At 55.5% G+C, this 41,086-nt stretch carries 43 protein-coding genes; 14 read left to right on the forward strand and 29 right to left on the reverse strand.

Annotation, left to right across the window (positions count from 1 at the left end; genetic code table 11):
- Positions 1-714: YifB family Mg chelatase-like AAA ATPase (locus ACTH5D_RS07825; protein WP_441669927.1), on the forward strand; the 714-nt coding region annotated here is incomplete at its 5' end.
- Here ACTH5D_RS07825 and ACTH5D_RS07830 read toward each other — a convergent pair.
- Positions 662-1,708, reverse strand: coding sequence for an alpha/beta hydrolase (locus ACTH5D_RS07830; RefSeq protein ID WP_441669929.1), 1,047 nt, complete (start codon positions 1,706-1,708; stop codon positions 662-664). The genes ACTH5D_RS07825 and ACTH5D_RS07830 overlap by 53 nt on opposite strands.
- 245 nt (positions 1,709-1,953) lie before the next feature.
- On the opposite strand from ACTH5D_RS07830, the gene ACTH5D_RS07835 reads away from it, so the two are divergent.
- Both ACTH5D_RS07835 and ACTH5D_RS07840 read left to right on the forward strand, forming a co-directional pair.
- Positions 1,954-4,140, forward strand: a complete 2,187-nt coding sequence (locus ACTH5D_RS07835; RefSeq protein WP_441669931.1) for a malate synthase G — start codon at positions 1,954-1,956, stop codon at positions 4,138-4,140.
- Between the two features lie 72 nt (positions 4,141-4,212).
- Positions 4,213-4,626, forward strand: coding sequence for a PaaI family thioesterase (locus ACTH5D_RS07840; protein ID WP_441669933.1), 414 nt, complete (start codon positions 4,213-4,215; stop codon positions 4,624-4,626).
- Between the two features lie 5 nt (positions 4,627-4,631).
- Here the strand turns inward: ACTH5D_RS07840 and paoC are convergent, their stop codons facing one another.
- From paoC to ACTH5D_RS07855, 3 genes are read right to left on the reverse strand one after another with little or no spacing between them, the layout of a single operon-like run.
- On the reverse strand, positions 4,632-6,818 hold the full coding sequence (gene paoC, locus ACTH5D_RS07845; RefSeq protein WP_441669935.1) for an aldehyde oxidoreductase molybdenum-binding subunit PaoC: 2,187 nt from the start codon (positions 6,816-6,818) through the stop codon (positions 4,632-4,634).
- 4 nt (positions 6,819-6,822) lie between these two features.
- Positions 6,823-7,773, reverse strand: coding sequence for an FAD binding domain-containing protein (locus ACTH5D_RS07850; protein WP_441669937.1), 951 nt, complete (start codon positions 7,771-7,773; stop codon positions 6,823-6,825).
- Positions 7,770-8,336, reverse strand: coding sequence for a 2Fe-2S iron-sulfur cluster-binding protein (locus ACTH5D_RS07855; RefSeq protein WP_441669939.1), 567 nt, complete (start codon positions 8,334-8,336; stop codon positions 7,770-7,772). The genes ACTH5D_RS07850 and ACTH5D_RS07855 overlap by 4 nt, the downstream gene beginning before the upstream one ends.
- Positions 8,337-8,520: 184 nt before the next feature.
- On the opposite strand from ACTH5D_RS07855, the gene ACTH5D_RS07860 reads away from it, so the two are divergent.
- Positions 8,521-9,501 carry an XdhC family protein gene (locus ACTH5D_RS07860; protein ID WP_441669941.1) on the forward strand — a complete coding sequence of 327 codons (981 nt, stop codon included), beginning with the start codon at positions 8,521-8,523 and terminating at the stop codon, positions 9,499-9,501.
- Positions 9,491-10,111, forward strand: a complete 621-nt coding sequence (locus ACTH5D_RS07865; protein WP_441669943.1) for a nucleotidyltransferase family protein — start codon at positions 9,491-9,493, stop codon at positions 10,109-10,111. The genes ACTH5D_RS07860 and ACTH5D_RS07865 overlap by 11 nt, the downstream gene beginning before the upstream one ends.
- 18 nt (positions 10,112-10,129) lie before the next feature.
- Here the strand turns inward: ACTH5D_RS07865 and ACTH5D_RS07870 are convergent, their stop codons facing one another.
- Positions 10,130-10,507: a DUF423 domain-containing protein gene (locus ACTH5D_RS07870; protein WP_441669945.1), complete on the reverse strand. Its 378-nt coding sequence runs from the start codon at positions 10,505-10,507 to the stop codon at positions 10,130-10,132.
- 139 nt (positions 10,508-10,646) lie between these two features.
- On the opposite strand from ACTH5D_RS07870, the gene thiS reads away from it, so the two are divergent.
- The 3 genes from thiS to trmB are packed head-to-tail and all read left to right on the forward strand — an operon-like array spanning position 10,647 to position 12,467.
- Positions 10,647-10,853: a sulfur carrier protein ThiS gene (thiS, locus tag ACTH5D_RS07875; protein ID WP_441670006.1), complete on the forward strand. Its 207-nt coding sequence runs from the start codon at positions 10,647-10,649 to the stop codon at positions 10,851-10,853.
- A 9-nt stretch (positions 10,854-10,862) separates the two neighbouring features.
- On the forward strand, positions 10,863-11,672 hold the full coding sequence (locus tag ACTH5D_RS07880) for a thiazole synthase (protein WP_096277068.1): 810 nt from the start codon (positions 10,863-10,865) through the stop codon (positions 11,670-11,672).
- 15 nt (positions 11,673-11,687) lie between these two features.
- Positions 11,688-12,467, forward strand: a complete 780-nt coding sequence (gene trmB, locus ACTH5D_RS07885; RefSeq protein ID WP_441669947.1) for a tRNA (guanosine(46)-N7)-methyltransferase TrmB — start codon at positions 11,688-11,690, stop codon at positions 12,465-12,467.
- A 174-nt stretch (positions 12,468-12,641) separates the two neighbouring features.
- Here the strand turns inward: trmB and ACTH5D_RS07890 are convergent, their stop codons facing one another.
- Entirely contained in the window at positions 12,642-13,574 is a 933-nt protein-coding gene (locus ACTH5D_RS07890; protein ID WP_441669949.1) for a LysR family transcriptional regulator, read from the reverse strand.
- A 215-nt stretch (positions 13,575-13,789) separates the two neighbouring features.
- Between ACTH5D_RS07890 and ACTH5D_RS07895 the strand changes: the two genes are divergently transcribed.
- The 4 genes from ACTH5D_RS07895 to argE are packed head-to-tail and all read left to right on the forward strand — an operon-like array spanning position 13,790 to position 18,030.
- Entirely contained in the window at positions 13,790-14,755 is a 966-nt protein-coding gene (locus ACTH5D_RS07895) for a Bug family tripartite tricarboxylate transporter substrate binding protein (RefSeq protein WP_441669951.1), read from the forward strand.
- Positions 14,756-14,811: 56 nt separating this feature from the next.
- The gene (locus ACTH5D_RS07900) at positions 14,812-15,315 is read left to right on the forward strand and encodes a tripartite tricarboxylate transporter TctB family protein (protein ID WP_441669953.1); all 504 of its coding nucleotides are present in this window, start codon (positions 14,812-14,814) and stop codon (positions 15,313-15,315) included.
- Between the two features lie 25 nt (positions 15,316-15,340).
- On the forward strand, positions 15,341-16,813 hold the full coding sequence (locus ACTH5D_RS07905; protein WP_441669955.1) for a tripartite tricarboxylate transporter permease: 1,473 nt from the start codon (positions 15,341-15,343) through the stop codon (positions 16,811-16,813).
- Between the two features lie 35 nt (positions 16,814-16,848).
- The gene (gene argE / locus ACTH5D_RS07910; RefSeq protein WP_441669957.1) at positions 16,849-18,030 is read left to right on the forward strand and encodes an acetylornithine deacetylase; all 1,182 of its coding nucleotides are present in this window, start codon (positions 16,849-16,851) and stop codon (positions 18,028-18,030) included.
- 254 nt (positions 18,031-18,284) lie between these two features.
- Here the strand turns inward: argE and ACTH5D_RS07915 are convergent, their stop codons facing one another.
- From ACTH5D_RS07915 to ACTH5D_RS07950, 8 genes are all read right to left on the reverse strand, one after another.
- Entirely contained in the window at positions 18,285-19,199 is a 915-nt protein-coding gene (locus ACTH5D_RS07915) for an AEC family transporter (protein ID WP_441669959.1), read from the reverse strand.
- 498 nt (positions 19,200-19,697) lie between these two features.
- The gene (locus ACTH5D_RS07920; protein ID WP_441670008.1) at positions 19,698-20,732 is read right to left on the reverse strand and encodes a poly(3-hydroxybutyrate) depolymerase; all 1,035 of its coding nucleotides are present in this window, start codon (positions 20,730-20,732) and stop codon (positions 19,698-19,700) included.
- Positions 20,733-20,795: 63 nt separating this feature from the next.
- The gene (locus ACTH5D_RS07925) at positions 20,796-21,476 is read right to left on the reverse strand and encodes an FKBP-type peptidyl-prolyl cis-trans isomerase (RefSeq protein ID WP_441669961.1); all 681 of its coding nucleotides are present in this window, start codon (positions 21,474-21,476) and stop codon (positions 20,796-20,798) included.
- Positions 21,477-21,607: 131 nt separating this feature from the next.
- Positions 21,608-22,051: a universal stress protein gene (locus ACTH5D_RS07930; protein ID WP_441669963.1), complete on the reverse strand. Its 444-nt coding sequence runs from the start codon at positions 22,049-22,051 to the stop codon at positions 21,608-21,610.
- A gap of 21 nt (positions 22,052-22,072) precedes the next feature.
- Positions 22,073-23,356 (reverse strand): TRAP transporter large permease, encoded by a 1,284-nt coding sequence (locus tag ACTH5D_RS07935; RefSeq protein WP_441669965.1) that lies wholly within the window; start codon positions 23,354-23,356, stop codon positions 22,073-22,075.
- A 30-nt stretch (positions 23,357-23,386) separates the two neighbouring features.
- Positions 23,387-23,965 (reverse strand): TRAP transporter small permease, encoded by a 579-nt coding sequence (locus ACTH5D_RS07940; RefSeq protein ID WP_441669967.1) that lies wholly within the window; start codon positions 23,963-23,965, stop codon positions 23,387-23,389.
- Positions 23,966-24,247: 282 nt separating this feature from the next.
- Positions 24,248-25,294: a TRAP transporter substrate-binding protein gene (locus tag ACTH5D_RS07945; RefSeq protein ID WP_441669969.1), complete on the reverse strand. Its 1,047-nt coding sequence runs from the start codon at positions 25,292-25,294 to the stop codon at positions 24,248-24,250.
- A 210-nt stretch (positions 25,295-25,504) separates the two neighbouring features.
- Entirely contained in the window at positions 25,505-26,092 is a 588-nt protein-coding gene (locus ACTH5D_RS07950) for a TIGR02444 family protein (RefSeq protein WP_441669971.1), read from the reverse strand.
- Positions 26,093-26,122: 30 nt separating this feature from the next.
- Between ACTH5D_RS07950 and ACTH5D_RS07955 the strand changes: the two genes are divergently transcribed.
- On the forward strand, positions 26,123-28,099 hold the full coding sequence (locus ACTH5D_RS07955) for an ATP-binding cassette domain-containing protein (protein WP_441669973.1): 1,977 nt from the start codon (positions 26,123-26,125) through the stop codon (positions 28,097-28,099).
- A 16-nt stretch (positions 28,100-28,115) separates the two neighbouring features.
- On the opposite strand, the gene dtd is transcribed toward ACTH5D_RS07955, so the two are convergent.
- The 8 genes from dtd to ACTH5D_RS07995 form a co-directional block, all read right to left on the reverse strand.
- Entirely contained in the window at positions 28,116-28,553 is a 438-nt protein-coding gene (gene dtd, locus ACTH5D_RS07960) for a D-aminoacyl-tRNA deacylase (protein WP_441669975.1), read from the reverse strand.
- A 47-nt stretch (positions 28,554-28,600) separates the two neighbouring features.
- Positions 28,601-28,741: a hypothetical protein gene (locus ACTH5D_RS07965; RefSeq protein ID WP_441669977.1), complete on the reverse strand. Its 141-nt coding sequence runs from the start codon at positions 28,739-28,741 to the stop codon at positions 28,601-28,603.
- Positions 28,732-29,553 (reverse strand): bifunctional hydroxymethylpyrimidine kinase/phosphomethylpyrimidine kinase, encoded by an 822-nt coding sequence (gene thiD / locus ACTH5D_RS07970; protein ID WP_441669979.1) that lies wholly within the window; start codon positions 29,551-29,553, stop codon positions 28,732-28,734. Before thiD ends, ACTH5D_RS07965 begins: the two co-directional genes overlap by 10 nt.
- 9 nt (positions 29,554-29,562) lie before the next feature.
- The gene (locus ACTH5D_RS07975; RefSeq protein ID WP_441669981.1) at positions 29,563-30,978 is read right to left on the reverse strand and encodes a TRAP transporter large permease; all 1,416 of its coding nucleotides are present in this window, start codon (positions 30,976-30,978) and stop codon (positions 29,563-29,565) included.
- Positions 30,978-31,526: a TRAP transporter small permease subunit gene (locus ACTH5D_RS07980; protein ID WP_441669983.1), complete on the reverse strand. Its 549-nt coding sequence runs from the start codon at positions 31,524-31,526 to the stop codon at positions 30,978-30,980. Before ACTH5D_RS07980 ends, ACTH5D_RS07975 begins: the two co-directional genes overlap by 1 nt.
- Positions 31,527-31,641: 115 nt before the next feature.
- Positions 31,642-32,484: an endonuclease/exonuclease/phosphatase family protein gene (locus ACTH5D_RS07985; protein ID WP_441669985.1), complete on the reverse strand. Its 843-nt coding sequence runs from the start codon at positions 32,482-32,484 to the stop codon at positions 31,642-31,644.
- A gap of 14 nt (positions 32,485-32,498) precedes the next feature.
- The gene (locus ACTH5D_RS07990) at positions 32,499-33,131 is read right to left on the reverse strand and encodes a thiol:disulfide interchange protein DsbA/DsbL (RefSeq protein ID WP_441669987.1); all 633 of its coding nucleotides are present in this window, start codon (positions 33,129-33,131) and stop codon (positions 32,499-32,501) included.
- 131 nt (positions 33,132-33,262) lie between these two features.
- The gene (locus ACTH5D_RS07995) at positions 33,263-33,889 is read right to left on the reverse strand and encodes a c-type cytochrome (RefSeq protein WP_441669989.1); all 627 of its coding nucleotides are present in this window, start codon (positions 33,887-33,889) and stop codon (positions 33,263-33,265) included.
- A 297-nt stretch (positions 33,890-34,186) separates the two neighbouring features.
- Here ACTH5D_RS07995 and yihA point away from each other — a divergent pair, with 297 nt between their 5' ends.
- Positions 34,187-34,825: a ribosome biogenesis GTP-binding protein YihA/YsxC gene (yihA, locus tag ACTH5D_RS08000; RefSeq protein ID WP_441669991.1), complete on the forward strand. Its 639-nt coding sequence runs from the start codon at positions 34,187-34,189 to the stop codon at positions 34,823-34,825.
- Positions 34,826-34,833: 8 nt separating this feature from the next.
- On the opposite strand, the gene ACTH5D_RS08005 is transcribed toward yihA, so the two are convergent.
- Genes ACTH5D_RS08005 through argH form a run of 7 tightly spaced genes read right to left on the reverse strand, consistent with a single transcriptional unit; the run spans position 34,834 to position 40,883 of the window.
- Positions 34,834-35,571, reverse strand: a complete 738-nt coding sequence (locus ACTH5D_RS08005; RefSeq protein WP_441669993.1) for an HAD family hydrolase — start codon at positions 35,569-35,571, stop codon at positions 34,834-34,836.
- Entirely contained in the window at positions 35,568-36,479 is a 912-nt protein-coding gene (locus ACTH5D_RS08010; protein WP_441669995.1) for a tyrosine recombinase XerC, read from the reverse strand. The genes ACTH5D_RS08005 and ACTH5D_RS08010 overlap by 4 nt, the downstream gene beginning before the upstream one ends.
- Positions 36,472-37,182 carry a DUF484 family protein gene (locus ACTH5D_RS08015; RefSeq protein ID WP_441669997.1) on the reverse strand — a complete coding sequence of 237 codons (711 nt, stop codon included), beginning with the start codon at positions 37,180-37,182 and terminating at the stop codon, positions 36,472-36,474. The genes ACTH5D_RS08010 and ACTH5D_RS08015 overlap by 8 nt, the downstream gene beginning before the upstream one ends.
- A gap of 16 nt (positions 37,183-37,198) precedes the next feature.
- Positions 37,199-38,032: a diaminopimelate epimerase gene (gene dapF, locus ACTH5D_RS08020; RefSeq protein WP_441669999.1), complete on the reverse strand. Its 834-nt coding sequence runs from the start codon at positions 38,030-38,032 to the stop codon at positions 37,199-37,201.
- On the reverse strand, positions 38,032-39,303 hold the full coding sequence (lysA, locus tag ACTH5D_RS08025) for a diaminopimelate decarboxylase (protein ID WP_441670001.1): 1,272 nt from the start codon (positions 39,301-39,303) through the stop codon (positions 38,032-38,034). Before lysA ends, dapF begins: the two co-directional genes overlap by 1 nt.
- A gap of 33 nt (positions 39,304-39,336) precedes the next feature.
- On the reverse strand, positions 39,337-39,480 hold the full coding sequence (lptM, locus tag ACTH5D_RS08030) for an LPS translocon maturation chaperone LptM (RefSeq protein ID WP_441670002.1): 144 nt from the start codon (positions 39,478-39,480) through the stop codon (positions 39,337-39,339).
- Positions 39,477-40,883, reverse strand: coding sequence for an argininosuccinate lyase (argH, locus tag ACTH5D_RS08035; protein ID WP_441670004.1), 1,407 nt, complete (start codon positions 40,881-40,883; stop codon positions 39,477-39,479). Before argH ends, lptM begins: the two co-directional genes overlap by 4 nt.
- Between the last annotated feature and the right edge of the window lie 203 nt (positions 40,884-41,086).

Raw genomic sequence — 41,086 nt, forward strand, 5'->3', positions numbered from 1 at the left:
CCGTTCCGTCAGCCCCATCACAGTGCCAGTGCCGCAGCGCTGGTCGGGGGCGGCTCAAAACCCAAACCTGGCGAAATCTCCCTCGCCCATCACGGTGTGCTGTTTTTAGACGAGCTGCCCGAGTTTTCGCGCAACGTATTAGAGGTTTTGCGCCAGCCGCTAGAAACGGGAAGTATTCATTTAGCCCGCGCAAGCCATGAGCGCCGCTACCCCGCGCGCTTTCAACTGGTAGCCGCCATGAACCCCTGCCCCTGTGGGCATTTAGGCGATCCAAGAAATCGTTGCCAATGCACGGCCAGCCAAATTCAGCGCTATCAAGCGCGGCTTTCCGGGCCGTTGCTAGACCGTATTGACCTTCAGGTTGAAGTGCCGGCACTGCCACCGGAGCAGCTCACCGCCCAGGCCCAGGGAGAACCCTCTGCAGCGGTACGCGAACGTGTAATGGCGGCGCGTGAACGCCAAATGCAACGCGGCGCGCTAAACAGCCAGCTGAGCGGTAAAGCGCTGGAAGCCGCCTGCGCGCTCAATGATGAAGAGCGCGCCTGGCTGGCGGGGGTGCTCGAAAAACTCAAGCTTTCCGCTCGCGCCTACCACCGCGTGCTGCGCGTCGCGCTAACGCTTGCCGACCTTCAAGGGGTCGAAAAGCCCACTCAGCCGCACCTTATTGAGGCGGTTGGCTACCGGCAACTGGATCGAATGTTAAGAGGGGCGTAGCCGCGGGCACGGCTTGCTGCTGGCTATCGTTAAGCTGATCTAAAAAACCATCGAGCGCTTCAAACAATACTTCACGGATGGCATCGGCCTCGTTCACAAGATGGTGACGGGCGTCTGGGTGGCGATGAATCTCGTTGTTGGGAAACTTCTCCGCCAAAATGGCTAAATTCCATTCCCAATCGACCGTTAAGTCCTGCTCGCCCTGAAGAATAAGAGTGGGCAGCGCCAGCGGCTCTAACGCCAGCAAGCGAGGCATCCAGCGGCGCATCGCGCTTACCCATGCCACGCTTAAGCGCTCAGGCTGCAGCGGGTCACCATCGCGCAGGAACGCGGTAAACTGCTCATCCGTGGAGTTGGGGCGGTATTTACGCGGCAGCTCCTTTAAAAATGGGCTTGCGATTAAATGTACCCAGCTCGCTTGGCTCCAGCCCCAAGGCCGCACCAGCGGCGCCAGCAGCACCAGGCCTGACCAGCCGGCTGCCTCACGGCGGGTAAGCGCATCGGTCGCCAGAATGGCCGCGCCGGTGCTTTGCCCCACGCCCAGCCAGGGTGAAGGCGCCATGCCCTGGGTTTTTAAAATCGTCTGCACGTAGGTCAGGCTGTGTTGATAATCCTCAAAATCTTCTATTTCCGCGCGCGCCCCGCTAGAAAGCCCGTGACCCGGTAGATCCCATAGCACCACTCGCCAGCCCTTAGCGAGCAGGCGTTTAAGCAAATGACGATACAGCCCCATATGATCAAAGTAGCCGTGAACCACAAACGCGGTCCCTATCGGCTGAGGAGGACTCCACACTTGGCACCACAGCGTAAAGCGGCCCGTATCGATAAAGCCTGCGTGAACTTCACTGACATCGGGTAGCAGCGCCTCCAGGCCGTAATGGTGGAAGTAGTCCTGCATCGCATCTGCCAGCATTTCCCCTGGCAACAGGCGGCTAAGGGCAGTCTCACCCGCAGCATGGCGAAACAAGCCTTCCAGATGTTGGAAATCATGCATGGTTGTTTCTCCATAGCGCCATTTTCCGTTGGCCTTAACGCAACTGATGAGTTGCGCGCCTAACGCCTAGTACTTAGCACCTAGCACCTAGCACCTAGCACCTAATCATTTGGTCGAGCATTTTACCACTTTAGGGTCTACGCTGTTTACATGCCCGACCAGATATGGAATTATTTTCCATAAATACATTTTACGCTGCTTGCGGCCAACACATTACCCACAAGCACTCTTACAGGAGAAACCCCATGAGCGAGCGTATCACGCGTCACCATTTACAGGTGGCAACCGATCTAGATCGTTTTATCAATGAACAGGCGCTACCGGGAACGGGCGTTGATGAAAAGGCCTTTTGGGCCGGTGTTGATGCCCTGTTTCACGATTTGACACCCAAAAACCGTCAATTGCTGGAAGAGCGCGACACGCTGCAGGAAAAACTGGATGCTTGGCATAGGGAAAACCCTGGCCGTGTTAACAATATGCCGGCGTATCGCCGCTTTTTGAAAGAGATTGGCTATTTAGCTGACTCTCCTGCCAACGTGGCGGCCACCACTGCTAACGTTGACCGCGAAGTTGCCGTTCAAGCTGGCCCGCAGCTGGTTGTGCCGGTTAACAATGCGCGCTATGCGCTGAACGCCGCTAACGCGCGCTGGGGTAGCCTTTACGATGCGCTTTACGGCACTGACGCTATTTCAGAAGAAGATGGCGCAGAAAAAGGCGCCAGCTTCAACCCAAAACGCGGTGCCAAGGTCATTGCCTACGCTCGCGGCGTGCTGGACCGCGCGGCGCCGCTCGCCACTGGCTCGCACCGTGATGCGATCAAATACGCCATTCGTGACGAACACTTGGTTGTCACTCTGGAAAGCGGGCGTGACACCGGCCTGAAAGACTCGGGCAAACTGATCGGTTTTACCGGTGACGCCGCCAAGCCTGAATCCATACTGCTCGCGAATAATGGCCTGCATCTGGAAATCCAGATTGATCCCACCGATTCAATCGGCAAAACCGATCCGGCTGGCGTGAAAGATGTGGTGGTTGAAGCGGCTCTGACCGCCATTATGGACTGCGAAGACTCCATCGCCGCGGTCGACTCAGAAGACAAGGTTGGTGTTTACAGCAACTGGCTCGGCCTGATGAAGGGCGATCTCGAAGAGAATATCGATAAAGGTGGCAAGACCTTTACGCGCAAGCTCAACGCTGACCGCACTTGGCAAACCACCGATGGCGGCAGCGTTACATTGCCTGGCCGTTCGCTGATGTTCGTGCGCAATGTCGGTCACTTGATGACCACACCGGCAATTCTGGACGAAGATGGCAACGAGCTTCCGGAAGGTATTCTGGATGCGGTAGTGACCTCGCTGCTGGCGTTGCACGACCTAAACAAAGACCCCGATCAGCCGCGTAATTCACGCACCGGCTCTGTTTATATCGTCAAGCCGAAAATGCACGGCCCGGCGGAAGTGGCCTTCGCTAACGAGTTGTTTGGTCGCGTTGAAGACATTCTGGGCATGAGCCGCGATACCCTGAAAATGGGCATTATGGACGAAGAGCGCCGCACCACCGTTAACCTAAAGGCGTGTATTGCTGAAGCGGCTTCACGCGTGGCATTTATCAACACCGGCTTCCTAGACCGTACCGGTGATGAAATGCATACCGCGATGGAAGCTGGCCCCATGGTCCGCAAAGGCGACATGAAAAGCGCCAAATGGATCACCGCGTATGAGGAGAGCAACGTGCAAGTCGGCCTTGCCTGCGGCCTGCGCGGCCGCGCGCAAATTGGTAAAGGCATGTGGGCCATGCCTGACCTGATGCACAACATGCTCGAGCAGAAGATCGGCCACCCGAAAGCCGGCGCTAATACCGCCTGGGTACCTTCACCGACCGCGGCTGCGCTGCACGCGCTGCATTACCACCAGGTCAACGTCACCGATGTCCAGCGCGAGCTGGAAGCCCTGGGCGAGCCTGACTACTTAGACGACCTGCTCACGGTGCCGGTGGCTGAAAACGCTAACTGGTCGGATGAAGAGAAGCAGCAGGAGCTGGATAATAACTGCCAGGGCATTCTGGGCTACGTCGTGCGCTGGGTAGAGCACGGCGTGGGCTGCTCGAAAGTGCCGGATATTCACAACGTGGGCCTGATGGAAGACCGCGCCACGCTGCGCATTTCCAGCCAGCACATTGCCAACTGGCTGCACCACGGCATTGTGGATGCAGCACGGGTGGAAGAAACGCTCAAACGTATGGCCAAAGTCGTCGACGAGCAGAACGCAGACGATCCGACCTATACCGCCATGAGCGCTGACTTTGATGGTTCCACCGCCTTTAAAGCGGCTTCAGACCTGGTCTTCAAAGGTCGCGAACAGCCTTCTGGCTACACCGAGCCGCTACTTCACGCGTGGCGTCAGGTGCATAAAGCCCAGGTTCATAAGACCTAGTAAATTGGTTTTATGGTGTAATCAGCCTCGGGGCTTATGCCTCGGGGCTTTTTTTATAAAAGGAAAACAACAATGACCGTGATGAACGCCGAGCAGATTGAACGCTTTCTGGATGACGTCTTTCCCCAGCGGATGGGTAGGATTGAGAGCGTCGACGAGATGCGTGCCACCATGCGGCTAAAAATTGGCCACGAGCACCTGCGCCCCGGCCCGCGTGTTTCCGGCCCCACCATGATGGGCTTTGCGGACGTCGCACTGTATGTGGCTATTTTGGCGCAGATTGGCCCGGAACCCATGGCCGTGACCAGCGATTTCAACTGCCACTTCCTACGCGCGGCCTCTGGTGATCACGACATTATCGCCCATGCCAAATTGATTAAACTCGGCCGCCGCTTAGGCGTTGGGGAGGTGCAAATATACTCAGCCAGCGATGACATACGCCCTGTCGTGCATGTCACCGCCAGCTATGCGCTGCCAGCCCCCTGATGGCGCTAGCTTACTTCAGGGAGCCGGTCGATCATTCGATCAAGCGTCATTGGGTATTCACGTAGCCGAACGCCGGTCGCATTATAGATCGCGTTGGCAACCGCGGCCGGCACGCCACAAATACCCAGTTCACCCACGCCCTTTGCCTTGAGAGGCGTTGAGGCCGCATCCGCCGTATCCAGGAAAATAGCTTCCTGTTGAGGAATGTCGGCATGCACCGCCACCTCATAACTGGCGAGATCGTGATTGACGAAGAAGCCACGCTCAAGGTCGGCGGTGAGCCCCTCCATCAAGGCAGCACCGACGCCCATTGTCATACCGCCGAGTACCTGGCTGCGCGCCGTTATCGGGTTCAGAATGCGCCCCGCATCACATGCCGCCAGCATACGTCGAACACGGGTTTCGCCGGTATGCGCATGCACGGCCACTTCAACAAAGTGCGCGGCAAAGGTGCCCAGTTGCATGCTGTCCTGAAAATCACCAAAGCACATCGTGTCTTCCGCGACTAGCTCTTCGCCGTTGAGAATATCGGCCAGTGCGAGATCGATCTCACCGGCCATCACGCGGCGATTTTCAAAACGTGCCGCGTCGATATTTAAACGCTTGGCGATCAGCGCTTGGAGCGCCAGACAAGCGGCATACACCCCCGCTGTCGAACTTGCCGCCCCGAACTGCCCCCCCGAACCAGAAGAAACTGGGTAAGCACTGTTGCCCAGCCTGACCTCGACGTCAGCTAGCTCAAGCCCCATTGTTTCAGCGGCTGTCTGGGCAATAATGGTGTAAGAGCCGGTGCCGATATCGGTCATATCCGTCTCAACGATCAACCGCCCGCCCTGCAGGCGAACGCGTGCGCCGGAGTTCAATGTAAGCGCCCCGCGATAAGCGCCGGCCATGCCATGGCCAATCAGCCACTGTCCTTCTCGCATTGACCCTGGCGTGCGGTTACGCGCCTCCCAGCCGAAGGCGTCGGCGCCTTGGCGTAAGCATTCAACAAAGTGGCGTTCGCTAAACGGCTTGGAGGCATCCTCGGGGTCCACCTGCGTATCGTTGAGAATTCTAAACTCAACGGGATCCATGCCCAGCTTTTCCGCCATTTCATCCATGGCAACTTCTAGCGCAGCAAGTCCCGACGCCTCTCCTGGCGCACGCATATCCGCTGACTCAGGAAGATTCATGTCGATGGCTTGGTGGGACACACGACGACTCTCTGCGGCATAAAACGTGCGGGTCTGACTGACAGGATTCTCGCCGCTGCCGCCGGGCAGCGTATGCGATACCGCCGAATGGTCGAAGGCGGTAATCTTGCCCTGGGCATTGGCGGCAATGCGCAGGCGCTGAATAGTGCCGGAACGATGGGTGGTATTGTTGAACACCATGGGGCGCGGCAAGGCCAGCTTGACCGGATACCCAGAGGCGCGTGAGCCAAGCGCTGCCAGCACCGCATCGGCACGCAGCCAAAGCTTGCCGCCAAAGCCACCGCCAACGTAGGGGCTTTCTAAACGGATAGTGTCTGGCTCGATATTAAACGTGGTCGCCAGCGCCTTATGCGTCCAGGCAATCATTTGATTCGAGGTCCATACCGTCATCTGCTGGCCATCTGACCAGTCGACGATTGAGGCATGTGGCTCCATCATGGCGTGGCTTTGGGAAGCGGTGCGATAAACCTCATCCACCGTGACGGACGCAGCTGCAAACGCGGCGTCCACGTCGCCCACATCGGCTAGCGGCTCGCCGGTGCCCTGCAGGCGCTCCCAGGCGGCCTCAAGGTCGAAGACCCCCGGCGCTTCCTCGTAACTCACGTCGATTAGCGCCGCTGCGCTGCGCGCCTGCTCAAGGGTGTCGGCCACCACCACCGCAATCGCCTGATGGTAATGCTCGATAACGTCGCCCCCAAACAGCCGTGCGTCGTTACTCTTTGCCCGGCCCAACGGATCAACCTCAAGCGTTGTCACCACGCTGACGACGCCCGGCGCGCCACGCGCAGCCGACGCATCCATGTGGGTAATTCGCCCATTGGCAATGGTGGCGCACAATGGGTAGCCGACCTTTTGATTCGCCACCACGTCATGACGCTCGTAGGCGTAAGGTGCACGGCCCGTAACTTTTAGGAGGCCGTCAATCCGCGCATGGGGCTTGCCGATAAGACGGGAGTGATCAAACAGGTTGTCTTCGGTGGGTTGATTGAAATCCATGGGGTCACTCCTGAGCCAGCAGCGAGGCAAGCGTTCGCTCTGCCAGGGTAAGCTTGAAGGCGCTCTCTTGCGTGGGGCGGGCGCCGTTGAGCAAGCGCTCCATTAGCGCAGCTGCTCCCTTCGGCAACGCCACATCAGCTTCCTCGCGCCGCCACGGTTTGGGGGCAACGCCACCCAGCGCCACACGGCCGCTGCCATCAGGGGTCTTAATCAAAGCAACGGATACCAGCGCAAAAGCGTAAGAGGCGCGGTCGCGCACTTTATAATAGGCGTGACGCCCTTCGACAGGCGCTGGCAAAACAACGGCGGTAATCATTTCGCCCGGTTCCAGCGCATTTTCCACCTCGGGGGTGTCGCCGGGCAGCCGGTAAAACTCATCGAGTGTGAGGCGCCGGGTTTCACCGCTGGGCATAACGGTTTCTACGTCAGCGTCCAATACCCTGAGCGCAACGGCCATATCCGAAGGGTGGGTGGCGATACACCGATCAGACGTGCCGATAATTCCCAGTTGGCGCGACGTTGCACCATCACCCAGTGCCGCACAGCCCGCGCCAGGCGCACGCTTATTGCAGGGCATGGCCGTGTCATAAAAGTAGGGGCAGCGGGTGCGCTGTAAAAGGTTGCCGCCCGTAGTGGCTTTATTACGCAGCTGGCCCGAGGCGCCCGACACCAGCGCCCGGCTTAAGACGCCATAATCCCGACGAATGCGTGGGTCGGCCGCAAGCCCGCTATTGCGAACCATTGCCCCCACGCGCAAACCGCCGCCGCTGGTGGGCGTAATATCACTGAGTCCGGTTCCCGTCACATCGATCAAATGCTGCGGAATTTCAATCTCGTGCTTCATCAAATCAAGTAGATTGGTGCCTCCGGCGATGAATTTAGCGCCGGGCACCTCGGCAGCCCGCGCGGCCGCTTGGGCCGGGGCGCTCACTCGTTCATAAGAGAAGGCTCTCATGCGCGCTCCTTAGCTGCCTGATTAATCGCTTTTAAAATATTGGCGTAAGCACCGCAGCGGCACAGATTACCCGACATGCGCTCGCGAATTTCGGCATCAGTGATGTCGATCGGTGCGGTTAAATCGTCGGTTACATGGCTTGGAAAGCCTGCCCGCATTTCTTCCAGCACTGCGCTGGCCGAACAGATTTGCCCCGGGGTGCAGTAGCCGCACTGAAACGCATCATGATCGATAAACGCTTGCTGCATGGGGTCGAGCTGGTCGGCTACTGCCCGTCCCTCGATGGTCAAAATATCATCGCCGTCGTGCATAACGGCCAGCGTCAGGCAGGCGTTAATCCGCTCGCCATTAACCAATACCGTGCAAGCGCCGCACTGCCCATGATCGCAGCCCTTTTTTGTGCCCGTAAGTTTTAAACGCTCACGTAATGCGTCCAGTAATGTTGTGCGGTTATCCAGTTCAACGTCGTGTCTTGCTCCATTGACCACGAAAGAGATGCTTGAGCTCTCAGCGCCACTGCGTAAGGTGTCGCCACGCCTTTGAACGCGATTAGGTGGGTTCATAAATGATGCCTTCCTTGCTCGCTGCGGTCGTTTAATGAATGACATAACTGCTTTAGCATAGCCATAATTGTTGTAAGCAACCCGTCTCCTGAGCCTAAATTGTTTAAAAAAAGGCGTCGTGAGATAACTGCCCACGCCCACATGGGCAATGGAAGCCGTTTACTAACAAGGGGATGCGTTTGAAATGCAGCATTTAGCTCGGCAGGTGATTGAGCAAGCCATCGCGTGGGCACAGAAAAGTGAAACGCTTTGGCTGTGCACCGTACTGGCAACGTTTGGCTCATCGCCACGCGCCCCCGGGTCATGGATGGTGGTCAGCCAAACGGGTAAGTTTATCGGCTCACTATCAGGGGGCTGCGTAGAAGAGGACTTTGTACAGCGCCTGGGCGCGGGTGAGTTTGATCAACCGATTACCGTCATGCGCTATGGCGACCCTAACGACGCGCAAGGCGCTCACCTCACGCTGCCCTGCGGGGGCATTCTAGATGTGTTGATCGAACGTCTACCCGCCGAGCCAAAGACGCTTGAACACCTAACGACCTTGCTGGCCGCCCTTCAAGGCCACCGCCGCGTGCTGCGTAACGTGCATTTATCCAGCGGGGAGCGTTACTTTACCGATGAGCCAGGCCTAGGCCCGCGGGTGATACACGATGCTGAAACAGGCATTGTTCAGATGCGCCTCGCCCCCGCCAGAAGGCTCATTATCGCCGGCATTTCACCAATTTCAGCCCCGTGCGCCGCCTTTGCTGTCACCCTGGGGTTTGAAGTCATTGTCTGTGCCCCCGATGAGGCAGCCTGCGAGGACTTTTCAGTACCCGGCGTAGCGGTTAAAGCGTTACTGCCTTCCGTGTATATTGCTACCGGTGCTTGCCATAGCGCCACCGCGGTTGTAGCACTCACCCACGACCCGCGCATTGATGATTTGGCCATGATAGAAGCGCTGCGCACGCCGGCTTTTTATATTGGCGTAATGGGCTCAAGACGTACATCGGCTGCCCGCGCCGAGCGGCTGCTTCGCTCCGGCGGGCTAAGCGAAAAAGAGGTCGACCGTCTGCATATGCCGATTGGCTTAGCGCTAGGCAGCAAGACCCCGGCGGAAATCGCTCTCGCCGTCATGGCAGACATTGTGCGAGTGCAGCACGGGCGCACCATTAATGAGCTCTAGCCATGTTGTCGCATTAGTGATGGCCGCCGGCTACTCCCGGCGCTTTGGCCAGCATGACAAGCGCAGCGCAATGCTAGCCAGCGGACAGTCGCTGCTAGCAACGTCCGTCGCCCATGCTGAGCATGCCTTTGCGCTGCTACGCGTGGCAATTCGGGCAGACGACGCGCCAAGCTTACTCGGCCTGGCCGACACCACGGCGCTGATTCAGCTCCAAACAGCGCACTTGGGGTTGGGATCAAGCCTCGCCGAAGCGATGACAGCGCTGAGTCATGACCCGCGTCTGGATCACGTTGAGGCGGTCGCGATTTTATTGGGCGACATGCCCTGTATTGAACGCAAGACGCTGCTAACGCTTCAGCGATCAGCCACCCGCGACACCATCCTGCGGCCCTGCTATAAAGGGCGACCAGGCCATCCGGTGATTTTTGGACGAGAATTCTGGCCAGCGCTTGAAACGCTACGAGGCACTAGCGGCGCCCAGCCGATTATTCGTCGCCATTTATCCCAGTATCGAGAATATGACGTTCAGGACGACGGCACGCTTATCGATATCGACGCGCCAGAGGATATCGCGAGTGTCGATAGCAGGCGCACAGAACAAGCCCCATAAAAAAGCACTATGGGCGGCTTACGAGGCTTTCACGACCGTCATTGCCAGCATTACCCAGCCTAACATCAGCAACATGCCACCCATCGGCGTGACGATGCCGACGCTAAGCCCCGCCAGCGCCATTAAGTAGAGTGACCCCGAAAAGCCAACAACACCCAGTGCCCAGCAGGCTAACACCCAGCACTGCCCACTTAACGGCTGTACCCGCTTCCATACCAGCACTATCATCATGGCAAGCGTGTGCCATGCTTGATAACGTACGCCCGTTTCAACAGCGCTGACCATTGCTTCGCTCGTCCGTGCCTGCATGCCATGCGCCGCATAGGCACCCAGCATCACCATTAATACGCCCCAGAGCGCCGCGACACACCACCACACTTTATCTGTTCGTTGCACGTTGCTCTATTGCCTCCGGTTTGATTGCGCCCTACGCGCTGATTGCACTCATGGCGTACCTTGAACGGCTCGAAACCGCTACAATAGGCAACGCATTGCCACGACGAATGAGACACTCCTATTCATGTCTACACAAGCTATGCCCATACAAATTGAGCTAAACGGTGAGCCACATACGCTGGCGGCCGGCCTTACCGCCGCCGACCTAATTGAACAGCTAGGCCTTAGCGGTCGTCGTATCGCCGTTGAAATTAACGAAGAGATTGTCCCCCGCAGCCAGCACGCCACTACCTGCCTGGCCGATGGCGACCACGTGGAAGTCGTGCATGCCATTGGCGGCGGCTAAGGAAATACTATGACGCAACCTACCTCTGTACCGCTAACTGATGCCCCGCTAACCATTGCCGGGCGCGATTTTCATTCGCGCCTGTTAGTTGGCACCGGTAAATACAAAGATTTTACAGAAACTGGCGCCGCCATTGCCCAGAGCGGCGCTGAAATTGTCACGTTTGCCGTCCGCCGTACTAACTTAGGCCAGGATGCCGGTGCGCCCAATCTGTTGGACGTTATCTCGCCCCAGCGCTACACCCTGCTACCTAACACCGCCGGCTGCTATACCGCTAAAGACGCGGTGCGCACCTGCCGTTTAGCCCGCGAGCTGCTTGATGGCCATAACCTGGTCAAACTGGAAGTGCTCGGTGACGAAACCACGCTTTACCCCAATGTGGTAGAGACACTAAAAGCCGCCGAAACACTGCTTGCCGACGGTTTCGATGTGATGGTGTACACCAGCGACGACCCTATTGTGGCTCTCGAATTAGAAGCGATGGGCTGCTGCGCCATCATGCCGCTGGGCTCGCTAATCGGCTCTGGCCACGGTATTCAGAACCCGCACAACGTACGCCTCATTGTTGAGCGCAGCAGCGTACCGGTGCTGGTGGATGCAGGTATTGGCACTGCGTCAGACGCGGCCATGGCCATGGAGCTAGGCTGTGACGGCGTGTTGCTGAATACGGCCATTGCTCATGCCCGCGAGCCGCTACGCATGGCCAACGCCATGAAGCTGGCCGTTGAGGCCGGGCGCGATGCATTTTTAGCCGGCCGCATGCCACGTCGGCAATCCGCCGACCCTTCCTCACCTTTCGCAGGCCGTATTAACGGTTAATTGATTCGAGACCCCATGACTGAATCTAGCTCTGAAAACAGCCCTGAAAATAGCGATTCTCAAGATAGCTCTCCTGAGAACAACACCGGCCCAGAAAGCCAAGATGCTCCGTTGCACCGCCGCGGCATTAAAAGCTATGTGATTCGCGCGGGCCGAATGACTCCGGCACAGAACCGCGGGTTAGACGATGTATGGCCGCGCTTTGGCTTGACCATCGGGCAAGGCCGTCAAGATCTAGACGCACTCTTTGGACGCCAAGCACCACGCGTAGTGGAAATCGGCTTTGGCATGGGTAACTCGCTTATCGAACAGGCCCAGACTCACCCAGAGACGGATTTTATTGGCATTGAAGTCCATGCCCCCGGCGTTGGCAAACTGCTTGATGAAGTTGATAAACGTGGGCTTACCAACCTTCGCGCTTATCGGGAGGACGCCCTAGCAGTGCTTGAGCAGTGCCTTCCCGAAGGCTCGCTGACCACGCTGCAGCTATTCTTCCCCGATCCGTGGCCGAAGAAAAAACACCATAAGCGACGCATCGTGCAACCGGCATTCGTCGAGCTAATTCGTACGCGCCTGATGCCTGGCGGTACCTTCCACTTAGCAACCGACTGGGAAGCCTACGCCGAATGGATGGCCGAAGTGATGGAAGTAGCCCCCGGCTATGCCAACACGGCCACCCAGGAAACGGCTCCCTATGTACCCCGCCCCACGTTTCGTCCGCTGACCAAGTTTGAAGCACGCGGCGAGAAGCTCGGCCATGGGGTATGGGATTTGATTTACCAGCGTCAAGATTAAACTGCTTCGCGAAAAGCGAGCGTTGAATATAAAGGCGGTACAGGCTGGTGGCCTAAATGGTCGCCAGCTAACGTGGCATCCCATATTTAGGGATAAAATAGTCAACATTTCTAAATCAAGCAGGTACTACACTTATTGCTTTAATTCAGTCCCTATAAAGAAAAGTGGCGTTATCTAACTAGCGTTATTAATAGTCAGCGAGGTTAATATACCCATTTGATGCAAGTTTTCTATTTCAGCATAAATTTCCTCGCAAAAAGAAGTAGCGACGTTGCTTAACGGTTTATTTTTAGACTTAAGCAACGCAATTTCCCACTCAATCGTTGGTTCTATTGGCTTAGAGACCACGGCGGTTCCCTGCAATAACAGCTCAGCAATAGGGTCAATTAGCGCCACCCCAAGACCCCGATCAACTAACGCGCAAACGCCTCTCATATGACGCATTTCAGCGGCAATATGCCTCTTCATATCTATTTTCTGCATTAAGTAATCGACCCTAGCGCGCAAAGGGCTGTCCGACATAAGCTCTACGAACGTCTGATTTTGAAGACTTTTTATCGCGACCACATCCTCCTTAGCAAGGGGGTGCGAACGATGCATGATGCAGCGCGCCGAACAGCGCGCAAGGCTGCTGACCGTTGCGCCGTAAGTATTTGCTTCAAGCGTTATTCCAAGCGCGACGTCGCAGGTGTTGTTATCGATCATTTTAAGCAACTCTTGTAACCCGGCATCGATCACGCGCACCCCTACATTGGGATGATGCTGTTTAAAGCGCTTAATTACATCCAATAAGAAGGTGTCGCAAAAGATGGGCTGAGCGGCCACCACCACACTACCTAGCTGGTTATTAGAAATGGCATCGGCATCTTTTTGAGTATCACGAATACTCGCCATAAGCCGCAACACAGACGCATGATATAAAAAGGCTTCTGTGGTGGGTAAAAGCTGGTTACGAGTACGCTTGAATAATGCAAAGCCTAGCTCATCTTCTAAACCCATGAGCAAACGGCTGACCATCGACTGGCTAATCCCTAACGTTTCTGCAGAGGCCTTCGTGGTGCCATGTTTCATAAACGCATCAAAGGCTTCAATTTCTTTTATTTTCATTACTTTAAACTCTCTTTAGCAACTATTAACTACGTCCTTAGCAGATAAATAAGGCCTTATATCAATAGCAAGCTTGCAACTTTTTGCCACCACTAGAACAAAATTGAATACTACATTGAATTGTTGCAAACATTTTCATACCTGTCTATTTTAAAAACGCTGGATCTAATAAATGTTAGTAACAAAACCATGCAATAACCGTTGCGGAGAAAAGCATGAAACTCACCTTAAGCTTAACGGCAGCCACTCTTCTCGCTGCATCCACGGCATATGCCCAAAGCTATCCCTCTGGGCCCGTCACGCTTGTCGTGCCTTATGGCCCAGGCGGCGCATCTGATCTTGCAGGGCGTGCCTTTACAGAGTCTGCACGTGAATATTTGGGTGAGCCTATCACCGTGGTCAACCAAGCCGGCGCCGGCGGGATGACAGGTGCTCGCGACGTTACACGTGCAAATCCAGATGGTTATACCCTGCTACTGGCCCGTGTCGGTATGGCGCTGTCTCCAGCCGTTAACGATAACAGCAGCGTTGATTGGGATGAGTACACGTTTATCAGCCCTCTTGAAGCGACGCCCATGATTCTCGCAGTGGCGGATGACTCGCCCTATGAAAGCGTGGAAGCCCTATTGGAAGGCATCGAAAACGATCCGGGCGCTATGAGCTACGCAGCCTCAGGTGCCACTGCAATTGATGGTTTTACCGTTCAAGCACTGCTTGCTGATGCCGAGATGGACCCACTGACGGCGGCAACACTGATTCCGTATCGCGGGGGCGGTGAGCTTGCTACCGCTCTGCTTGGGGGGCATGTCGACTTCCTCGCTATCGCCGCCGCGTCGCTGATGCCACATATTGAAAGTGGCGATATGCGCCCGCTAATGGTCTTTTCGCCAGAGCGCATGGCAACCCTACCGGATGTTCCTACCGCAGAAGAACTGGGCTACGAGCTAGCCGGCCAAGTCATTGGCTGGAGCGCCTTGTATGGCCCGCCAGACCTACCCGAAGAAGTCGTTACGACCTGGGCCAACGTGGTGAAACAAGTGGCCGAGGACGAGCTATGGCTCAGCCGTACCGAAGACCGTGGCTCCATCTCTACTATCGGTAGTATCGATATGGAGACCTATGCAAAAGAGCAATATGAGTTTTATCGCTCCTTAGCAGAGCAGTTCGGCTACTTGGAGTGAAGCAGAGCTAAGCACTCGGGCTTCACCGCATACACTATTTTAGCTTTGGAGGGGTCATGGGTATGACACGCGGTTTAATAATCACAGCGCTGTTCGGGGTCGTACTGTTTTTACTGATCCCTGCCTATGTGCCCCGCCCACGGTTTATTCCAGGGTTTGCTCCACCGCCTGATATGTGGCCACGCACGGTGTCAATGATCGGTATTGCACTTGGTCTATTGCTCGCGGGGCTTTCGTTCTTGCCTAAAGCCGAGGCAATTGCCGATCCTGAAGATGCCAGCGCCATACGCGGCAACACGTCAGTGACCACACTGCTTATTCGCTTCGGCTGGACGGTGTTAGCTTTTGTTATCTTTATTGGCTCAGTAAAACTGCTCGGCTTCTTACTCTCAAGCATTCTGCTGCTAGCCGCCATGCTGATACTGACGGGCTACTGGCGCCAAAAAATCGTCTCCCTCCTCGTTGCCGTTGTACTGCCATTGGCTCTATATCTGTTTTTCTCCAGCGCACTCAATACGCGTTTCCCTATCGGTAGCCTATTCAAAGCTATCGGTATTTAACCTACCGCGTATAGGACTTAACACTATGCTCAACGATCTGTTAGTTGCCTTTCAGGCAGTTGCAACCATTGAGAACTTTCTGATTATGGCAGCCGGCATTTGGGGCGGCGTGATTATTGGCGCGATTCCAGGCATGACAGGCACCATGGCAGTAACGCTGGCACTGCCTTTCACGTTTTATATGCAGCCGATCCCCAGTATTTTATTACTCGTTGCCTTATATAAGGGCTCTACCTATGGCGGCTCGGTGTCCGCGATATTGATCAAAACACCGGGGACTGCCTCAGCCGCGTGTACCACGCTCGATGGCTACCCACTAGCGCAGCAGGGGAAGGCGGGCAAAGCGCTCAACATGGCGCTTTATTCATCGTGTACCGGTGATTTAATTTCCAATCTCTCACTGATTTTCATTGCCGCACCGTTGGCTCTACTCGCTCTGCGTATTGGGCCGCCCGAATATTTCATGCTGATGATATTTGCATTGACCACGGTTGCTGGCGTGTCAGGCCGTTCGTTAGTGCTTGGGCTTGTTTCAGCGTGTTTAGGGCTGCTGTTAGCGACCGTCGGTGAAGACATGTACGGCTCGTTTCGGTTTGATCTGACGGTTGATATGCAGAGTGGCCTGGCGGTTGCGCCGGTATTGATCGGCCTCTTTGCGATCCCGGAACTACTCAAAATTATTGTCTTTCGTAACACCACTATCCATAAGCCCATGCAGCTGGGCGATAACCAGGTGACACGAGTCGAGCTACGGCGGTGTTTAAAAGCCATGCTCAAAGGCAGCATGATAGGCGTGGTTATGGGCGCTATTCCTGGTATCGGGCCTTCCGCTGCGGCGTTCTCTTCCTACGGTGAAGCACAGCGTAGCTCAAAAAATCGTGACAATTTTGGCAAAGGTGAGCTAGAAGGGGTTGCCGCGTCAGAGTCAGCGAATAATGGCTGCTGCGGTTCCACCATGATTCCCCTGCTAGCGTTGGGGGTTCCAGGTGACGTGATTACGGGCGTTATGCTAGGCGCCTTTATGATTCATGGCATGACACCAGGCCCTATGTTATTCGAGAACAATCTTCATGAAGTGTACATGCTGTTTATTGGCATGCTGTTCTCTTCTGTTTTGCTATTCGGTGCTGGTAAAGCGACGATGCGCTTTTTCTCTCACATCTCACGTATTCCGCCCAGTTTGATGGCGCCCATTGTTCTCGCCCTATGCGTGTTCGGCATTTTTTCGATCTCGAATAACATGTACGACGTGATCGTACTACTGGCGATGGGCGTATTTGGCTTCTTTATGTTTCTGTTCGCCATTCCCGCAGCGCCCTTCTTAATCGCCTTCATTCTAGGCCCCATGCTCGAAGAAAATCTGCGTCGTGCCCTGGCCCTTTCACGCGGGGATCCAAGCATTTTGGTGTCGTCACCTATCACTTGGCTATTCGCGTCGCTAGCGGTCTTTGTGATCGTCGTAACGATTCGCCAGCAGCTTAAAAAAGCCAGCGCCTGAGCCAATGACTCTCTTTTTGCCAAGGATTTAACACTATGCAAACCAGTGCCACGCCCCATGCTCAGTTAGACGCCGCTATTGCGCATCTGGCCGACCTGATTGCTTATGACACCACCAGCGCCTATTCCAATCTCAAGCTGATTGATCACCTACACAGTTTCTTCACTGCGCTAGGCGCAGACGTCACTGTGCTGCCTGATGAAAGTGGCGAAAAGGCTAACTTAGTTGCGCGCCTGGGGCCTGCCGATATTCCTGGCATCGTTCTTTCGGGCCATACAGACGTGGTGCCTGCAAATCCAAAGAGCTGGCAGAGCGACCCATTTCAAGTGGAACAACGCGGCAGCAAGCTATTCGGGCGTGGCACTTGTGATATGAAAGGCTTCGCAGCATGCGTGATGGCCGCAGCGCCCGCCTTCGCTCACACCGAGCTGAACCGTCCCTTTTACTTCTGCTTCTCTCACGATGAAGAAGTAGGCTGTCTGGGAGCCCCCGCTATTGCGCGCTACCTTGCACAACTAAGCGTACCGCCGGCGCTGGCGATTATTGGCGAGCCTAGTGAAATGAAGCTGATTAACGGGCAAAAAGGCAAGATTGCTATGCGGGTTACGGTGCGCGGCGAAGGAGGCCACTCATCGTTTTCGCCGCAGCATGTTAACGCCGTGGAATACGCCTCACGTGTTATCACTATGATCGCCGAGCGATCACGACGATATGAGCGAAATGGCCCCTTCGATCACGACTTCACCGTGCCTCACGCCACAACGCTTACCACCATAATAGAAGGTGGCGTGGCGACCAACGTGACGCCTGATACCTGCAGTTTTATCTTTGAATTACGTAGCATTGATCAGGATTCGGCGTCCCATGACATCCAAATGCTCATCAGCGATATAGAAGCTGTGCTACTACCCGAAATGCAGCGTCAATCAGCAGAGGCAGCCATTGAATGGCAAGAGCTATTCGCGTATCCCGCGATGGGCGATGCCACCGCTACTGACATGTTCACAAAGCTTGAATCCATTCTTCCCGAGCGTGGCGGCAAAGTGTCGTATGGATCAGAAGGAGGCGTATTCGAAATTGAAGGCGGCATACCCTCGGTGATTTTAGGGCCTGGCTCTATTCGCCAAGCCCATAAGCCCAATGAATTTATTGAAATTGATCAGTTGAACCAGTGCCTTACATTTTTCGATACGTTAAGTGCTTGGATGAGACGATAGCCACTCTACTGAGTAGTGCGCTCCAGCAATGGATTATTTGGTTAAAGCAGACACAAAAAAGAAAGCCACTCCAAAGGAGTGGCAAAAGACCGTGACTAGCAATGAGAGGGAGAAACCATGACAGCTAACTCACGCTGATCTTTGCGCAGTATCTGTCTTGGTCGTGACGTCTCATCAAACGCCACAAGCACACTATAATCATTCTCATTTAAGCCGTCAATACAAATACGAATATTTTTTATTTAGTTTCTTAATTAGCTTACCAGCTTTAGCCATAGCGGCAGTGTGAGCATTGCTAATAAGGTTTGCCCCGTGATAATGGCTGCCATCAGTTCGGCATCTCCCCCCATTTGACGCGCTAGAATATACGCGGACGTGGCGGTCGGCAGTGCAGCAAACAGTAGCGCCACGTCTCGGCTGACAGGGTCTAGCTGTAATATCCAGGTTAATATCAGCACGAATGCCGGCATTAATAACAGCTTAACGCTGTTAGTGGCCAGCACGCCGCGGTCGATACGTAGCAGCGCCGCTGGGCGTAGTGCAACGCCTACGGCTACCAGTCCAAGCGGCAAAGCCGCGCGGCCTAGCAAGCCAACTGTCGCCTCACTCCAGCCGGGTAAACCGATGCCCGAGACATTCAGGCCAATACCCACGAGACAAGCCAAAATCAACGGGTTTTTAACCAACGCCATAACGCTTTTACCAAGGCTTGCGCTGCCCAAGGTTCCTGCGCCGACAAAGCTTGCGACACACATGACGTTGACCACCGGTACCATAAGGGCAACAGCGACCGCAGCGGTGGTCGCTCCTAAGCTGCCGTGCAGCGCAGCGGCACCGGCAACGCCCACATAGGTATTAAAACGTACGGCGCCTTGGAATACAGAGGTAAACGCAGCAGGTGCGAGCCGTAACCAACCACGCAAGCGCCATAGCAGCAGCCCAAAAAAAGCCATCGCGCCTAGCAACACTAACGCTAAACGGCCGACCGGCACCTGGGTCACATCGGCGGTGGCCAAGGTGCCCACCAGCATCGCAGGGAACAGTACAAAGTAGATCAGCCGCTCCATCTGCGGCCAAAAAGTATCGCTTGGCCATCGCCAGTTACCTAGTACTGCTCCCAGCAAAATCAATAAAAACAATGGGCCTAATGCGCCGGTGATGCTCTCCATTTTTGTTCCTTATGCCTGCGACTTTCAAGCACATCGATATCGACTTGATTACTGTTACCATGACAATCATTCCCGCCTGATGCCTTGCGTAGCGATTATTCTGCCATGAAGGTGATGTCCAAAACTGCATCCTCGACAGCCTTTCCCATATTAAGGGTGCTGATACTGATCACCGGCTTAGCGCTGGTCGTCTGCACGTGGTATGCCTTTGCGCATTGATGCATTAGCGATATTACCACTGGAAGTGGCAGTAGAGGGTGTGGAAGCCACGTAGGTGGACGTTGATTTTATTGGCCGAGACATGGATGTGGGCTTACATCGTTTAGGCATCTGCACTCAGGCGGTTATGCCTTGGCGAGCGCGTGTCATACTAAAAATGGCCGACGACAACGTCGGCAGCTGGTGTGATTTTGATGTCATTCGGAGTTAACGAAAATGGCCAGTAAACCGCTCTGGCTTGAAGCAGGTGTTGCCGCATTAGAAGCTTGTCTTAGACGACTAATCGGTTAGCTCTGGCGCTGTCTGAAGGCGATCGAGCATCGTCATCAATGCGCTAATTTGAACCCCTTCACGGGTATCGTATTGAGGGCTTACCTGCCAGGTGCTTTCAGCAAACCCCCACCAGTCCCAGCAGCCCTGGGGATTGGTCATGCTGCTTTCTGCCTGAGGATAAAGCACGATTTGTTGATGCGCTGCAGCCCAGTCATTTAACCCAGAATAGCGGATGAACGTATCCCCAATCGCCGCTTCATTCATTTGGCAGCCGTGAATTGCCAGCGTTACCGGGCAGCCGCCCGCCTCGCAGGCTTGCGGTATAAACACGTAGCCCGTGTCAGCCAACCCTTTTGCCGCAAATTCCGCTTGATCAAAAGCGATTAGCGCCCCGCTCTCTTCTCCACGGCGGCTAACATCAGCTGAGACGTCGCGCTCGGGATAGAGCCAATCCAGCATTTCGCCAGCAATGTCTTCATCGCAGGATAGTACGTAGCTACCGCCGCCTTGATGGCAGTCGCCCCACTCATGCGGATCAGAAGTGGCATTACTGGGCAAACGCACCGGCCAACCATGCCCAATATTTTCGCTACGCACAACGCGCAGTTGGTCGGGTGAAGCAAGCCAGCCCTGCCATTGCTCGGCTAATAAATCACCGAGTTCAGGCTCAACCACTTCATCATCTTCACCGTGCCACAGATAAGCCCGGAGCTGACTAAGGGCGTCTGTTTTACCCACAAGATCACGCGCAAGGTAGCGCTGATGGCGGGTTTGCAAGTCCTCCAATGACGGCGCGCCGTTGCGAGTCGTCAGGCACTGATTCAACGCCAGTCTGAGCGAGCCTTGGGCACAGCTCCAAGGGCCTGCCGCCAGTACACCTACGCCGCTAAAGCGCTCGGGCCATGCCACTGTCAACTGGGTAGCCATGTAGCCGCCCGACGATAGGCCCACTACGCTTGCGTCATCAGAAGCCGCGCCCAACGCAGGCAACACATTGTGCCGGCTGGCCGCCTCAGCTTGAGCCATCAGCGGCACACACATGCTTACGCAAAGCAGCGTGAAAGCAAGAGGATGCACCGCTAAAGCCGAGGCTGGCTGCATCGCTTATTCGACGCCTAACAGTTCAACGCGGAAAGTCAGCATCTCATTGGGTCCAATCGGGCCCTGGCCGTTTTCGCCGTAGGCAAGCTCAGCCGGGATATACAGCATCCAGCTGTCGCCCACGCTCATCAGTTGAAGCGCTTCCTGCCAACCTTCAATAACTTGATTGGTCTGAAAGATCACCGCCTCACCACGTTCAAATGAGCTATCAAAGACCGTGCCATCCAGCAGCATACCTTCGTAGTTCACTTCAACAGTGTCTTCAGCACTTGGAGTCGCGCCGTCACCAGATTCAAGCACTTCATACTGAAGGCCAGAGTCTGTCACCGTGACTTCTTCACGCTCAGCGTTCTCGGCTAGAAAGGCTTCGCCTTCATCGAGATTCATCTGCGCCATTTCTTCGGCTTCAGCTTCACGTGCCTGCATCGACTGCTCTTGGAAAGCCATTAACGCTTCGGTCATCTCTTCTTCCGTCAGCGCGAACTCGGCATCTTCAAAAACATCGCGCATGCCGTCGTTAAAGGCATCCAAATCAAGGTCTTCAATATCCGCCTGCATGCTTTCACCCAGGGTAACACCCAGGCTATAAGCCAAGCGTTGTTCGTCGGTTTCTGGCGCAGCTGCTGCAAAAGGGGCGACCAAAAGCAGCCCCGTAAGAGCCGTTGTAGAAAGCAGTAGTTTCATGAAAGATCCTTTTAAAGCGGCGCCGAACGCCTATCAGTGTCACCCAAAGACTAACATCCACTGCTCGTCAAATGCATCTGCCGAGCGTCGGGTGTTTCATAAGACCACAAAATACTAAAGAGGTTTAGCGATTAAACCACCAGCGTTGGACAGTCCGCCGAGCCCGCTACGCGCTGAGAGACGCTGCCAAGTAGCGGATTTTTTTCGCCATTGGTGCCCTGCGCACCAATCACAATAAGGTCACATTCACGCTTATGGGCAAAACGCACGATAATCCGCGAAGGGCGGCCGCCCTTTACAAAAGCCCGCACGCGGGAAACATCAGCGCCAAGCTCCACAGCATGGGATTTGGCATGGACGGCAATTTCCGTGGCGTACTCTTTTAACGCATCGTCGGGAAGATCCAGCTGGCTGGGCCGCACCATAGAAAGAGAGGCTTCCAACAGACTGTGGTGCTTAAAAACACACAGTAAATAAAGCTCGGCACCGGTCAGCAAATGCAGCCCCACCGCTTTTTCCAACGCTTTTATAGCGCCTTTTGAGCCATCCACCGGGACTAAAATGCGATTAAACATTCGTGTACTCCTCGTGGCCGCTCACCGAAAGGCAACATCACGCAGAAACAGCGCAATCTGCGGGAACATGATTAGCAGCGCGGCGGCCAAGATTAGCATAAAGATAAACGGCGGCGTGCCTTTAATGACATCCCAATAAGGGCGTTTAAAAATCGCAATGGCGGTAAATATATCGCACCCGAAGGGCGGTGTTGCTGACCCTATCGCCACCTGCAGGGTAATCAATATACCCACCAGCACCGGGTCTAAGCCCGTTGCAGCAATGGCCGGCGCAAAAATCGGCGTTAACACCAAAATAACCACAATGGGGTCGACAAACATACATGCCACAAAGAACGAGACACAAATGGCAATCAAAACGCCCGTTGGTCCAGCGTCATTGACACCCACCGATTCCAAGATCATCTGCGGAATTTGCGCGAAAGAGATAATCCACGAGAAGCCATTACCGACAGCGACCAAGATAAACACCACGGCGGTAATCAAGCCCGTCGATTTAGCGATAGCATAAATGTCGTGCATCTTAAGCGAACGAAACACCGCAAACTCTAGCAGGATCGCATACAGCACACAGGCAGCAGCGGCTTCAGTTGGACTAAAAACACCACCGTAAATACCGCCTACGATAATGACCGGAAAGCCTAGCGGCCAAAGCGCCTGTTTTACCGCCACTGCACGCTCTTTCCAGCTCGCCTTTGGTTCGGTAGGCACATCTTTAACGATGGCATACACAATGCTATAGGCGGAAAACATCACCAGAATCAACAGTCCTGGCCCAATCCCTGCAATGAACAGCTCACCAATTGACGTACCTGAGATTACTCCATAGATGATCATGCCAATGCTGGGGGGAATCAAAAAGGCGATGTCGCTGGCGTTAATGATCAGCGCTAACGTGAATGAGTCGGAATAGCCCGCCTTAAGCATCTTGGGCCGCAGCGGTGAGCCCACGGCCACCACCGTTGCTTGAGTTGAGCCTGAAACAGCGCCAAACAGCGTGCACGAGGCGGCGGTACTGACGGCTAGACCACCTTTGATATGGCCGATAAACGACATAACCATTTCGATCAAACGGTTAGCCGACTGCCCGCGGGTCATAATGTCCGCGGCTAGGATAAACATCGGCACGGCAATTAATGAGGCGGGGCGTATGCCTGCCATCATCTGCTGGATCAGCGTATCCATCTGCCCAAAACCGTTAAACATCATATAAAAACCAATTACCGCGGCGGTAATTAGCGGAATCATCATAGGAAAGCCCAGCAGCAGCAGGGCAATCATAGCGGTGATCATTATCGTCGTCATATCTGTTCCCCTAGAGTGCAATGCCCTGCATCAGACTTCAGTTTCGGTATCTTTGTAACCATCCACGACGCCCGTCGAGAGATACACATCGTCAGAGGTTAAGTTTTTAATCGCCGTCAGCAGATACTGAATACCGGTAATCAAAAACCCCATCGGCACCCACAGGTAAATAATCCATACAGGCAAACCCATAGAAGGCAAGACGCGTCCTTTACCGTAGAGATCAAGAATATAAACGATTGAATAATAAAGTAAAAAAAACATCACTAAGGATGTAAACAGGGAGATTAAGATCATCAACACTTTACGCCCGCCGACCGGCAGCGCATCGTAGATTGCCGACATGCGAATATGGCGGCCATGGCGGGCGGCATAGCCGACGCCTGCAAAGGTAATCATGATGATCAAAATCCGGTTTAGCTCACCGGAGAACATAATGCTGTTACTAAAGACAAAACGCGCAATGACGTTGGCAACCGTATTCAGTGCCATTAGCAAAACGCCTACCGCAAGAATAACGGCTTCAATTTTGCTAATTGCAGTGTCGATCACTCCTAATATCCCCGGCAAACCGGAGTGGTAGCTATTTTCCATCTCTTCATCGGTCATGGCCTGACTCCTCTCTAATGGCTCTAACGGCAGCTCGGTGCCATCAGCACAATTAATACAGCATTTTCCAGACCCGTCACGCGCTATTTATCAAGAGATTATCGCTAGCGTAACGGCATGCTGACGCAGGTGTTTCAACGCTAGATGTACGTAACCCACCTGTAGCGCTGATAAGCCCTAAAGTGAATATTCAACTCCACGCCGGCGCAACAAAAAAGGGGCAGCCTTTGCTGCCCCCTTGAGTACATCACCCATTTTTCCCGTATGGCTTATAAGGGATTATTACTCGTTGGTAACGGTTTCAAGGTCTGCTTTAAACTGCTCAAGCAGCGCTTGGCCACCTTCACCGGTCATTTCAAGGAAGGCTTCTTCAACCTGCGGAGCACGCTCGCGGAAGGCCTGAATCTGCTCTTCATTCAGTCGCGTCACTGTTACTTCATCAGACGCTGCCTGAATTTTTTCTAGCGCTTCATTCGCTAAGCCTTTGATGTGCTCAATAGTCTGATCATAAGCGGCTTGTGAGGCTTCTTGCACTAGCGCTTGATCTTCTTCAGACAGGCCTGCATAGAAATCCTGGTTGGCCATCATTGCGGTGGTGAACCACCCGTGACCAGTGAACGTCAGATGCGGCGATACTTCATACAAACCGCCTGATTCGATCCAAAAAATCGGGTTTTCCTGACCATCAAGAATACCGGTCTGCAGACCACCGTACACTTCACCCCACGGCAACGGCGTAGGCGTTGCGCCGAAGGCATCGTAAGTTTCCGACAGCAGCGGATTGGTCATGGTACGGATTTTCTTATTATTCATATCATCCGGTGAGCTGATCGGCTCATCGGTAGTAATGACCATTTCACCTTCTGGATACATTTTCAGCAGCTCTAGGCCTTGCTCGGCATAAAGCTCCGGAAACATCTCGTTGATGGCTTTACTTTCGTCAAAGAACGTCAGCACGGTTTCTTCGTCGGTCGGCAGCAGGTAAGGAATAAAGAAAATTTGCGCTTCAGGAATCAGCGCGCCCGTGAAGCCAGGCGACTGGTTCACAAACTGCAGGATGCCGTTCTGCGTCTGCTCCATAATGTCGTCAGACTCGCCCAGCTCACCAAAACGATACACCTGCACCGTGTTGTCAGAATTTTCTTCAATATATTCTTTAAAGGCATAGGCAAAAACATCCTGAACGTCGCCTTCGTACTCTTCGTGAGCGTAACGCCAGTTATCTGCTTGTGCCACAGACGCCATGCCTAACAGCAGTGCGCCAACGCTAGCCGTCGTGATTAGTTTCGTGGTGACAGAACGAGTAGAAACGGTTTTGCTTGCCTTCATGCGATGTTCCCCTTGCAGTGGTAAGCGCGCGATACAAATGCGCCACATTATTTTTTAAAGCGTACTGCTTAGCATCTAACGTTTAAAACCAACCCATCGTCGCGTTTCTCAACACGGCATTATTGTTCGCTAATAGGCAAAAAATGCGTCGTGAACTGCATGCTAGCGGGCAAATAACGCTAGGTGATTCAAAACTAGCCTAAATTCAGGCTAGCGCGCTCCTTGATGAGGGTCAAGTTGGCTAACGAGCGTTTGCAGCGCCTGAAGCGACGCCGAATAGGTGTTAAAAGGATCAGTAAACTGGAGGACTTTTTCATCATGATTCAGCTTTTTTTCAAGCCATTCAGCCATATTCGGGGGCTTTTCCACGATGTTAGTGATGCATTTTTCATCGCTTGTCACTTCCAAAGCCCATATTTGCCAACGTTGAAGGTTCTCACGCTCAGCCATCAGTTCCGCCTGCTTAATAGTCTTGCGTAGCGCTGCCACAGCTTCGTTCGATGCAGCCGGCGACGTTAAGTCGCGCCGCAGTGCGCGCAAAACGCCCGTTACGCGACCCTGCCAGTGAAGACGCTCTTTGCGCACGGCAGACACGGCTGTCGACACGCTTTCTAAGCCGCATGAATACAGCCAGCAATGAAACAACACTTCGCAAACATCTAACCCCGCCTCGTCCTGTAACGTTAAGCACGCCGCCTCAACGCCTGGTTTGGCGTAAAACGCTAGCGCAAAATCCCATAACGGTATCTGCTGCAAGCGCTGCAATCGGGTAGAATCAAGCGCAATAGAATCTGGCATCGTATGACCCACATTTTTTCGGGAGAAGGCATGATCGCACTGCGCCAAGTCGCCCTGCAACGCGGCACGCAAACGCTACTCGACAACGCGGACGTTACTCTTAATAACGGGGTAAAGGCCGGCATTATCGGGGCAAACGGCGCCGGTAAATCGAGCCTGTTCAAACTCTTGCTGGGCGAGCTTGCGCCCGACCAGGGTGATGTCGAGATGAGCGGAGGCCAGCGCATTGCGCATATGGCCCAGGAAGTTGACGCGCTTGACCGGCCTATCATCGAATACGTGCTTGATGGCGACCTGGCATTACGACAGGCCGAGGCCGACTTACTTGCCGCCCGTGAAGCCGACGACGCCCATCGCGAAGCCGAACTGCATGGCTTAATTGAAACGCTGGACGGCTACCGTGCTGCATCCCGAGCGGCACAGCTGCTGGTCGGGCTGGGGTTCTTACAGGCTGACCTGACCCGCCCACTATCAGCCTTTTCCGGCGGGTGGCGAATGCGCGTCAACCTCGCTCGCACCCTATTTATGCCCTCTGATCTACTGCTGCTGGATGAGCCCACCAACCACTTGGACCTGGATGCCTTGCTGTGGCTGGAGCAATGGCTGACCCGCTACCCCGGCACGCTGCTGCTGATTTCTCACGACCGCGACTTTTTGGACGCTGTGTGCGATCACATCGTGCATATGCACCACCAAACGCTGGAGCTTTACCGCGGCAACTACTCACAGTTTGAGCGCACCCGCGCCGAAAAGCTCGCCCTTCAACAAGCCGAAGCCGCCAAACAGCAGGCGCGTCGAGAAGAAATCGAACGTTTTATCGCCCGTTTTAAAGCACAGGCAACCAAAGCAAAGCAGGCGCAAAGCCGGGTCAAAATGCTCGAGCGCATGGAAGATATCGCCGTTGCCCACGTGGACTCCCCGTTTCACTTCACGCTGCCCGCTGCCGATAAAACGTCTCGCCCGCTGCTAGTACTGGATCAAGCACAGCTAGGCTATAGTAGCGAAGGAAACGTCGAAAGTGATAACAACGTCCAGCTGGATAAGGTCAATATCACCCTGCTACCCGGCAGCCGCATTGGGCTGCTAGGCCCTAACGGCGCGGGTAAGTCGACGCTGATTAAATCACTGACTGGCGAACTTGAACTGCTGAATGGCAAGCGCGTGCCGGGTGAGCATTTAGCCATTGGCTATTTCGCTCAACACCAGCTTGAGGGGTTGGATATTGCATCGACGCCCTTTGTACATGTACAGCGGCTGTCACCTACGGCCAGTGATCAGGATATTCGCAATTTCCTGGGCGGCTTTGGCTTTAAGGGCGACGATGCGTTTGGCGTCGTTGGTAACTTTTCCGGCGGCGAGAAGGCACGCCTTGCGCTTTCTTTAGTCGCCTGGCAGAAGCCTAATCTTCTCTTGCTTGATGAGCCGACCAACCACCTGGATTTGGAGATGCGCGAAGCATTAACCCAGGCGCTAGCAAGCTTTGAAGGCACGGTGATTTTGGTGTCTCACGACCGTCATCTGCTGCGGGCGACCGTGGATGAGTTCTGGCGAGTAGCCGATAATCGCGTCGAATCGTTTGACGGCGACCTAGAGGATTATCGGGTTTGGCTTAAAGCGCGCCTGGAAGAGAGCCGCCGCGACTCACGCGGTGAAAAGGCCGAACGTCAAAGTCAGCAGCCTAGCGGCGACAGCCGTGAAGCGCGCAAAGCATCCCGTAAAGCGGCCGCCGAACTGCGCGAAAAATTACGCCCGTTGAAAAAGCAGCGCGACCAAGCCGAAAAGACCATGGAAAAGGCCCAGCAGGAACTGGAAGAGGTAGAACACGTGCTGGCTGACCCTAAACTCTACACAGACAGCGCACGTAAAGCGGAGTTGACCAAGACGCTTAGCCAACAGGCTGAGATTAAAGCACGGCTGGATGAGTCAGAGCGGCAGTGGCTCAGCGCCGAAGAAGCGCTAGAGACAATGGAAGCCGAGCTGCTGGCCAGCGAAGAAGCGGTTAGCTAGGCCTCGTCAGATCTCACTAGCTTTCCAGTAAAAACGTGACCGGGCCATCGTTGACCAGCGCTACCTGCATATCGGCACCAAACTCACCGGTGGCCACGTTGGGCCAAGCAGCGCTGGCCCGGGCGACAAGGAAATCAAATAGCCGTTCACCTTCGTCCGGCGGCGCGGCGCTGGAAAAGCTGGGGCGCAGTCCCTTACGAGTATCCGCTGCTAAGGTGAACTGAGAAACAAGCAGCAGCCCACCGTTCACCTGCTGAAGGTTTTGATTCATTTTACCGTCAGCATCGCTGAACACACGGTAATGCAGCAGCTTATGCAACAGCTTGCTAGCGGCCGCCTGGTCGTCGCCCTTTTCTACGCCCACTAGCGCTAGCAACCCATGCTCGATTGTCCCCACGGTTTGACCCTTCACCTCTACGCTGGCGCGCGTCACCCGCTGAATCAGCGCTTTCATCATGCTTCTCCTTGGCTGCTAACGACAGCGACTGCCGCCACTGCGCGTTAGCCTATTCCTAACAGCGCATCGCGAAAAACGCCGCTGCCAATCAGCGTATAGCGCTGCCCGTTCTCGTCAACAACGCGTTCAAAACGCTCACCCCGCTCAGAAACGCTGCTGGCAAAGACACCAGACGTTACCACCACGCATGAAAGTGATGCACCGGGCCACGCCCTTTACCCACGTTTAGGCGGGCACTTGCTTCTAGCGCGGCATGCAGCCACTGCTTGGCCTCGCTAATCGCCACCACGGCTGCATTAGCGGATGCTGAAGCCGGCTGTTTGGCTAAACAAGCGGCGATCGCCGAAGAAAGCGCGCAGCCAGTACCGTGTAAGTTATCAGTATCAATACGCGACGCGGGCAGCCACTCATGGCCGCTAGGTGTTGCCAGCAAGTCAGGGCACGTCGCCTCGCTCAGATGGCCGCCTTTGAGCACCACATACGGCGCGCCTAGCTGCATCAACCCTGGCAACATTGCCTCCATTGCCTCTAAATTAGTCGGTGAGGGTGAATCGAGCAGCACGGCTGCTTCTGGAAGGTTGGGAGTGATGACGTCGGCTAACGGCACCAAAATATCTCGCACGGCGCGAATACCGGCGTCATCCACCAAGATATCACCACTTTTGGCCACCATGACGGGGTCCAACACGATCCAGCGCGGACGTTTTTGGCGCAGTACGTCAGCGATCACTTCGGCGACTTCGCGGCTAGCCACCATGCCAATTTTGACCGCGTCTAGCGTGACGTCTTTGAGCAAATGCTCTAGCTGCTCACGAATCGCCTGGGGCGACACCGGATAAACTGACGCCACGCCGCAGGTATTCTGGGCAATCACCGCCGTGATCACGTTGGTGCCATAGACCCCTAATGCTGAAAAGGTTTTCAGGTCTCCCTGCAGGCCTGCGCCCCCGGAAGGGTCAGAGCCTGCAATCGTCAGTACATTGGCAATAGGATGCATGCTTTCCCCTTACATCAACGAAGGCAGCCATGTGGCTAGTCCAGGGAAGAGCGCCAGCGCTAACAGTATGCCGAGCTGCATGATAATAAACGGCACGACGCCGCGATAAATCGCCGATGTCGGCACACTTTGCGGCGTCACACCACGTAAATAGAACAGCGCGAATCCAAAGGGTGGCGTCAAAAAAGAGGTCTGGAGGTTGACCGCAATCATGATGCCCAGCCAGATGGGGTCAACCCCCATCGCTAATAGCACCGGACCAACAATGGGCACCACCACAAAGGTGATCTCGATAAAGTCGAGTATGAATCCGAGCAGGAAGATGACCAGCATGACCACAATGGTAGCGCCCACCACCCCACCAGGCAACGAATCAAACATATGGTTGACCAGCTCTTCGCCACCAAGTGCTCGGAATACCAGCGAAAACAGTGTCGCGCCAATCAGGATCAAAAACACCATGCTGGTTACCTGAGCGGTGGAGCGCACCACCTCACCCAGCATCGAAAAGCTTAACCGCCGATTGATCGCGGCCAGCAGCAGCGCACCAAAGGCGCCCACCGCCGAGGCTTCCGTGGGCGTGGCAAAGCCGCCCAAGATCGAGCCTAGCACGGCCACGATTAGCAGCACGGGCGGTAAAAGTCCTTTCAGTAGCAACGGCCAGATACTGCCGGTGTGCCCCAATTCCTGCATCAACCCCTCACGATCCGCAGCTGGGGCCGTACCGGGCTTTAGCCATGCCACTGTAAGCAGATAGATAATATAGGCCAGCACCAGCAGCAGGCCCGGTACCAACGCGCCGACAAACAGATCGCCCACCGAAAGCGTCTTGGGGCTCCAAGAGCCCATAGATAGCTGTGCCTGCTGATAGGCATTGTTGAGAACATCGCCTAGCAGCACCAAGGCGATGGAAGGCGGAATGATTTGACCCAAAGTGCCCGTGGCACAAATGGTACCGGTCGCCAGTGCCGGTGAGTAGCCGCGTTTGAGCATGGTGGGTAGTGAGAGCAGACCCATGGTAACCACCGTTGCTCCTACAATACCGGTAGACGCGGCCAGCAGCATACCCACCAACACCACCGCAATGCCCAACCCGCCGCGCAGGGCGCCAAATGCCATGGTCATCGCATCCAGGAGCGTTTCCGCCACCCGTGACTTCTCAAGCAAGACACCCATCAGCACGAATAAAGGCACCGCCAGCAGGGTATTGTTCGTCATGATGCCGTAGATCCGGCTAGGCATTGAGCCCATCCAGCGTGCCTCGAAATGCACCGGAACGCCCAGCGCTTGCAGCAACCAGCCTAATCCGGCAAAGGCCAGCGCCGTACCCGCAAGCGACAGAGCCACTGGATAACCCAGCATCAAGACAACGCATACCGCGGCAAACAGTAACAGCGGCATGCCTTCCAATAGAGTCGCCAGCACTAGATCATCTCCTCATGCACAGGGGCAGAACTGGATAGCTTGCCGCGGATAATCAGCACCTGACGTATCAGTTGCGCTACCGCCTGCAAAAGTAGCAGTGCCACCATTCCCAGAATCAGCGTTTTAAGCAGGAACACGGCCGGAATGCCGCCGTCCCCCGACCGCTCCATAATGGCCCAGCTGGTAATCACATAGTGGAAGCTTGAAATGGCGATAAATGACATGACGGGAATCAGCAGAAATAGCGTGCCAAGCAGGTTAACCCACGCGCGGCCACGCTCAGACATCTTGCGGTAAAAGATATCGACCCGCACATGGCCATCGTGACGTAGCGTCCACCCGGCGCCGAGCATGAACACGGCGGCGTGCATGTACATCACCGACTCTTGCATCACGATGCTATTGATACCGAAAATATAGCGCAGCACGACGATGGCGAACTGCACCAGCATCATTATCACCACCAGCCAGGCAATGGCCCGGCCCACTCCCTCAGTCACGCAGTCAAGCCAGCGTAGCAAGCGCGGCTCATGGGCATTGGCGAGCATGTTAAATGTCCTGGAAAAGAAACGGGCCAGAATCATCGCTGATTCTGGCCCGAACGTCATCCCTAAAAAGGTCTGGGTGGGCCTTAAAGCGGCCTAAATTGCTCTTAGCAGCTTATTAAATTGCGTTGGATGCGGGTGTCGCCTTTTTAATAGCCGATAGGCAGGCGGCCGGTAAGGGTAAATCAACCGCAATCGGCAAGTGATCCGAAAACAGGTGATCCATTACCCGTACTTCAGCGGCCTCCAGGGTTTGCGATAGCAAAATGTGATCCAATGCTTGCCTGGGCTGCCACGATGGGTAGCTCAATAAAGGTGCAACGGGATGCAGCGGCAGCGAGGTGCTGAATCGCTCATGGGCGTGCAGCTGAGCCGGGGTGCAATTCAGATCGCCCATCACCACCACATGCCGAAGTGGCTGGATGATCTCGCTTAAGTAGTTAAGCTGGCGCACCCGGCCACGATGGCTAAGCGCCAAATGTGCGATAAAAATATGTAGCGCATCCGGCCCGTTACCAAAACGCACGTGAATGGCACCACGCCCAGGCAAAGTGCCGGGCAGGCGGTGCTCTTCGATTTTGGTGGGCACGAGACGCGAAAGCAGACCGTTGCTGTGCTGGGCAAGGTGTCCAAGATTTCGGTTCAACTGCTTGAAGTGATGAGGAAATCCGGCCCTCGCCGCCAGGTACTCCACCTGGTTGATGCGGCTGGAGCGAAAGCTGCCACCGTCGGCTTCCTGCAGGCCGACGACATCAAACTGGCCCAACACGTCGCTCATGATATCCAGGCGCTTGACCCGCTGCGGATTAGGCAGAAAGTGCTGCCAGCTACGGGTCACGTAGTGATGATAAGCAGACGTCTGAATGCCCACCTGCAGATTGAACGTCAGCAGGCGCAAATGGCCATCGTCTAACAGCGGCTTATGGGTGCTCGTGGCGCTCGCTGTCTTATCAGCCTTCACTTCATGTGACACCGTTATTCTGCGCGCTCAGCACGCACTTGCTTAATCAGCTCATCCGCCACCTGCGGCATGTTTTCAAGGCTGCCAGCAGAACTAGGCGTCACGACATAGCGACCGTCAACGACCAGGGCCGGCACGCCCATTAAGCGCATTTCGCGCATACGGCTGTTGGCCTTGTTCACTTCACTACGCACGCTAAACGCAGTTAGCGCTTGTTTCGCTTCTTCTTCGCTCACGCCATAGTTGGCAAAGAACTCAGCAATATCGTCAGGGTCGGTTAGTGACTGTTTTTCCTGATGAATGGCATTAAAGAAATCTGCGTGCAGCTCATCTTCGATACCCAGCGATTCAGCCGCATAGAAAGCGGTCGCGTGGGTATTCCAATCGCCGCCCATGGTGGCAGGCATATGCACTACGCTGACGTCATCGTCGAGTGTTTCGTACCACTCATTAACCGGCGTTTGCAGGCGGTAGCAGTGTGGGCAACCAAACCAGAACACTTCGGTCACTTCGATTTGGCCGTCTTCAACGTGCGTTTCTACCGGCGTCTCAAGAAGCTCATACTGCTGGCCTGCTACTAGTTCCTGGGCACTCACCGCCGCAGAAAGTCCGAGGCCGGCCATTGCGACCATTAGCGTTTTAAACATTGCGTGTATTCTCCATGGGTAAGCGAAGGCTGTGACAGTCACTATAGTAGCGAGTTCCCTCCTCTACGACACATTACTAGCGCCAGACAAGGTTTCGCAATCTTGACAAAAAATCGTTTAGGCTCCAAACGCTAGTTCAGGCCTAACAAATAGTTAGCGACGGCTTGCATATCGTTATCGCTCATCTTGGCCGCGATATCTTGCATCATATTATTAGGATCATTGTCACGCTCACCCGCAGCGAACGCCTGCAGCGTCGCGATTGTGTACTGCGCATACTGGCCAGAAAGCCCAGGGTAAACGGCACTGCCGACACCAACGCCCGTGGGCGAATGGCAGGCTGAACAGGCGGGTATCCCCCTAGACATATCGCCCGCGCGGTAAAGCTCTTCGCCACGTGCCAGCAAGTCTTCGTCCACATCGCTCGTTTGCCCCAGGTGGGCATCTAATCCGGCGAGAAACGCCGCGACATCCCATGCATCCTGGTCTGAATAGCTGTCCACTTGACCGGCCATTTGTGGCACTAAGCGATCGCCATCACGAATATCGATGATCTGCTTGGCCAGATAAGACATTTGTTGACCTGCCAAGTGAGGGAAAGCGCTCGCCGGGCTAATACCGGTTTGACCATGGCAAGCAGCGCACGTCTGCGCCCGCTCGCGACCCGCGGAGGCATCCGCATCGGCCTGGAAATCCGCTTGAGCGTGCGCGACGCCAACGGCCATAGCAATGGCCAAACTTGCCAGTAACTGTCCCATTACCCTTCCACATAGCGGTTTATATTTGACGAACGCTCGCGCTGCCAAAACGGACAACGTGCCATGCTGGTCGCTGCCGACTAGAGCGCGATGGTACACTAACGCCTCAGCTCGCAGAGATAAGCCGCTGGCATTATAACGAATCACCCCAGGCGGCGGGAATCAAAACCCCAGGCTGCTTTAGGGGTCACTCGTCGTGGCACTGCTCTATGCTCTGTTTTTAGTATCATGCGCCCAAAGGCGTATGGTGGTGCGCCGAGCAGGCCGCTTTTATGTTCGTTTTCCAGGATCACATCCATGTCTACCCCTCATGATAGCCTTGTCGCTCGGCTGAACTACCCCACGGCAAGTTTTGTTATCAGCGCGCCTACCCTAGCGCTATGCCCTGACGATACCGGTGCAGAAGTCGCTTTTGCTGGGCGTTCAAATGCCGGCAAATCAAGTGCCATCAACGCATTAACGCAACAGAGTGCCCTGGCGAGAACCTCTCGCACGCCGGGCCGTACCCAGTTAATCAACTTTTTCCGCGTCATGAACGACGACGCTAGAAGGCTGGTCGATCTACCGGGCTACGGCTACGCCAAGGTACCTGAGTCGGTCAAACTGGAGTGGCAAAAGCACCTAGCAGAGTATCTACGTAACCGCTTTAGCCTGCGTGGCCTAGTGCTGTTGATGGATGTGCGTCATCCCCTGACAGAGTTCGATCAAATGATGCTCAGCTATGCTGACCAGCGAGAAATGCCGGTGCATATTCTGCTGACCAAATCGGACAAGCTAAAGAAAGGCCCTGCCAACGCGGCATTGCAAAAAGTACGCTCGAGCCTCAAAGAGTGGGAAGACCTGGTGTCGGTACAGCTATTCTCATCGCTCAAACGCGACGGCGTGGACACGCTTGCAAAGAAGTTGGACCAGTGGCTGCATACGCCGCCTGAATAGTTCGGCGCTTACACGTCGTTTTCTAGCAGCTTAAGCACGCTGGGCAGATCTTTAATATGGGCGATGCGATGCACTCGCGGCGGCAGCACCTCGTCACCCGCTGCGGCAATCCATACGGCGTGCATCCCCAGCTGCTGAGCAGGCAGAATGTCTTCCTCCCACGAGTCACCTACGTGCATCGCGCATTCCGGCACGACGTTGAGGCGTGCAAGCGCGGTAAGAAACGGCGTGGGGTCAGGCTTGGGCGCCAGCAACTCGCCCGCGGCAATGGCCACGGGAAAGTGAGCGGCCAGCGGCTGGCGCGCCAAATGGATATTGCCATTGGTAATGGCGGCTAGCTGATAGCGCTCCGCCAATGCGGTCAATAGCCCCGTCGCTTCAGGATGAGGCGTTACCTGAATGCGCAGTCGATGAAACTCGTTCATTGCCGCTGCTGCCCACAGCAATGCACCACTGCGCGTCAAACCCTGAGCTTCTAACTGAGCTTCCAGGGCGCGTAAGCGCAGCCATGTGAAGTCGCCACGCCGGTCGGGCACGTCTTTGGCCAGCTGTAAGCGACGCTGCAGATAATCTTGTCCGCCGTTGACCGGTTCGAGTGCAAGGGCTGGCTCTTGACGCGCAGCACGCCATGCGCTGAGCGCGTCCAGCAGCCAGCGGTAATGCCCCTCCTCAGTGCGTAACATCACGCCATGGTTGTCCCACAACGTATCATCTAGATCGAAGGTAATGGCCTTCAGCACCGTCATGGCTTACTCCCTGGGCTGCGTTTGGCGCGCGGATGAGCGGCATCGTAGCTCGTTGCCAGGTGCTGCCAGTCGAGTCGCGTATAGACTTGGGTCGTCGAAAGGTTAGCGTGACCTAATAATTCTTGTACCGCGCGCAGGTCTTGGCTTGATTCCAGCAGATGGCTGGCAAAAGAGTGTCGCAGCCGATGAGGATGCAAATGCTCGGGTAAGCCGCGAGCAAGTGACAGCTGCGCCAAGCGCTTTTGAATGGCGCGATGCCCTAGCCGCGCACCGCGCTGGCCAACAAATAAAGCCAGCTCTCCCGCAGGCGCCAGCACTGATCGACAGCCAAGCCAGTCGATCAACGCCTGCTGGGCTCGGCGCCCAACCGGTACTTGGCGCGGCTTGCCTCCTTTACCGATGACCCTCACTCGGCTGCTTTGCAAATCATCCAAGTCCAGCGCAGCAAGCTCGGCTAAACGCAGGCCACTGGAATAAAACAGCTCAAGAATGGCTTGGTCGCGGGTGCCCAACGGTGAGCCGTCGTGAGGGGTATCTAGAAAACGTGCCAACGCATCGACATCGACCGGGCGCGGCAGGTGGCTTGGCTGCTTCGGAGTGCGTAACAGCCCCACCGGGTTATCCACCAGCACGCCCTGCTTGACCAGATAATCTGCAAACCGCGCCAGCGCTGCCCGACGCCGCGCCAGGCTTCGGGGCGCCAAGCCCCGGCTACGTTCTGCGCCCAAAAAGGCGCGTAGCAGGGCGGTGTCTAGCGCAGCAGGGTCTGTGACATCACGGCGATTCGTGAAGGTACATAGCGCCGCTAGGTCATGCTGATAGGCCGCCACGGTCGCCGGGCTGGCATGGGCCGCCAGCGCCGCTAAAAATTTCTCAATGCGATCCGCAATAGATAATGGCTTAGCCATGATCGCCTAGACGTACCAGCAGGCGCGCGACGATATCGCCTAGATACTCGGTGAACAGCGTGTCCATGCTGGCTCGATAGGCATCGGGGCTGGGGCTTGCCAGCACCAGGTAGCCAAGCGGGTAGCCAGCAGAGAGGCGCGAGATAGCGCACGAGCCGGCTTTGCGCGGTGCTTTAACATGGGGCAGCAAACACTTCCAATCGCTAACGCTGAGCTTAACGCAGCGGCTAGTGCGGCCATCCAACATAGCGGCTAAGCGCGCGCTAGCATGCTGGTCTAACACGTGGCGCGGCGGCTGGGGCGGCTGCGGCTCGGCATCGCTTAACGTGGCCGGGCACCACAGCGCCATGGCCGGGGTTTCAAAGCGCTCACTCAGCTGAGTCGCCAGCGCCTGTGCCAATGCATCGCGGTCTTGAGCCTCAACCAATGCAATCAGCGTTTCGCGTAGCCGACGATACTGAGACTCGTTATGGCGAGCAGTTTCTAACAAGTGCTCTAAACGACCCTCTGCGGTTTCAGCACGCTTACGCAGATCAAACACCAGCCGCTCCAGCAGCGACACCGCTCCCTCAATATTGGGATGCGGCACTTGCAACTGCTGCAATAACCCTTCACGACCCACGAAAAAATCGGGATGCCGCGCCAGCCAGAACGCCACTTGATCAGGATCGAGCGTTTTGCGGGGTTCAGGGGCTTGTGACATCGCCGTTCTCCTCGAGTTAATTGAGTGCTACGCGGCCGTCAAAGACGCGCGTAGCCGGTCCCACCATTGTCAGCGACCTTTCAGGGTCGGGCCATTCAATGCCGAGTTCGCCACCGGGTAAATGCACTTTCACAGGGCTTTTCAGCAGCCCCTGACGAATGCCGCTGGCCACTGCCGCGCAGGCCCCCGTACCGCAAGCTAACGTTTCGCCGCTGCCGCGTTCATAGACGCGCAGGCGTATTTCGCTAGGTGAGAGTACCTGCATAAAGCCTACGTTAACACGCTTAGCAAAACGAGGGTGCGCCTCAATCAACGGCCCAAGCCGCTCGACCGGCGCGCTATCAACGCTGTCGACCTGCAGCACCGCATGGGGATTGCCCATTGAGACGACACCAATCTGCAGCGTGTCATCGCCCACATCTAGCCGGTGCAGCGGCTGGTCGCCTGGCGCATCAAAGGGCAAAGCCAGGGGGCTAAACCGCGGGCGCCCCATATCAACACGCACCATTCCATCAAGCTGCACGGTTAATACCAGCGGTCCGCCCGCGGTTTCCACATGAATTTCATGTTTATGCGTCAACCGCTGATCGCGTACAAAGCGAGCAAAGCAGCGCGCTCCATTGCCGCAGTTTTCCACTTCACTGCCATCTGCATTGTAAATACGGTAGCGAAAATCCATGTCCGGGTCGCGGGGCGGCTCGACCACTAACAGCTGGTCAAAACCAATACCGAAACGGCGGTCTGCCAGCGCGCGGATTTGCGCCTCATCCAGCCGGGCGCGCTGCGTCACGAGATCCACCATGACAAAGTCGTTACCCAAGCCATGCATTTTGGTGAAGTGCAGAAGCATCAGCGTTCCCCTTCGGGTAGCAACGCTTCGCCGGTCCACAGGCTCGCCACGGTTTCACGCACCCGGACGACATGGCAGCTGTCGCCATCGACCATAAGCTCCGCGGCGCGAGGACGGCTATTGTAGTTTGAAGCCATCACAAAGCCATAGGCGCCCGCCGAGCGCACCGCCAGCAGGTCGCCTTCCGCGATCGAAAGCTCGCGTTCTTTACCCAGGAAGTCGCCAGTCTCGCATACCGGGCCAACCACGTCGTAAAGCGCAGTCTCGCGAGCCTCGCGGGTGTCGACCGGCACAATTGCTTGCCATGCTTGATATAGCGCAGGGCGAATCAAATCGTTCATCGCCGCATCCACGATGGCGAAGTTTTTGGTCTCACCTGGCTTGAGAAACTCAACGCGCGTTAGCATTACGCCAGCATTGGCAGCAATCGAGCGCCCTGGCTCAAACAGTAGCATCAGTGCTTCACCACCTTCCCAGCGCGATAGCCGTGCCAGCAACTGGCTAGCGTAATCAAACGGCTGGGGTGGCTTTTCATCGCGATAGGTGACGCCCAAACCGCCGCCTAAGTCGAGGTGATCAATTTCGATGCCTCGCTCACGCAGGCGCTCCATCAGTACCAGCAGCCGCTCCAGTGCATCCAAGAACGGAGCCGTTTCGGTTAGCTGCGAACCGATATGACAGTCCAACCCTTTGACCTGAAGATTAGGCAAACTGGCGGCTAGCTCGTAGGCTGCCAATGCTTCGTCTATCGAGATGCCAAACTTATTGTCTTTCAAGCCCGTCGAGATATACGGATGCGTGCCCGCGTCAACGTCTGGATTGACCCGCAGCGACACCGGCGCCACCTTGCCCTGCTCGCCCGCAACGCGATTTAAACGCTCAAGCTCCGGGCGCGACTCAACGTTAAAGCACTTAATGCCCACGTCTAGCGCACGGACCATTTCGTGGGGCTGCTTGGCTACGCCGGAAAACACCACCTTAGCCGGATCACCACCGGCTTTAAGCACGCGCTCAAGCTCGCCGATCGAGACAATATCAAACCCTGCGCCAAGATTGGCGAGCAACCCCAGCACCGCCAGGTTAGAGTTGGCTTTTACTGCGTAACAAATCAGGTGCGGATGACCGCCCAGCGCTTCGGTATAGGCCCGAAAATGACGTTCAAAGGTCGCTTTTGAATAGACGTAGCAAGGCGTGCCGTGTTCGCTAGCAATCCGTGACAGCGGCACATCTTCGGCGTACAGCACGCCATCGCGGTAGTTAAAATAATCCATGTGGCTCTCCCCTTTTCCTAGGCCAGCAGCGCTCTATTCAGCCGCTCGGCTAGGCTGCTCGTCAGACTGTTCGATGGCGGGCGCATCGTCCGGTAAATAAAGCGGCCCTTTTTGCCCGCAGCCAGCTAAACCGGCTAGGCTTGCCATCAGCAGTACCATCAGTGCTAACGTTTTCATGCCGCACCCGCCTTGAGTGCGCTTAACGCATCGCGGGCGCGCTGGGCAGCAGCACGCACTTGATTCGGCGCGGTGCCGCCAATGTGATTACGCGCAGCCACCGAACCTTCAAGGGTCAACACCTCGAAAACATCCTGCTCAATGATGTCTGAGAACTGCTTGAGCTCATCAAGACTCATTTCAGAGAGGTCTTTTTCCGTTTTAAGACCGTAGGCCACCGAGTGGCCGACAATTTCATGGGCATCGCGGAAAGCGACACCTTTACGAACCAGATAATCGGCAAGATCCGTCGCGGTCGAAAAGCCGCGCCGCGCCGCTTCAACCATGCTGGCTTTTTTCGGTTCAATGGCGGGCACCATATCGGCGAAGGCTTTCAAGCAGTCGCGCACGGTATCTACGGCGTCAAACAGCGGCTCTTTATCTTCTTGGTTGTCTTTGTTGTAAGCCAACGGCTGAGATTTCATCAGCGTTAGCAGCGCCATTAGATGGCCATACACGCGACCGGTTTTGCCGCGCACCAGCTCGGGCACGTCCGGGTTTTTCTTCTGCGGCATAATGGATGAGCCGGTGCAGAAGCGGTCGGGCAGGTCGATAAAGTTGAACTGAGCACTGGTCCACAGCACCAGCTCTTCGCTCATGCGCGATAGATGCATCAACAAAATGCTGGCAAAGCTTGTGAATTCAATCGCGAAATCACGATCTGAAACGGCGTCTAGTGAGTTTTCCGCCGGGCGGTCAAAGCCTAGAAGCTCTGCGGTGACGTGGCGATCAATCGGATAGGTCGTTCCCGCTAGGGCAGCGGCGCCCAGCGGCATCACGTTGACGCGTTTGCGACAATCCAACAGACGCTCATGATCCCGCGACAGCATTTCTTGCCACGCTAAGATGTGGTGGCCGAACGTTACCGGCTGAGCCGTTTGCAGGTGGGTAAAGCCCGGCATGATGGTGTCGGCTTCACGGTCAGCCAGCTCAATCATGCCTTCGCGCAGGCGCTTAAGCTCTACTTCAATGACGTCGATTTCATCGCGCATGAACAGGCGGATATCGGTGGCAACCTGGTCGTTACGCGAACGTCCGGTATGCAGCTTCTTGCCGGTAATGCCAATTTTATCGGTCAGCCGCGCCTCGATGTTCATGTGCACGTCTTCAAGCGGCACCGACCAGTTGAATTCGCCACGCTCGATCTCGCCCTGAATCTCGTTCAGGCCGTTGATAATGGCGCCACGCTCGTCATCGGTCAGTACGCCTACGCGGGCCAGCATGGTGGCATGGGCGATGGAGCCCTGAATATCCTGGCGGGCTAGACGCTGATCAAAGATGACAGACGCGGTAAAACGGGCAACAAAGGCATCGGTGGGCTCGCTAAAGCGACCGCCCCAAGACTGATTAGTAGCTTGGCTCATCGGAGATATATCCTGCTGACAAAACAATGGAGTCGTTGACGGAAAGTGTACCAGAGTCGTCCCGCTCAGCGGCATGCCGTTTTTACTGTGGCGCCCGGTGCTTTATGATAGGGGTATCATAGTGTGAGTCGCCGTGTCTGCGGTATAGGGGAGAATAACGTGCTATCAATTACCAAACTGCGCATTGCCACGCGTAAAAGCCA

Origin of the sequence: Halomonas sp. (genome assembly GCF_052095695.1) — a bacterium.
Classification (GTDB): domain Bacteria; phylum Pseudomonadota; class Gammaproteobacteria; order Pseudomonadales; family Halomonadaceae; genus Vreelandella.

Excerpts from the sequence above, each read along its gene's own strand:
- yihA (WP_441669991.1), top strand. The coding sequence starts at position 34,187 with ATGTCTACCCCTCATGATAGCCTTGTCGCTCGGCTGAACTACCCCACG.
- ACTH5D_RS07955 (WP_441669973.1), top strand. The coding sequence starts at position 26,123 with ATGATCGCACTGCGCCAAGTCGCCCTGCAACGCGGCACGCAAACGCTA.
- ACTH5D_RS07930 (WP_441669963.1), bottom strand. The coding sequence starts at position 22,051 with ATGTTTAATCGCATTTTAGTCCCGGTGGATGGCTCAAAAGGCGCTATA.
- ACTH5D_RS07995 (WP_441669989.1), bottom strand. The coding sequence starts at position 33,889 with ATGGGACAGTTACTGGCAAGTTTGGCCATTGCTATGGCCGTTGGCGTC.
- ACTH5D_RS08010 (WP_441669995.1), bottom strand. The coding sequence starts at position 36,479 with ATGGCTAAGCCATTATCTATTGCGGATCGCATTGAGAAATTTTTAGCG.
- ACTH5D_RS07915 (WP_441669959.1), bottom strand. The coding sequence starts at position 19,199 with ATGGAGAGCATCACCGGCGCATTAGGCCCATTGTTTTTATTGATTTTG.
- argE (WP_441669957.1), top strand. The coding sequence starts at position 16,849 with ATGCAAACCAGTGCCACGCCCCATGCTCAGTTAGACGCCGCTATTGCG.
- ACTH5D_RS08015 (WP_441669997.1), bottom strand. The coding sequence starts at position 37,182 with ATGTCACAAGCCCCTGAACCCCGCAAAACGCTCGATCCTGATCAAGTG.
- thiS (WP_441670006.1), top strand. The coding sequence starts at position 10,647 with ATGCCCATACAAATTGAGCTAAACGGTGAGCCACATACGCTGGCGGCC.
- dtd (WP_441669975.1), bottom strand. The coding sequence starts at position 28,553 with ATGAAAGCGCTGATTCAGCGGGTGACGCGCGCCAGCGTAGAGGTGAAG.
- ACTH5D_RS08005 (WP_441669993.1), bottom strand. The coding sequence starts at position 35,571 with ATGACGGTGCTGAAGGCCATTACCTTCGATCTAGATGATACGTTGTGG.
- thiD (WP_441669979.1), bottom strand. The coding sequence starts at position 29,553 with ATGCATCCTATTGCCAATGTACTGACGATTGCAGGCTCTGACCCTTCC.
- ACTH5D_RS07850 (WP_441669937.1), bottom strand. The coding sequence starts at position 7,773 with ATGAGAGCCTTCTCTTATGAACGAGTGAGCGCCCCGGCCCAAGCGGCC.
- ACTH5D_RS07925 (WP_441669961.1), bottom strand. The coding sequence starts at position 21,476 with ATGAAACTACTGCTTTCTACAACGGCTCTTACGGGGCTGCTTTTGGTC.
- ACTH5D_RS07835 (WP_441669931.1), top strand. The coding sequence starts at position 1,954 with ATGAGCGAGCGTATCACGCGTCACCATTTACAGGTGGCAACCGATCTA.
- ACTH5D_RS07900 (WP_441669953.1), top strand. The coding sequence starts at position 14,812 with ATGGGTATGACACGCGGTTTAATAATCACAGCGCTGTTCGGGGTCGTA.
- ACTH5D_RS07905 (WP_441669955.1), top strand. The coding sequence starts at position 15,341 with ATGCTCAACGATCTGTTAGTTGCCTTTCAGGCAGTTGCAACCATTGAG.
- ACTH5D_RS07840 (WP_441669933.1), top strand. The coding sequence starts at position 4,213 with ATGACCGTGATGAACGCCGAGCAGATTGAACGCTTTCTGGATGACGTC.
- ACTH5D_RS07990 (WP_441669987.1), bottom strand. The coding sequence starts at position 33,131 with ATGTTTAAAACGCTAATGGTCGCAATGGCCGGCCTCGGACTTTCTGCG.
- ACTH5D_RS07890 (WP_441669949.1), bottom strand. The coding sequence starts at position 13,574 with ATGAAAATAAAAGAAATTGAAGCCTTTGATGCGTTTATGAAACATGGC.
- ACTH5D_RS07860 (WP_441669941.1), top strand. The coding sequence starts at position 8,521 with ATGCAGCATTTAGCTCGGCAGGTGATTGAGCAAGCCATCGCGTGGGCA.
- ACTH5D_RS07945 (WP_441669969.1), bottom strand. The coding sequence starts at position 25,294 with ATGAAGGCAAGCAAAACCGTTTCTACTCGTTCTGTCACCACGAAACTA.
- ACTH5D_RS07940 (WP_441669967.1), bottom strand. The coding sequence starts at position 23,965 with ATGACCGATGAAGAGATGGAAAATAGCTACCACTCCGGTTTGCCGGGG.
- paoC (WP_441669935.1), bottom strand. The coding sequence starts at position 6,818 with ATGGATTTCAATCAACCCACCGAAGACAACCTGTTTGATCACTCCCGT.
- dapF (WP_441669999.1), bottom strand. The coding sequence starts at position 38,032 with ATGCTTCTGCACTTCACCAAAATGCATGGCTTGGGTAACGACTTTGTC.
- ACTH5D_RS07830 (WP_441669929.1), bottom strand. The coding sequence starts at position 1,708 with ATGCATGATTTCCAACATCTGGAAGGCTTGTTTCGCCATGCTGCGGGT.
- ACTH5D_RS07880 (WP_096277068.1), top strand. The coding sequence starts at position 10,863 with ATGACGCAACCTACCTCTGTACCGCTAACTGATGCCCCGCTAACCATT.
- trmB (WP_441669947.1), top strand. The coding sequence starts at position 11,688 with ATGACTGAATCTAGCTCTGAAAACAGCCCTGAAAATAGCGATTCTCAA.
- ACTH5D_RS07950 (WP_441669971.1), bottom strand. The coding sequence starts at position 26,092 with ATGCCAGATTCTATTGCGCTTGATTCTACCCGATTGCAGCGCTTGCAG.
- ACTH5D_RS07935 (WP_441669965.1), bottom strand. The coding sequence starts at position 23,356 with ATGACGACGATAATGATCACCGCTATGATTGCCCTGCTGCTGCTGGGC.
- ACTH5D_RS07895 (WP_441669951.1), top strand. The coding sequence starts at position 13,790 with ATGAAACTCACCTTAAGCTTAACGGCAGCCACTCTTCTCGCTGCATCC.
- argH (WP_441670004.1), bottom strand. The coding sequence starts at position 40,883 with ATGAGCCAAGCTACTAATCAGTCTTGGGGCGGTCGCTTTAGCGAGCCC.
- lysA (WP_441670001.1), bottom strand. The coding sequence starts at position 39,303 with ATGGATTATTTTAACTACCGCGATGGCGTGCTGTACGCCGAAGATGTG.
- lptM (WP_441670002.1), bottom strand. The coding sequence starts at position 39,480 with ATGAAAACGTTAGCACTGATGGTACTGCTGATGGCAAGCCTAGCCGGT.
- ACTH5D_RS07920 (WP_441670008.1), bottom strand. The coding sequence starts at position 20,732 with ATGTGTGTGCCGCTGATGGCTCAAGCTGAGGCGGCCAGCCGGCACAAT.
- ACTH5D_RS07865 (WP_441669943.1), top strand. The coding sequence starts at position 9,491 with ATGAGCTCTAGCCATGTTGTCGCATTAGTGATGGCCGCCGGCTACTCC.
- ACTH5D_RS07855 (WP_441669939.1), bottom strand. The coding sequence starts at position 8,336 with ATGAACCCACCTAATCGCGTTCAAAGGCGTGGCGACACCTTACGCAGT.
- ACTH5D_RS07980 (WP_441669983.1), bottom strand. The coding sequence starts at position 31,526 with ATGCTCGCCAATGCCCATGAGCCGCGCTTGCTACGCTGGCTTGACTGC.